Origin of the sequence: Clostridium kluyveri (genome assembly GCF_001902295.1) — a bacterium.
GTDB lineage: Bacteria > Bacillota > Clostridia > Clostridiales > Clostridiaceae > Clostridium_B > Clostridium_B kluyveri_B.
On record NZ_CP018335.1, the window covers coordinates 576,715 to 634,385 of the forward strand.

The 57,671-nt window shown below is 29.2% G+C and carries 57 protein-coding genes, 1 pseudogene and 1 other annotated feature (2 of these 59 only partly in view); of the genes and pseudogenes, 51 read left to right on the forward strand and 7 right to left on the reverse strand.

Annotation, left to right across the window (positions count from 1 at the left end):
• The 20 genes and pseudogenes from BS101_RS03110 to BS101_RS03215 all read left to right on the forward strand — a co-directional run.
• Positions 1-62 carry the end of a hypothetical protein gene (locus BS101_RS03110; RefSeq protein ID WP_073537486.1) on the forward strand. Its footprint begins 505 nt before the window's first position, so only the last 62 of its 567 coding nucleotides appear in the window; the start codon falls outside the window, past its left edge; the stop codon is at positions 60-62.
• 22 nt (positions 63-84) lie between these two features.
• A complete protein-coding gene (locus BS101_RS03115) occupies positions 85-657 on the forward strand; it encodes a hypothetical protein (protein WP_073537487.1) in 573 nt (190 codons plus the stop codon).
• 69 nt (positions 658-726) lie between these two features.
• On the forward strand, positions 727-1,557 hold the full coding sequence (locus tag BS101_RS03120; RefSeq protein WP_073537488.1) for a hypothetical protein: 831 nt from the start codon (positions 727-729) through the stop codon (positions 1,555-1,557).
• 61 nt (positions 1,558-1,618) lie between these two features.
• On the forward strand, positions 1,619-1,750 hold the full coding sequence (locus BS101_RS24175; protein ID WP_278335275.1) for a hypothetical protein: 132 nt from the start codon (positions 1,619-1,621) through the stop codon (positions 1,748-1,750).
• A gap of 7 nt (positions 1,751-1,757) precedes the next feature.
• A complete protein-coding gene (locus tag BS101_RS03125; RefSeq protein ID WP_073537490.1) occupies positions 1,758-2,000 on the forward strand; it encodes a helix-turn-helix domain-containing protein in 243 nt (80 codons plus the stop codon).
• 208 nt (positions 2,001-2,208) lie between these two features.
• Positions 2,209-3,009, forward strand: a complete 801-nt coding sequence (locus BS101_RS03130; protein WP_073537491.1) for a hypothetical protein — start codon at positions 2,209-2,211, stop codon at positions 3,007-3,009.
• Positions 3,010-3,040: 31 nt separating this feature from the next.
• Positions 3,041-3,544, forward strand: coding sequence for a hypothetical protein (locus BS101_RS03135; RefSeq protein ID WP_073537492.1), 504 nt, complete (start codon positions 3,041-3,043; stop codon positions 3,542-3,544).
• Positions 3,545-3,624: 80 nt separating this feature from the next.
• Positions 3,625-3,804, forward strand: a complete 180-nt coding sequence (locus BS101_RS03140; protein ID WP_073537494.1) for a hypothetical protein — start codon at positions 3,625-3,627, stop codon at positions 3,802-3,804.
• Between the two features lie 15 nt (positions 3,805-3,819).
• On the forward strand, positions 3,820-10,908 hold the full coding sequence (locus tag BS101_RS22245; protein ID WP_083585636.1) for a phage tail tape measure protein: 7,089 nt from the start codon (positions 3,820-3,822) through the stop codon (positions 10,906-10,908).
• A 40-nt stretch (positions 10,909-10,948) separates the two neighbouring features.
• On the forward strand, positions 10,949-11,701 hold the full coding sequence (locus tag BS101_RS03165; RefSeq protein WP_242951383.1) for a hypothetical protein: 753 nt from the start codon (positions 10,949-10,951) through the stop codon (positions 11,699-11,701).
• Positions 11,702-11,914: 213 nt separating this feature from the next.
• Positions 11,915-13,306: a hypothetical protein gene (locus BS101_RS03170; protein WP_073537495.1), complete on the forward strand. Its 1,392-nt coding sequence runs from the start codon at positions 11,915-11,917 to the stop codon at positions 13,304-13,306.
• A 32-nt stretch (positions 13,307-13,338) separates the two neighbouring features.
• A complete protein-coding gene (locus BS101_RS03175) occupies positions 13,339-13,776 on the forward strand; it encodes a hypothetical protein (RefSeq protein ID WP_242951384.1) in 438 nt (145 codons plus the stop codon).
• Positions 13,776-15,338, forward strand: a complete 1,563-nt coding sequence (locus tag BS101_RS03180) for a terminase large subunit domain-containing protein (protein WP_073537496.1) — start codon at positions 13,776-13,778, stop codon at positions 15,336-15,338. The genes BS101_RS03175 and BS101_RS03180 overlap by 1 nt, the downstream gene beginning before the upstream one ends.
• Before the next feature lie 15 nt (positions 15,339-15,353).
• Positions 15,354-16,700, forward strand: coding sequence for a phage portal protein (locus tag BS101_RS03185; RefSeq protein ID WP_073537497.1), 1,347 nt, complete (start codon positions 15,354-15,356; stop codon positions 16,698-16,700).
• A 729-nt stretch (positions 16,701-17,429) separates the two neighbouring features.
• Positions 17,430-18,215, forward strand: coding sequence for an FxLYD domain-containing protein (locus BS101_RS03190; RefSeq protein ID WP_073537498.1), 786 nt, complete (start codon positions 17,430-17,432; stop codon positions 18,213-18,215).
• Between the two features lie 69 nt (positions 18,216-18,284).
• Positions 18,285-18,587: a hypothetical protein gene (locus tag BS101_RS03195; RefSeq protein WP_073537499.1), complete on the forward strand. Its 303-nt coding sequence runs from the start codon at positions 18,285-18,287 to the stop codon at positions 18,585-18,587.
• Between the two features lie 33 nt (positions 18,588-18,620).
• On the forward strand, positions 18,621-18,974 hold the full coding sequence (locus tag BS101_RS03200) for a hypothetical protein (RefSeq protein ID WP_073537500.1): 354 nt from the start codon (positions 18,621-18,623) through the stop codon (positions 18,972-18,974).
• A gap of 4 nt (positions 18,975-18,978) precedes the next feature.
• Entirely contained in the window at positions 18,979-20,121 is a 1,143-nt protein-coding gene (locus BS101_RS03205; protein ID WP_073541076.1) for an Ig-like domain-containing protein, read from the forward strand.
• 249 nt (positions 20,122-20,370) lie between these two features.
• Positions 20,371-20,520 (forward strand): annotated as a pseudogene (locus BS101_RS03210) (hypothetical protein); the annotation flags it as partial.
• Between the two features lie 262 nt (positions 20,521-20,782).
• A complete protein-coding gene (locus BS101_RS03215; RefSeq protein ID WP_073537501.1) occupies positions 20,783-21,151 on the forward strand; it encodes a DUF6483 family protein in 369 nt (122 codons plus the stop codon).
• A 182-nt stretch (positions 21,152-21,333) separates the two neighbouring features.
• Here BS101_RS03215 and BS101_RS03220 read toward each other — a convergent pair whose 3' ends face one another.
• Positions 21,334-21,774, reverse strand: a complete 441-nt coding sequence (locus BS101_RS03220) for a PilZ domain-containing protein (RefSeq protein WP_073537502.1) — start codon at positions 21,772-21,774, stop codon at positions 21,334-21,336.
• Between the two features lie 342 nt (positions 21,775-22,116).
• Between BS101_RS03220 and BS101_RS03225 the strand changes: the two genes are divergently transcribed.
• Positions 22,117-22,581 carry a pyridoxamine 5'-phosphate oxidase family protein gene (locus tag BS101_RS03225; RefSeq protein WP_073537503.1) on the forward strand — a complete coding sequence of 155 codons (465 nt, stop codon included), beginning with the start codon at positions 22,117-22,119 and terminating at the stop codon, positions 22,579-22,581.
• 330 nt (positions 22,582-22,911) lie between these two features.
• Here BS101_RS03225 and BS101_RS03230 read toward each other — a convergent pair whose 3' ends face one another.
• Positions 22,912-23,181: a hypothetical protein gene (locus tag BS101_RS03230; protein ID WP_073537504.1), complete on the reverse strand. Its 270-nt coding sequence runs from the start codon at positions 23,179-23,181 to the stop codon at positions 22,912-22,914.
• A gap of 334 nt (positions 23,182-23,515) precedes the next feature.
• On the opposite strand from BS101_RS03230, the gene BS101_RS03235 reads away from it, so the two are divergent.
• On the forward strand, positions 23,516-24,205 hold the full coding sequence (locus BS101_RS03235) for an MBL fold metallo-hydrolase (protein ID WP_073537505.1): 690 nt from the start codon (positions 23,516-23,518) through the stop codon (positions 24,203-24,205).
• A gap of 231 nt (positions 24,206-24,436) precedes the next feature.
• Here the strand turns inward: BS101_RS03235 and BS101_RS03240 are convergent, their stop codons facing one another.
• Both BS101_RS03240 and BS101_RS03245 read right to left on the reverse strand, forming a co-directional pair.
• Complete coding sequence (locus BS101_RS03240; RefSeq protein ID WP_073537506.1) at positions 24,437-24,910, reverse strand: DUF3189 family protein; 474 nt, start codon at positions 24,908-24,910, stop codon at positions 24,437-24,439.
• Between the two features lie 257 nt (positions 24,911-25,167).
• Entirely contained in the window at positions 25,168-25,329 is a 162-nt protein-coding gene (locus BS101_RS03245; RefSeq protein ID WP_242951385.1) for a DUF3892 domain-containing protein, read from the reverse strand.
• 255 nt (positions 25,330-25,584) lie between these two features.
• Between BS101_RS03245 and rsgA the strand changes: the two genes are divergently transcribed.
• Together rsgA and BS101_RS03255 are read left to right on the forward strand one after the other, a co-directional pair.
• Positions 25,585-26,355, forward strand: a complete 771-nt coding sequence (gene rsgA / locus BS101_RS03250) for a ribosome small subunit-dependent GTPase A (RefSeq protein WP_322977318.1) — start codon at positions 25,585-25,587, stop codon at positions 26,353-26,355.
• A gap of 80 nt (positions 26,356-26,435) precedes the next feature.
• On the forward strand, positions 26,436-26,753 hold the full coding sequence (locus BS101_RS03255) for a hypothetical protein (RefSeq protein WP_073537509.1): 318 nt from the start codon (positions 26,436-26,438) through the stop codon (positions 26,751-26,753).
• A 95-nt stretch (positions 26,754-26,848) separates the two neighbouring features.
• On the opposite strand, the gene BS101_RS03260 is transcribed toward BS101_RS03255, so the two are convergent.
• The 3 genes from BS101_RS03260 to BS101_RS03270 form a co-directional block, all read right to left on the reverse strand.
• The gene (locus tag BS101_RS03260; RefSeq protein WP_073537510.1) at positions 26,849-27,262 is read right to left on the reverse strand and encodes an acyl-CoA thioesterase; all 414 of its coding nucleotides are present in this window, start codon (positions 27,260-27,262) and stop codon (positions 26,849-26,851) included.
• Between the two features lie 122 nt (positions 27,263-27,384).
• A complete protein-coding gene (locus tag BS101_RS03265; RefSeq protein ID WP_073537511.1) occupies positions 27,385-28,248 on the reverse strand; it encodes an EamA family transporter in 864 nt (287 codons plus the stop codon).
• Between the two features lie 150 nt (positions 28,249-28,398).
• The gene (locus tag BS101_RS03270; RefSeq protein WP_073537512.1) at positions 28,399-28,839 is read right to left on the reverse strand and encodes a helix-turn-helix domain-containing protein; all 441 of its coding nucleotides are present in this window, start codon (positions 28,837-28,839) and stop codon (positions 28,399-28,401) included.
• Between the two features lie 433 nt (positions 28,840-29,272).
• Between BS101_RS03270 and BS101_RS03275 the strand changes: the two genes are divergently transcribed.
• The 27 genes from BS101_RS03275 to BS101_RS03405 form a co-directional block, all read left to right on the forward strand.
• Positions 29,273-29,806: a phosphatase PAP2 family protein gene (locus BS101_RS03275; RefSeq protein WP_242951386.1), complete on the forward strand. Its 534-nt coding sequence runs from the start codon at positions 29,273-29,275 to the stop codon at positions 29,804-29,806.
• A gap of 65 nt (positions 29,807-29,871) precedes the next feature.
• Positions 29,872-30,663 (forward strand): undecaprenyl-diphosphatase UppP, encoded by a 792-nt coding sequence (gene uppP, locus BS101_RS03280; RefSeq protein ID WP_073537514.1) that lies wholly within the window; start codon positions 29,872-29,874, stop codon positions 30,661-30,663.
• 70 nt (positions 30,664-30,733) lie between these two features.
• Positions 30,734-31,297: an RNA polymerase sigma factor gene (locus BS101_RS03285; protein ID WP_073537515.1), complete on the forward strand. Its 564-nt coding sequence runs from the start codon at positions 30,734-30,736 to the stop codon at positions 31,295-31,297.
• Complete coding sequence (locus BS101_RS03290) at positions 31,281-31,562, forward strand: hypothetical protein (protein ID WP_073537516.1); 282 nt, start codon at positions 31,281-31,283, stop codon at positions 31,560-31,562. The genes BS101_RS03285 and BS101_RS03290 overlap by 17 nt, the downstream gene beginning before the upstream one ends.
• Positions 31,559-32,479: a zinc ribbon domain-containing protein gene (locus BS101_RS03295; RefSeq protein ID WP_073537517.1), complete on the forward strand. Its 921-nt coding sequence runs from the start codon at positions 31,559-31,561 to the stop codon at positions 32,477-32,479. Before BS101_RS03290 ends, BS101_RS03295 begins: the two co-directional genes overlap by 4 nt.
• 222 nt (positions 32,480-32,701) lie before the next feature.
• Positions 32,702-33,358, forward strand: a complete 657-nt coding sequence (locus tag BS101_RS03300) for a hypothetical protein (protein ID WP_207649441.1) — start codon at positions 32,702-32,704, stop codon at positions 33,356-33,358.
• 51 nt (positions 33,359-33,409) lie between these two features.
• Positions 33,410-34,066: a TetR/AcrR family transcriptional regulator gene (locus BS101_RS03305; protein WP_242951387.1), complete on the forward strand. Its 657-nt coding sequence runs from the start codon at positions 33,410-33,412 to the stop codon at positions 34,064-34,066.
• Between the two features lie 319 nt (positions 34,067-34,385).
• Entirely contained in the window at positions 34,386-35,750 is a 1,365-nt protein-coding gene (locus BS101_RS03310; RefSeq protein ID WP_073537519.1) for an alanine/glycine:cation symporter family protein, read from the forward strand.
• Positions 35,751-35,935: 185 nt separating this feature from the next.
• Positions 35,936-35,992 (forward strand) — a sequence feature (sodium ion sensor (DUF1646 type); this cis-regulatory element may regulate processes involved in with the transportation of sodium ions).
• A gap of 44 nt (positions 35,993-36,036) precedes the next feature.
• A complete protein-coding gene (locus BS101_RS03315) occupies positions 36,037-37,218 on the forward strand; it encodes a cation:proton antiporter (protein ID WP_073537520.1) in 1,182 nt (393 codons plus the stop codon).
• 234 nt (positions 37,219-37,452) lie between these two features.
• The gene (locus tag BS101_RS03320) at positions 37,453-38,442 is read left to right on the forward strand and encodes a D-cysteine desulfhydrase family protein (protein ID WP_073537522.1); all 990 of its coding nucleotides are present in this window, start codon (positions 37,453-37,455) and stop codon (positions 38,440-38,442) included.
• A 130-nt stretch (positions 38,443-38,572) separates the two neighbouring features.
• A complete protein-coding gene (locus BS101_RS03325) occupies positions 38,573-39,805 on the forward strand; it encodes a DUF445 domain-containing protein (RefSeq protein ID WP_083585637.1) in 1,233 nt (410 codons plus the stop codon).
• A 52-nt stretch (positions 39,806-39,857) separates the two neighbouring features.
• Positions 39,858-41,192 (forward strand): DUF445 domain-containing protein, encoded by a 1,335-nt coding sequence (locus tag BS101_RS03330; protein ID WP_073537524.1) that lies wholly within the window; start codon positions 39,858-39,860, stop codon positions 41,190-41,192.
• Positions 41,193-41,300: 108 nt separating this feature from the next.
• Positions 41,301-42,866, forward strand: a complete 1,566-nt coding sequence (locus BS101_RS03335) for an Hsp70 family protein (protein WP_073537525.1) — start codon at positions 41,301-41,303, stop codon at positions 42,864-42,866.
• A 21-nt stretch (positions 42,867-42,887) separates the two neighbouring features.
• Positions 42,888-44,456 carry an Hsp70 family protein gene (locus BS101_RS03340; RefSeq protein WP_073537526.1) on the forward strand — a complete coding sequence of 523 codons (1,569 nt, stop codon included), beginning with the start codon at positions 42,888-42,890 and terminating at the stop codon, positions 44,454-44,456.
• 90 nt (positions 44,457-44,546) lie between these two features.
• Positions 44,547-46,037, forward strand: coding sequence for an Hsp70 family protein (locus BS101_RS03345; protein WP_073537527.1), 1,491 nt, complete (start codon positions 44,547-44,549; stop codon positions 46,035-46,037).
• 34 nt (positions 46,038-46,071) lie between these two features.
• Positions 46,072-47,886, forward strand: coding sequence for an Hsp70 family protein (locus tag BS101_RS03350; RefSeq protein ID WP_073537528.1), 1,815 nt, complete (start codon positions 46,072-46,074; stop codon positions 47,884-47,886).
• Positions 47,887-47,909: 23 nt separating this feature from the next.
• The gene (locus BS101_RS03355; protein WP_073537529.1) at positions 47,910-49,178 is read left to right on the forward strand and encodes a MotA/TolQ/ExbB proton channel family protein; all 1,269 of its coding nucleotides are present in this window, start codon (positions 47,910-47,912) and stop codon (positions 49,176-49,178) included.
• A gap of 55 nt (positions 49,179-49,233) precedes the next feature.
• On the forward strand, positions 49,234-49,953 hold the full coding sequence (locus tag BS101_RS03360; protein WP_073537530.1) for an OmpA family protein: 720 nt from the start codon (positions 49,234-49,236) through the stop codon (positions 49,951-49,953).
• 36 nt (positions 49,954-49,989) lie between these two features.
• Positions 49,990-51,231, forward strand: a complete 1,242-nt coding sequence (locus BS101_RS03365) for a DUF6273 domain-containing protein (RefSeq protein ID WP_073537531.1) — start codon at positions 49,990-49,992, stop codon at positions 51,229-51,231.
• 504 nt (positions 51,232-51,735) lie between these two features.
• A complete protein-coding gene (locus BS101_RS03370) occupies positions 51,736-52,704 on the forward strand; it encodes a hypothetical protein (protein ID WP_073537532.1) in 969 nt (322 codons plus the stop codon).
• 64 nt (positions 52,705-52,768) lie between these two features.
• Positions 52,769-53,413 (forward strand): hypothetical protein, encoded by a 645-nt coding sequence (locus BS101_RS03375; protein ID WP_073537533.1) that lies wholly within the window; start codon positions 52,769-52,771, stop codon positions 53,411-53,413.
• 24 nt (positions 53,414-53,437) lie between these two features.
• On the forward strand, positions 53,438-53,956 hold the full coding sequence (locus tag BS101_RS03380; RefSeq protein ID WP_073537534.1) for an SMI1/KNR4 family protein: 519 nt from the start codon (positions 53,438-53,440) through the stop codon (positions 53,954-53,956).
• A 635-nt stretch (positions 53,957-54,591) separates the two neighbouring features.
• Entirely contained in the window at positions 54,592-55,107 is a 516-nt protein-coding gene (locus BS101_RS23200; RefSeq protein ID WP_083585638.1) for an AHH domain-containing protein, read from the forward strand.
• A gap of 101 nt (positions 55,108-55,208) precedes the next feature.
• Positions 55,209-55,664, forward strand: a complete 456-nt coding sequence (locus tag BS101_RS03390) for a DUF4274 domain-containing protein (protein ID WP_073537535.1) — start codon at positions 55,209-55,211, stop codon at positions 55,662-55,664.
• A gap of 647 nt (positions 55,665-56,311) precedes the next feature.
• Entirely contained in the window at positions 56,312-56,866 is a 555-nt protein-coding gene (locus BS101_RS03395) for a tyrosine-type recombinase/integrase (RefSeq protein ID WP_083585639.1), read from the forward strand.
• A 184-nt stretch (positions 56,867-57,050) separates the two neighbouring features.
• On the forward strand, positions 57,051-57,494 hold the full coding sequence (locus BS101_RS03400) for a transposase family protein (protein WP_073537536.1): 444 nt from the start codon (positions 57,051-57,053) through the stop codon (positions 57,492-57,494).
• A gap of 7 nt (positions 57,495-57,501) precedes the next feature.
• Positions 57,502-57,671 carry the start of an ISL3 family transposase gene (locus BS101_RS03405; protein ID WP_083585641.1) on the forward strand. 1,171 nt of this gene lie beyond the right edge of the window, so 170 of the gene's 1,341 nt are visible here — the first part of the coding sequence; it begins with the start codon at positions 57,502-57,504; its stop codon lies off the right edge, out of view.

Consider the following 57,671-nt stretch of genomic DNA (forward strand, 5'->3'; position numbering starts at 1 on the left):
GTGATTTATTAAAGCAAATGGCAAAACTACAGTTATTAATAGAAAATAAAAATAATAATTAAGGATTGAAAGGGGTACATATTAATGGATTTAACAAGTTTGAATTTAACAACAGAGCAAATGACGGAGTTGAAAGGACATATTACAGAAGAGGTTAATAAGGGAAAAGAAGGATTTAAGGATTATATTAGCAAAGAGAATTTAGCTAAAATAACTAAAACTGAAACAGATAAAGTACATACTGAATATGGTAAAAAGTTGAAAGCTTTAGAGGATGAATTAGTAAAGTACAAGCCAAAGAATAAAAGTGAAGCTGAACTTGAACTTGAGAAGAGGTTAAAACTCCTTGAAGATAAAGAGAAAGAGATCTCAAAAAAAGAAAAGGTGATGAATATTGTAAACCAGCTTAAAGAACAAGGTTTACCTAAAGAGTTTGGAAAATATTTATATGATGTTGAAGATGAAAAGTTAGGTGATGAAATTAGTAATCTGCAAAAGATTTTAACTGAAAATAAAATTGCTGGAAGCTTTAAACCAGATGGGCATAAAAGTACAGATATATCTATAACAAAAGAACAATTTAATAATATGGGTTATATGGAAAGGTTAAATTTGTTTAATAGTAATAAAGATTTGTATGAAAAATTAAGTCAATAAGAGAGTATTAGATTGAAGCTAATGCTCTTTTTTATATAAAAAATTAATTAAGGAAGGAAAGATATTTATATGGCATTAATAATACCAGAAATATACAGTAAAATAACAAGAGAGAAGTTTGAGGGAAATATAAAAGTGGCTAGGTTGGCTACAGCTCTAGGCGATTTAAAAAACACTACAGTTGGAGAAACTATTCATTTTCCAAAATTCAAGATGATGGGAGAGGCCAATGAAGTAGTTAAGGGCGTAGAGAGTCCCATCTACTCTTTAGATCAAAGTGACAGCACTGCTACTATAAAAATGATAGATCACATAGCAAAAATTTACGACATAGAGAACATTACAGTTATTGGAAATCAGATTGAGGAGGCATCTTCTCAACAGGCGTTAATATTTGCTAGGAAATTGGATAAGGATTTGATAGAAGAAGCATCAAATACCTCTTTAAAATATGCAACTGCCGATGGTAAAGCAATCACAGCCAATGAATTAAACGAAGCGTTGGCTTTATTTGGGGACGAAAATGACGTGGAAGAATTTGGGGGCATCGTTATAAACTCCATACTAGACAGTTCCTTTTACTCCATGGAAGAATTTGTGGATGTCAATAAAACTTATAATACTAATGGTAATGGAATTGTTAGAAATGGTATGATTGGCTATTTTAGAGGAATACCAGTATTTCATGCCAATAATGGGAATTATGATTCTGCAACAAATGAATGTAAAACATTTATTATTAAGAAAAATTCTTTAGCTTATATGGAGAAGAAATCTATTGACATAAAAGAGCAAAGGGAAGAAAAATTACATTGTAGCTTTGTTGTCGGAACATATATTTACGCAGTTAAGCAAATTAAAGATGATGGCATAATAATGTTAAAGAAGACAATTGTCTAATACATATATATTTAAAATAGGGGGACTTAGTGTCCCTATTTTAATGTAAAGGGGTTTTCTATTGGATAAACAAACATATACAAAAAAAGAAGTTGAACAATTGCTAAATGAATTAGAAATAAAATTAAGGATAAAAGAAGATATAATTAAAGCTTTACTGATCCAAATAAAGGATTTAAGTAGTAGGAGGTGATATTAAATTGTTAAGTGCCGAAAAAATGAAGTTGGTAAGATTGTTAAATAATGTTACACAAAAAGAAATTGGAGACATAATGGGTGTAAGTAAAAATTACATAAGTATGGTTGAAAATGGTAAACATTATTACTCCAGTGAGCAATGTACTAAATATTTGAATGCTATATATAAAATAGCCCAAGAGAAGAAAAGACCAAAGGAGAATATAGAAGAAACAGAAGATATAATTGATCCATTGGGGAATTAGGAGGAATTAGAGATGAGAGAAATGGAAAAGAAATTTAGTAAATTTTTAGGAAGGTGTGAAATTTTGAAGATTGATAGTGCTTAATTCTACTCTTCTTTTTGGGAGTAGATAAGAGTGAATAAATAATTGATGATTACAAAAAAGTATAAAAATTAAATAACACATATGAAGAAGAGTTAGAGATTAGACCTATTAATTTCTAACAATTATGAATGATAAAGTAAAAAAGCAATATCCATCATGGGTAAGTGATGGAGTTAAATATGATAGTTGCCTTACAGATGACCTTGACAGTTTCTTTAGTTGTTTATTACTAGAAAAGATATTAGGTTATAAGATAACACACTTCTATAATTTTGGAGCATTATACAGAGACATTACATATGTTAAAGAAGATAGGCAACTTGTGGGTATAGATATGGACATGGTGAAATATAATTGCTGGGGAAATCATGTCGTCAAAAGTTATAATCCAAACTCTGCAAACATTAATAATATTAAACGAATTGGTAGTGATACATATTTTTACAAATATTGTGGAAGTGTGCTACTCCAAATTATAAGTTATTACAACATAGATATAAGCTATCTAAGTGAAAGAGCGAAAATGGTATTATTGGCTGTGGACACTACATTTAAAATGTATGGGTTTAATAAAGCTAATTGTAAAAGGTACCTAGTGGATATACTAGAATTAAATGAACTATATGAATTATGTGAGAAGCATAAACAAAGCGAATTTTCAGATATAACAAAAGAACTAAAACTGTATGAACATATAAAAGTAAATAAGGATGGCATATTAGAAACTCTTTTACCTTTAGGTGAGTTAGAACAATTATTTAATATGTCTTTTGTTTTGCCCAAAAATCGATTCAAATTAATAAAAAATTATAAAAATATTGGTTTAACTGAATATCAATATGATTTAAAAAAAGATGAGTTAAAAGGTAGGATTCTAACAAAAGCATGGACAGGTAAGTATTACATAAAATTATCTTATTTTTAGATTAAATTAAATATGGAAAAGGAGAAATTGAATGGGAATAGATAAAATGTTAAAAGAAATTAGGGGAGCTATGAATATCGCACAACAAATAGTGTTGTCTGGCGAAACTATGGAATTTATGGATGTTACATTTGATGGGCAATATATTATTTTAATAATACAAGATGGAAAAGAATTTTTTAATTATAAATATAAAGTAGATGATAAAAATTTAATTTCAAATCTTCTTATAGAAGGACTTATTAATGAAATATACCAAAAAGACTTATTGCCCCGAAAGTATCAGATAAAGAAAATAAAGAAACATTTAGATAGGCAGTTAGAGAGAATTTTTAATTGGAAAAGTAAAATTGCCATGATGAAAAAACAGAAAATTTATGATTTTGAATTAGAACGCAAAGTTGCACGAAAATTAAATGAAATAAATGAAGAAATATATATTAATTGGAAAGCAATGGATGATATTAAGGTGGATCTATATGAGTATGAAATTTTTAAGGATATACTATTTGAATCTTTAAAAGAATTACCTTAATATACCAATACATATATCAATAGAGTGTCCTCTTTGTAAGGGGGATGCTCTTATTTTTGTAAAGGAGAGTTTTAAAAAAAGTGGTTACTTTTAATATTAATAAAAAGTATATGGCTATGGCTCTATCTTATTTAGGGTATAGCTTTTATAAATATAATACAAAAAATGGAGTTGTTTATTCCTTTGAAAGAACACCCGAATTTATGGAATGTTTTTATAAACTAATAGAGTTAAAAGAAAATTATGGAAATGATTATTAAGAAAGGTGGAACGCAATGGCTAATGGAATTCGTATAAATTTAGATACTGCAAGTAAACAGCAGTTGATATCTGAAGTTGAACGTCTAAAAAATCAACTGGAGAGTAAAAATATTTCTTTAAAGATAAATGATAATAATATAAAAAACCAAATAGAATCCATGAGGGTAATATTAGATTCTTTATCCAATAATACTAAACCTGTAGATATAAAATTTGACTCAGTTAAAGCTAAAGAAGAATTATCTAAAATTCAAGGCAGTTTTGAGAATATAATATCTGAGTATAATAAATTAGGCAATATAAAAGTTACTCAAAATTTTGATGACCAAGGACAATTAGAATCATTTGTTGTTAAATTAGAACAGGTAAATGGTTTAGTTCGACAACTTAAATATGGTAATTCTGGTGAAGGAATATTTACTTTTTTAAGTGGTACAGAAAAGAATAATATTAATGAAGTTGTAAATTCATTAGAAAATTTTAAAAGTAAATATCAAAGTGTATTAGATACGATTAAAGATACAAAGTTGATTGATTCTAATAAAATAGAAAATATGCAATCAGAATTGAATTCTTTAAATCTGGATAATTTTGAAGATTCAAGTTCCATTATTAAAGGTAATATAGATAAATTATCTACGGAAACAACTAACTTGATTAAAGACCAGCAAAAGTTAACTGAATTAATGTCCAAAGCCAGAGATAAATCTGATTTAAATAATTTAAAAAGACAGCAACAAGAACAGGAAAATTTAAACAAAACTTTAGAACAAGAATATAAGGATAGGCAAAAAATTCAGGAAGCTATTGCTAAAACAGTAGCTAAAAGGGAACAGGAGAATAAGATTCTTGAACAAAATCAAGCAAAAGCAATTAACAAAAATCTGGAAAAAGAATATAAAGAGCAACAACAGAATCTTAAAAAGGTAGAAAATATTGTTAATAGATATGAGAAGTCCCTAAATTCTTTGAAATCTAAATTCGGCAGTATAATACCAGATAGTAAAATTAATAGCTTAAAAACAAAGTTGCAAGGATTGTATAATTCCACTAATCTAAAAACAGATAAAAATTCTATAGATGATGAAATAGAAAAATTAAAAAAACTATCAGATGAAATAAAAAGAGTTAAAGGGTTAGGAAGAAATTTAGGTGATTTCGATAATATTGGAATAAACATGGGTTCGAGTTTTACAGATATAGAAAAATTTATAAACTCTATGTCGGGTGCAAAAGCTTCAATATCTTCCATAAATAATGCCACAGATAGATTTGGAAATAATTTAAAAACAGTCAATTATATTGTAGATGAAGGGTCAGGAGTTGCTTATAAATATAGAGTTGTTATAGACGAAAATACAAAAAGTTTATATAAAATGAGTACTGGACTTAAAACTCTAAACTCCAACAATAAAACCTTTGCTTCAAATATGTTAGAATCTGTAAAAAGCTTAGCTAAGTTTAGTGCTGCAAGTGTTGGTGTATATGAAGGTATAAATTTAATAAAGAGTGCGATTCAGAATGTTAATGATGTAAATAAAAGTCAAACAAATCTTAGGATGGTAACTGGGATGGACGCAGAAGAAGTTAAACAGGTTACTAAGGAATACACAAATTTGGCTGAGGAGTTGCATGTAAAACAAAGTGAAGTTTTAAATAGTGCTGAAGAATTTTTACGTGCAGGATCTACAATAGAAGAATCCAAAAATTTGGTAAAAGCAGCAACAATGGGCAGTGTTCTATCTGGACAGGACAGTAAAACAGTAACAGATCAATTAATAGCAATTAGTAATGGATTTAAAATGAATACCAAGGATGCTAAAGAATTAATGAGTGTTATTGATAAATTGACATTAACTGACAATGAGTCGGCTAGTTCTTTTTCTGAAATCGCAACAGCCATGCAAGGTTCAAGTAACATGGCTCAAAGTGTAAAAGTAGATTTTGATCATCTGTTATCATACATTTCCACAGTAAGTGAAGTCACAAGGGAAAATGCTTCTTCTATAGGACAAAGTTTTGCTGCACAGTTTGCTAGATTTCAAAACGTAAAGGGTGGCGAGGATTTTGATGCCTACTCAGGCGAGGATATAAGCAACGTTAACCGCGACTTAAAAACATATGCGGGTATAGATATAAGATCTGATATGAAAACATTTAAATCTTATGAAACAGTTATAGATGAATTATCTAAAAAATGGAGAGATTTAGATGAGGTTGGTAGGGCAGCAATAGCAAAGGCAATGGCAGGAACTGAACACGCAGAAGAGTTTCAAGTTCTTATGAATAATATGGACAAGGTTAATGAAAAATATGATAAGTTGGGAACTCAAGCCCAGGGATACGCTGAGAAACAGTATAAGATATATGACGAGAGTACGCTAGCAAAAATTCAAGATTTTACAAATAGTTTATCATCTTTATATCAGGCCAGCATATCTAGTGATACCATTAACTCTGCATTAAAGGGAATGACTGCATTTATAAATTATTTGGATAATATAGCTACATCAAGTAAAACCACCAAACTTGCATTAGCAGGATTAGTTACTACTATAGTATTATTAGTTAAAAATTTCAAAGCATTGTCTGCATCTAATTTTATAACATATTTCAGATTATTACCTCAAGCAATATTGGAAACAAAAGGTGCTACTACTTTATTATCAATGGCTTTCAAAGATTTAAAACTAGCTATGGTAACATTGATTACTAATCCTGTAACATTATTTATAGCAGCATTAGGAATTGCAACATATGCAATAGGCAAACATATACAAAAACAATCTGAATTAAAAGCAAAAACTGAGGAATTAAAAACTTCATATGAAAGTTTAACTCAAGCAATAAAAGATAATAGTGCTGAAGAGTTAAAAAGCAGTTTAGAACCTTTTAATAAACAACAAAATGAACTTAAAACTTTACAAAAACAAAAACAAGAATTAGAAAAAAAAATAAATAATGAACCAACTACAGGAGATCCACGTATTGATTCTGCTATAAAAAATGCAGATATTAATAAGTTAAAAGATGTTAATTCACAAATTTCCGATTTAAATAAAGAATTAAAAGATGCAGGAGTATCAACGGACAAGGTGTCAGAAGCACAAAGCAAATTAAAAAATATAGAAATGTTACAAAAATATGAAGACGAAGCTTCTGCACAAAAAAAGAAAAATGATGCAATAATAGATGAAATAAATGAATATCAGGAATTAAATGGTAAAGAAGAAAAGAATGCAACAACTAAAGAAAGAATGAGTCAATTATCGGAAAGCTTATCTAAATCTATAAAAGGATTAGTTATAACTAGAGATAGTGAAGGTGATACCATAATAACTAATACAGGATTATTAGATTCCAATATAAAAATGCTCAAAGAAGAAAATAAGACAGTAGAGACAAGTGCAAAAGTTAAGATGGAAAAAGCTAAAGAAAGCATGGTTTGGCAAGAGAATGAAACTACAGTTGCATATTCAGAAATAAGAAAAAGAATGCAAATGTATCAAATTGAAGCTGAAAAATTGCAAAATATTGCAAAACAAGGTGGAAATGAAGAATTGTCAGGTATAGAAGCTGCAAGGGCAGGAGCAGCAGCTTCTAGAGAAGCTAAAACAGAACAAAATAAATTAAAAGAATTAGATGATGTATTTAATTCCGTAATAAAAACTACAGATTCAGAAAGTGATTTGTCTGATGAATTAGAAAAAAATAAACAAAAAACTGAAGAAAATACTGAAGCACAAGAAAAACAAGAAAGAACAATAAATGCAGTTAAAGAAGCATTGGAGCAATATGAGTATCAATTAAAGGTAATTGACAATCTTTTACAAAAACAAGAAAATTACACAGATTCTTTAGCTAAAGGTAGTCAAAAACGTAGAGATGCTATGTTAGAAGAGATATCTTTATTAAAAGAACAAATTAATATATATGGTGAAGCAAGAGATACTGCTGATAAATATTCAAATAGTTTATCTACTATATCAGGGATAAGTGGATCTGGATTAGCAAAACAGGTTGTTGTTGAAGCAGAGAAATATTTAGGGACACCTTATGTATGGGGTGGGGAATCTCCTCAAAGTGGATTTGATTGTAGTGGTCTTGTACAATATGTATACAGTCGTGTAGGAGTTGAATTAAATAGAACATCACAGGAACAATTCAAACAAGGAACTCCTGTACAGAAAAGTCAATTACAACAAGGAGATTTAGTATTTTTTAAAAGTAGTGGAACATCTTCAGCACCAGGGCATGTTGGAATATATGCAGGGGAAGGTAAATATATACAGGCACCTAAAACTGGTGATGTAATAAAAGTTTCAGATTTAAGTGCAAGAAGTGATTATGTAGGTGCAAGAAGAGTTTTATCAAATACCAGTAGTTCTACAGTAGATTCATTAATTGCTCAAAATGTTACATATGCAGATATAATAAAGAAAGCAAGTGAAACATTTGGAGTTGCAGAGAATTTAATAGCAGCAGTAATAAAAACAGAAAGTGGATGGGATTCAAACGCTATTAGTTCTGCTGGAGCAAAAGGTTTAATGCAATTGATGGATGCTACAGCTAGTGAATTAGGAGTAACAGATTCTTTTAATCCATATCAAAATATTATGGGTGGTACTAAATATTTAGCAGAGTTAATAAATAAATATGGTAAAGAAAGAGGAATCGCATTATATAATACTGGAGAATATGGTGGTGGAAGTACCTCATATGCTAATAAAGTATTAGGATATGAAAGTCAATATAGTAATGGTAAATTAGAAGTTCCTGATACAGAAGTTCTTGATGCTCTTTCGGCTAGTCAAGAATTCCAAAATAATGTATTAGATTATGAAAATAGTATAGAATCTAAAGAACAAAAGATAAAAGAAATATATAAAAATATATATGAAGATAATATAACTCAATTTGATAATGAGACAAAACAGTATGATGATAAAATTCAACAATTAGAAGTTCAAAATAAAATAGAAAAAGAAAATAATGCGGATTCTATTGAGAATTTAAAACAAATTAGAAATTATAATTATGATAAACTAAAAGTATTACAACAAGAAAAAGTATATATTGATGAACAAATAAAAAATTCAAATCAATTATATGATGAAGCTACAATTCAAGAAATGCAGGAGAAAAGTGTTGAATTAACAACTTCTATATTAGAATCTAATGAAGCAATAAAAGAATCTATAAATAATTGGATAGATGGGGTTATTAATAATATAGAAGCAAAATTTAAAGATACTTTTGATATGATTGATAATGAATTGAGTAGATTAGAAAATCAATCAACAGTTGATTTGAGTATTAAATTATCGTTAGAAAATCAGAAAGTTGAAGAAACTAAACAAAAAATAAATGAGATTACAGAAGCGATAAAGGAATTAAATAATTATCAATATACTTCTGGTGATATTACATCTAGTGAAAAAATTAAAGAATTAAATAGTAATTTAGATGAATTAAAAACAACTTTAAGTGAATTAGAAAAAAATGTAGTTGATACTAAAAATTCAATTTCTGAATTGGCAAATACAATAACAGATAAAATAAAACAGGTTATTCAAAAGAATAATGAGATATATAAGGAAGAATTAGAAAAGAATAAGAAATTATTTACTGATGCTATAGATGATGAAATTGAAAAATTAGATGAGGCACAAAAGAAGTTACAGAATAATGAAACTAATCAGGAAAATATTTCAAATGTTATTGAATTACAGAAACAGTTAAACGCCCTAGATTTAAGGAATGACGAAGAAGCAAAAGCAAAAAAGTCAGAAATACAAAAAGAATTAGATGAAGCAAATAAAAAATTAAGGGAAGATACCCAAAATCAAAATATAGAAGCTAGAAAAGATGCATTAAATAAAGCTAAATCTGATTATGAAGAGTTAATTGAATCGTATAACGAATCTATAGATGCATCTAATACAGATGAAGTAATAAATAAACAAGCTTCACAAGCATTAATAAATGGTTATTTAGTTGATTCTGAAGGGAATAAAATAGATTTAGAGACAGCATTAATTAATTTTGAAGATAGATTTGGTGACGGTTTAACAGCTATAGGAAATAAAATAAAGACGGAATTAATAGATCAATTAAAAGAAGTTAAAAATTTATTAAATGAATTTGGAACTTTAGATGCAACTAAGATAACTACATCTAATGATGTGAAAACTGTATATGGTACTGGAGTAGATTTAGAAAATGCAAAAGCTATATTAGGGACAGATGGATATAAGTATGTAGATACTGATTTAGTATCTACTACAGATTTGGCACCTAAAAAGGGTGATATTTCATTAGGTGGAGTTATTCCTTCTAATTTATTAAATGGAGCAACTAATTTAACTGGTGCTGATAGATATAAAACGGAACAGATGATTCAAATGTATGCTGATTCTACTAATGGTAAGTATTCTACAGTATCAGAATATAATGAAAATACATTAAACGAATATATAAAACAAAAATCTAATGATAAAGGAACAGTTTATGCTAGTGGAACGGATTTAGAAAATGCAAAGAAATATTTATCTAATTTTGGATATAGTTTTATAGACACAACAGATGTAAGCAAAATGAATTTAACATCTAATGATGTAGTTGTAGGTGGGGTAGGAGTAATGAATGGAATATCGGAAGCTTTAGAAGCTAACGCCACATGGTTATGGGGCATGAATAGAACAGAAACGGAGCAAGATATTATAAATTATGCTAAGAAGTTAACAAAGTACCCTATAAATACAACAGGATTTGCAGATGGTGGAACAGTTGATTTTACAGGTTTTGCAATGGTACATGGTGGCAATGGTAAACCGGAAACTATGTTAAATTATGATCAAGGAGAGAATCTACACAGTTTCTTAACAGACATTCCTGCTTTAAGTAAAAATGTAATGGATCAAGTATATAATAGGTTTGCTGGTATAGGTAATTTTAATCCATTGAAATTACAGATGGATACAGGAGGAAGTACTGTAAATAATAATAGTATTCAATTTAATGTTGATAAGATGCAAGGCACTACAGAAGAAGCAAGAAGTTTTGCAAATAAGGCAATGAATTTTATAAGGAAGCAAGGATAATCTCTTTGTTTCCTTTATTTATTTAAAGGAGGGTTTTATTATGAATTATACATTTGAACCAAAAGCAAAATACCATCCCGATGAAGAATACAAAGCCATAATCCAAAAAAGTATTGGAGAAGAAATTTTAAAGTGGGATGAAGTATACCCTAAAGATTGGGGATTGAATTATGATTATTATAGACATTACTCTAAATATGGTACTGGATGGAATAAAGCCAGTAATTTGTTTCACCTAGAATTTAAAACACATGCGTGGTTAAGGTTCCAAGTTTTAGAGAATTTATATATTGGAAACGCTATGTGCTATGGAGAATACATTAATATCAATAAGACATTTAATGCTGGAGATATAGTAACAATTAATATGGCTAGTAGTGTAGAGTTTGGGAAAAAGGGACAAGTAAGTTCTAACAGTGCAAATATAACAGCATACTATATATTGCCATTTACATGGCATAATTTTATAAAGGAAGAAAGTTACAAATACATAAGAAAATATTATAAAACTGAAACTCAATACAATTATCTAAGGGATCATTACTATAAAAGCAAAGTGCAAGAAGTAGATAATAATAGAAGATACTTTAGGAATGGATTTGATAAATTTGTAGAAGATGACACATTGAGTAGTTTATTGGATTTGGATACAGAAATAAAAAACATGAAAATGATCAATGAAAGCACACCATTTGGGGATACAGATCAATTATATTATATTTATAATTATCCATATGGATGTAGATATTTTAACGAGATGATACAAAAAGATGGTAGATTATTTTATGAATAGGTAAGGAATCCTAGTAGAAAAACGATATATAAAACCAGTATTAGATATATTTAGTTAGAGTAGTATATTCTTATTAAATTTATAGGAAGTTTCTTTGATTTATGCATAGAATGATACAATTAATCATATAAATGTATGGTGGAAACATATAAACTATATACTATATATTGTGGTATAATTATCCTATCATAAATTTATAGGAGATGATTACAATTGTCTACTAGTGAAAAAAATAAAGTGCTTATGACCAAGGAGGAAAGAAATTTAATAATAAAAAGCAATATTTGTGATGAAAATGAAAATCTAAAAAAAATTTTAAGATTATTTAAAGGAAGTATAAAAGTAAAGGATTTATGGAAAATAAAAAATATAGATGTGGAAGTATATAATCTTATTAAAACTAGAGATGCGGTAGAAGAAATGAAAAATAGTTCTTCTAAAGAATGGGCTCCAAAACAATATATGGGTAAAATTAAAAAGCCATGTGAATTATGTGGTAATACAAAATCTGAATATAAAACTACTATATTAAATAGAATTAATAATAATGTTCTATTAGTTGGTACAAGGTGTATACACAAATTTTCTGAAATAAATAAAGATTTGTACGGTATGACAATATATGAATTAGAAAGAATAGTTAAAAAAAATCCCGCAAAATTAGATAGGATTGTATATTTTAATAAAATATGCCCTTATGGTAAAAATATTTTTTCTATGTGGCAAAATAAATATAATGAATTTGAAATATCATTTCCGAATGAATATGATGATGAGTTTAGTAATATATTAAAGAAAGGGAAACGTATTTATAGTTTATATATTAATGGCAAGATTGATCAAAATGAATTAAAAAACTTTAATAGTTATATGAAAGAATTTGAGTACTTATATAATAAATGTAAAAAATTTCATGATGATAATAAAAATAATAAATATATTTGCACCAAGAAAATAGAAAAGTTTTTATTGGATAGGGGGTTAAAAATAACTATTGAACATATAAAAAGGAATGGAAAAATAACACAAGATATAGCTAAGTATATATATCATATAGATTTTATTAAGAGGTTTAAAGACAATATAAGAAAAATGTTTTTAAAGTATAGAATACAATTAAAAGAAATTAATAATATGTATATAAAATGTTCGTATGAATATGAAGGATTTGATCCTATTTTGTTAGATATATCACTACAAAATTTCAGTAATAATTTTTCAAATATTTTTTATAATCTAAATATCAATAATCTTACTAAAACAGAACTTTTTAATTTATTAATGATAGATGATAATTATAATAATGTGTATGATTTTCTAGGAATATTAAATTATATATTAAGAGGAACGTCATATAATTTTTATATCAATGAAAGATTTTATGAAAAGCAACAGATTGAATTACATAAAAATAACACTAAGCAATATGTTATAGTTAAATTAAATGACATTTTAAAAAAATATATGTATGTATTTTATTTAAGTCCATCAAAAATTAAATTAAATCTTTTAGATGATATTGAATTAATAAAAAATTGGACTAACGAAGAAGAAAAAGAAAAATATAAAATTGGAGATATTTCTAAGGAATGGGCGACTGATTAAAAGAACTTATAGCAAATATAGGTTCTTTTTTAATGCAAAAAATTAATAAAGAAAGGATTGATAAAATGAAAAAAAGTGTACCTGCTGAAATAAAAAAGATGCTAAATAGTAATAGCCAAAAATTATCGTATTTTGTTAAGTGGTATGTAGATTCAGATAGGAGTGAAGAAAGTTATAATAAAGAGATTAAACATAACTGTGGGGTAGAATATGAAACTGTTATGTCTGATTGGCTGCTTAAAAGTGATGTTCAAGAAGCAATAAAGGCATATCTAAAGAGTTCTAAAACATTAAAGATGTTAGATATTTACAACAGTATGTATAAAAAAGCTGTTAATAAAGGCGATGTAAGTAGTGCCAAGTGGTGTGAGGAGTTTTTTAAATCTGATTTTTTTGGGGGAAGTGAGGATGAAATTAATAATTATTTAAGTGGAATCCATATTCCAGGTCTAGGAAAGGGTGGCAAGTAGTGGGGATAAATAAAGAGAATGCTCTCAAACTTCAGTATTTATGGCAGGATGGACATGAGGCTGAATGGATAGAATCATTTATAAAAATTGCAGATAAAGATAGTAATATAGTCCCATTTATACTTACACAGCAACAGAGAGAGTTTGTAGAAAATATGTCAAAATATAATATAATTTTAAAATCAAGACAATTGGGCTTTTCTCTTGTTATTTGTGCTTTGAGTATAAGAAAGTGTATAATCAAACCTTACAGTAATTGTTTGCTTATGTCGGCAGAACAAAAATCAGCTACAGAAATTTTTGACAAGTTAAAAATAATGTACGATAATTTACCTGACTGGTTAAGACCTGAAAATAAAGCATATAACCGTCAACAAATAAAAATGGATAACGGGAGTAAGATTACTTGTTGTTGTGAAGGACGAAAAGAAATCGTTGGTGCAACAAATATAATTGTTCATTTATCAGAGTTTTCAAGATGGTCAAATCCTCAAAAACAATTAAGTTCTATACAAAAAACAGTTGTAGCTGATGGATTTATCATTATTGAGAGTACAGCAAACGGTTTCAATTTTTTTAGTGATTTGTGGTTTAAGTCAAAAAACTTTGAAAGTGATTTTAAACCATTCTTTTTTAATTGGATAAATGGAAGGGAATTGTTTGAAAAGGATTATAAGAATTCTGTAGAAAGGTTTAAAGCTAGAAATAATGGCAAGTCATTAACTGAGAATGAATTAGATGCAGAAGAGCAGAATTTACTTAAAATGGGAGCAGAATTGGATCAGTTGATGTGGAGAAGATTAGAAATAATGCAATGTGGTGTAGATTTATTTCACCAAGATAGACCAGCGAATGATACGGAGGCATTTCTTTTAACAGGTAGTAATCTTTTTGATACTAAAAGAGTAACTGAAGTTGCAATTGCTATTCCTAAAAATAATTATATACCAAAAGATAATATAACGGATTTACCAGTGTTGTTGAAACAATATTACGGTAAATCTTTTTTTATTTATAAGATTAAAAAATCAACAGACAAAATATACATAGGAATAGATATGTCCGAAGGTGTTGGCAGGGATTATTGTGCCTGTGAAATATTTAATCAGGATGGCGAACAGATTGCAGAATTTTATAATAATAAATTAAAACCCTATAAGATGGCAGAAATTATAAATACGTTAGGACTTTATTATAATAAAGCTTTATTGAATATAGAAACAGCAAGTGGAGGGTTATCGGTTATAGAAAATCTAAGAAATTATTATAGATATATGAATATGTATAAGCAAAAAATGTTTAACGAATATAAAAAAGTTGTATATAAATTAGGATTTGATACCAATGGAAAAACAAAAGGCCAAATTATAAATAATTTTATTGAAATGTTTGACACTGGACAAGTACAGATTAATTCAAGAAGGTTGTTGGAAGAAATGCAATTTTTTGAGATTAAAGAAAATGGAAGCATGGGAGCAGTACAAGGTCATCACGATGATTGTTTGATGGCTGCCTCATTAAGTTTACATAGTTTAAAACATGGTTTTATGTACAAGTGGTAGGAAAGGATTGATTAAGTGGACATAGAAGAATATATAAATCGTAATTATAATGGTAGTAAGACATGGTTTTGCGAGGAAGTAAAGCAAAGCTATAATTTAAGCAGAATAAGCAAAGTAGTGAGTAATAAAAGCTATTTGGCGGGAGAGCATAAAATACTGAAAAAACCTGACATACAATTTAAAGGAGAGGAATATAAAACTAAAAAACTTATCATACAGGAAGCAAAGACAATTTTAAATTTCCATGGTACATATTTGTTAGGTAAACCATTATCTTTGACAGGTAGTGAAAATAAAGTTAAAGAATACCAGAATATATATAGAAGTGCAGATTACAATGAGATTGATTTTGATATAATTGACAGCATAGGTAAATATGGAGATGCTTATGAATATGTATATTTAGATAAAGGTAAGAATATATGTAGTAAATTAATTGATAACGCAGATGCTTATCCAGTGTACAGTAATAACAATGAATATATAGCACTTATAGAGCATTGGACAAGTACATATAAGAATATTGATAGCAACATAGAGTATTTTACTATATATTACACAGACAGAGTAGAACAGTGGAATAATGAAAATGGTAATTTAATTATGGTTAGTAGCAGTAATAATTTAAGTGGATTACCAATTCATTACCATAACAAGAATGATATTGATCCTAATTTTGGAGTATCTTTGTTAGAAGATATAAAACCCATTTTAGATGAGGTAGAGGATTTATTGTCTAAGTTAGGAGATTCAATATACACTTTGTCTTTATCTCCATTGCCTGTAGTCACAGGACAACAAATAGAAGGTGAGATAGACAAGGATGTTGTTGGATTTGGTTTAAGTTTAGAGTTTGGATCAGATATGAAATATATAAATGCATTAATGGATTATAATACTATAAAAATGTATTTAGATAAAATAGAACAAAAATTGAACATGGTAGCACATATGCCAAGTATTGTTGGTGGGAATAGTAATGTAGCAAATGTGTCAGAAGTATCTCTGAAATTACTTTATCAATTAGCAGACGTATATTCTATGATACAAGAGAAATATGTTAGGAAGGGGTTAAGAAAGAGGTTCAATATATTTGATAAATTGTTAGAATTGAAGGGCATAATGTTTAATAATGATGATTATGTAAGTGTACAATTCAACTATAGTAGACCAGTAAACAACGAGGATCTTTTACAGCAGTTAAAGATACAGTATGATATGGGTGCTATTAGTAGAATGAGTATTATAGAGCGTTCTCCAGTAATTGTAGATACTACACAAGAGTTGAACAGGTTGAAAGAGGAAGACGTTAATGATGGTGATAGTAGGGATGATAATTTGGATGGAAAGATTGTTAACTGATATTTGAGAATTAGTTAACATAATATAGAGTTGTACTGAGTAGTCAGTTTCTTTTTTATAACACACAAAATTTTTAAAAAAAATTAAATCTCCAAACTTAAGGATGTCATTATAATTATTAAAAAATAAAAACATACTTGAAAATTTTACCTAATGATATAATATACATAATATGCAATATTAATGAAACTTTATACAATTACAATAAATGTATATCATAGTATAATTAATGCAATATATAGTAATAAAAGGTAAAATAATTACCAATTTTTCATATTCTCAATAGTAATTTATAGATAATTAAAATACGAAGTTGTATAAATGTAGGTATACCAATGGGTTAGAGAATTTTATATGATATTTACAAGATCGCTAAATTATCTTATTTAGCGAAGTTGTGATATCAATTGAGTTTAACTATCATTTAGAGATTTTATTGCAAATGTATAAAGTTACAAGGGCATTAAAAGAAGCAATTACCCCTTTTTAGTTAATTTTGTTGTAGTTAGTACAATTTTTACCCACAGCAAAAATTGAGTTTTTCACACTAAAATACCTCTAAACGTACCCCGTTAACCCGTTTGAGGGCATTTTGTTGTCTTAATATTATCCTATTATGGTTATTTAGAGAAAAAAATTAATATTTTAGAAGGATTTTATAATATTTTGTAGAATATTAGATTTGTGTTAATAAAGTGTGAACATAAAGAAAATATAAGGGGATATAGCATGAAGAAAAAGAGTAATATAATTATAGGATTAATTATAGGTATGTGTGTATTATTTGTTGGAGGATATTATGGGGTTGAATTTGTAATGGAGAAAAATGTTTTTAATAAAAAGATAGTTAATGATAAATTAAAAAAACAGCAACAAGAAGAAGAAGCCATTAAAAATGGAGTAGAAGATGTAAAAAAAATTATTACTTCAGAATCAGATTTTAGTTATGATGATTTTTTAAAAGTAGATATTTTTATAAATAAATATAAAGATGATAAACTTGTTAAAAATGATTTAAGTAATTTTATAATGGGAAAAGTTGAAGAATATTTAAATGGAAATGCAGATAATAAAGAAACATCTGATAAAATGCAACATTCTATTGATAGATTATATTCAGAATATCCTGATAATAAAGCTGTGGTTGATTTAAGATTGAGATTATATGAAAAAATTTTTCCAAAATCAGAAGAAGAAAAAAATGAAGATACTTCAACACAAGTAACCAAAAACACTTCTACAAAATTAACATCTTATGATGGTATGTTAGAATTAGAAAATAATTATCCTGAAAATGATTATGTTTGTGGAACTATTAAAAATTTATCAAATAGACCATATAGCTATGTTCAGGTTAATGTTAATTTATATGATGAAAATGGTAATCAAATAGATAGTACATTTGCTAATGTGGCTAATTTAGAGGAATATGGTACTTGGCATTTTGAAGCAATTGTTATTAATTCAAAAAGAGTTTCTAAATATAGGATTATAAGCATAGAAGGAATGAGATAACTAATAAAGGCATTCATAATTTAAATGAATGTCTTTTTTATATCTAAAAATAAGAAAGGAAGTAATACAATGGGAAGTGTAAAATATAGCAAAATAAAAACAAGCAATGGCATGATCAATTTTAACATCAATGATGACACTAAAATTCATGAATTCGACTGTGATAATTATGAATATTTAAAAGTTTATAGTGCTTCTGGTAGATTAAAATTATATATAAATTATTCTAATGACTATATATCGATAGGTGCGGGTAACGGACTTATAGAATTTGAACTAAAAGATTTTCAGATAAATCATGTTAAATTTGAATTGGATGATGTACCAAATTTTGTAGGGGAAGGTTACTTGCAGTATTATTTATGCAAATAAGGTGTCCAAAATTTAAGAAAGGAAGAGATATAAATGACAGTGTTAGAAAGGTTAAAAGTTGAATTAAATCACAAAGATTACTTTAAAGATGAAGAATATTCTATGTATTTAGAAGAAAATAATTTAGATCCTATGGATACATATATTAAAAAAGAAATGCAAAGGAATTTATTGTTTGCCATTATAGATATATTAGAAGCAGTAGGCAACGATATTGACTTAATGCGAAAGATAGAAAATCCAACAACTCAATTAAGTGTAGCAGAATGTTACAAACTGTTAGAAAGTAGAATTCAAAAAATTAAAGATAGAATTGCGACATTGCCCGATCCAGATGATGAAGATGGTAACTCCAATGTTTTTATGCTATTTAAATCAAGTAGGTGATAGAATGAATACATTATTAAATTTTTACAATGTTGCAATAAAAAGAATGGGAAAGACCTGTGTAGTAAATGGTATTAATATTGTAGGTATTTTTAAGGAAATAGAAGACAAAAATTCAGTAGATACAAAATGTTTTATAACTGCTACAAATATAAAACAAGGTGATATAATAGAGTATAACAATATGAAGTATCTAATTATCAATAAGAATGAAAATATTAACGATGTTTATAATGTATATGTTATAAGGAAATGCCCATACAATATTAATTTTAATATAGGTGGCTCTATAAATGTTGTTACAGGATATATAGAAACAAAAATGTTTGATGTCAACTATTCTAAAACAATAATATTACCAGGAGGAACTATTATTGTAACAGTTCCATTAAACGGAATAACAAGTAGAATTAAAATCAACCATACATTTATAAAGATGGGGGCAGTATGGAGAATTGTTGGATGCGATCTTAGCGTAGAAGGATTAATAAAATTTACTGCTGAACAAGATCAAATATCTCCCTCTGACGATATGGAAAATGAAATAACAGGAGGAGGTAAGTTTTATAATTATGTTATGGTCTCTATTCCTAAAAACATCAATATTAATGTAGCAATCACTCAGCAAATAACAACGACGATAACAAGGGATGGCAATATTTTAAGTAATCCTATAATTACATATTCTAGTGATAATACATCTGTAGCCATTGTAAATTCCAATGGAATTGTAAGTGGTATTTCTCAAGGTATTTGTAATATAAAAGTAACATTTGAAGGAGATTCACAGATATGTACAAAAGTAATACCAGTAACAATCAATGCTGTAGTAGCAAAAACAGTTAAATCCTCAACAGATTATGATGATATTGGAGAAGTTACAAAACAAATAAAATTATTACAAGGCGATACTACAAATATTTCTGTATATGCTTATGAAAATAATTTAAAACAATCAGATACATTTACATTTAGTTTTTCAGGTTGTGATTCTACTTATTATATTAATAATATTATAGATGGGAATAATTTTAGTATTAAGAATGTTAAAGGTAGTGGGAATCAATATTTGACAGTTACAGCTATTTCAGATGTTGATAGTAGTATTGTAGGTAATATTCAAATTAGATTAGCTGGTGAATGGTAATACTATTTTATTTAATTAAGTGTAATAAAATATAGTTTCAGTAAAAGTAAATTTTTTTACTGGAATTTAGGTGCTAAATCTCTGGAATTTCCGTAAAAATGTTGACTAGATAAAGAGTTAAATTTATAATAAATTTAGAAAAACGTCATAAATGCTTTTTATGATGTATCGAAGGGATTTGAAAAGTGGTTTTGAAGGTATGCCACAAAACATATCGAAAGATAAAAACATTGCAGGTATTGAAAATACTCCACAGATGCAATGACTTGTGACTGGGCTAGGGTACCTTATGAGGTTTTAGACAAAGTTTCAAGAAGAATAGTTAACGAAGTTAAAGGAGTTAATAGGATTGTTTACGATGTAACTTCAAAACCTCCTTCAACTATAGAGTGGGAATAGACTTGAGACTAGATATATCAATGGTTTAACCAAATAGGAATAAAAATATATATAAAAAAGTGTTTATGATATTTCTTAAATTAATGGAATATTTTAAGCACTTTTTTCACGTTTTTTAATGAAAATAAGGGTGTAATGAATAATTCTAATATTATTTCAACATGTGATTTACTATAAGTCAACAATATATAGTCACATAATGTTATAATTTACTTATAAGCTAACGTATAAAAGTAAATTTAAAGGGTGGCGTAATTTATAAATGTATGAGGAAGATTATATAAAAAGATTGATAACGTCAATTGGGCAAATGTTAGTTGCTATTTCGGCTGGAAGAGATGCTGTAAAAAGTAATATAAAATTAGATAATAATAATGTAACTATTTCAGAAGATGGGTTATTAGAAATTATGATTAGAAAAGATATGCATGAAGGAAAACTTAATGAAGCTGAGAATAGAATAATTGAAGAAGTAAAATCTCATAAGTCAAAACGATGTTATGAGATAGCATTATTCTTCTATAATGAGATCAATGAATGGGATGAAAATAAACTTATTAAGTGTAATTTCTCAAAACAAAGGATAATAGAAGGATTAAAATTCGTAGAGAAAACATATAAACAAAATTAATTTGCCTGTAGATATTTAGGACAAAAAATTTAAAATCTTATTAATCATTGTAAAATGACAATAATTTAAGATATGCTATAATATTCTATTGATATTTAATACTTCTTAACGTACATTCACATCATTTCTAATTAATTTTATAAATATATTTAGTTTATAAAAGCTTACTGATTACCATTACGCTATGTGTCTGCATATCGGCATTTATTTCTTGTACATGTGCTATACTCAACATTTTTCGGATTCTTTTTCAGTGCAATTGATAGCCTATTTAATATTCTTATATACTTAGTTTCTATTTGATCATCAAGTATAAAATGTACTCCATACTTATATAGGTCATCTTTGATTTTTTTATTCCTTATAATATTACCAATGAAATAAATAGATTCTTTAAATATTGTTGTATTAAATCTAAAGAGTATTTCTTTTCCCATAGGGAAATCAAGAGGTGAGGTGAAAGATAAACCACCAGCACCTATATTTGAAACACAAACATTAGTTATGCCAGATTTAATCTTTTTACTGTTAATTTCTACGATAGTCATTTCGGTACATAGTGGTGTGTCTAAATCTATACGGAAATACCTTCTTCTATCATTTTTAACTGAAAATTTGTCCATTACGATTAACCCCTTTATTAATAGTGATTACTTTAATTTTTGATAAATAGTGAACTACTACCACTATAAGAAGTGGATGATAGCTTCTGGTCAATATATGTAGATGAAACAAAAATCTGTAGTTTTTGAGAGTTGTAAATGTAGAAAATAATAGTATACTTATAGTATTATAGTTTGTTATATAAATGATACTATTAGAATGCTAAAGAACTGTTAAGAAGGTGTAAAGTTAATGAATGATTTTTTTAAAATTTCTTTGAGGTTGTACTTACCTAGTGCCTTAGCTGTATTTGATGAATGGTATTCTAAGATGAATTTTAAAAACGATATGGAGTGATTATTATGTTTAGGGAAATGCGAAGAAAAGACAGAGAACTCAAAAATGATGAAGTTATTGAAATTTTAAAAAATAACAGTTATGGTATTCTATCAACTGTAAGCCAAAATAGCTATCCTTATGGTGTGCCAGTAAGTTATGTTTTTTTAAATAATTCAATATATTTTCATTGTGCCGTTAAGGGACATAAATTAGATAATATATTAAATAACAGTAAAGTATCTTTTTGTGTAGTTGGGCAAACTTGTATTCTACCTGATAAATTTAGTACAAAATATGAAAGTGTAGTTGTATTTGGAAGGGCAGTTGAAGCTTTTGATGGTGAAAAAAATAGAGCTCTTTTAGAAATATTGAATAAATATTCGCCAGATTATATTGAAAAAGGAAAAGAATATATTAAAAACTCAAGTAAAGCAACTAAAGTAATAAAAATTAGTGTTGAACATATTTCTGGGAAAGCAAGGAAATAGTTAATTTAGCGTTCAATTATAACATTTTTGTTGTAATAAAGTAATCCCATAATTGGTAAATTTAAAATTAGATAAATTAGTTATACTTTATAGTATAAACCACAAACTTATTTTATATTATTGTAATACACCCAAAAACCAATTATTTGTAGTTTATTAGGTAATAACTTATCCCTAAATATATAAATTACAAACACACAGCGAATCCTTAAAAGCTCTTAAATATGTAGCGAGGCCATTTGAAGGAGTTTTTTCAGCCATTTGTTAGTTGAATTTATATTTTATGCCATATATGATAATTAATAAAAAAGGGATATAGAGGGTTCTAGTCTATATTTCTATATTTTTCGTTTCACCTTTTAAGCAATTTCCAGCATATGTCCAACCTTCTTCAGTTTGCATGAATGTTGGATATACACATTCTCTTTTTCCGTCAATATATACTTTAATAGGTTGCATTACCTGGATTATATCATTTTCACATACTACAGGTAATGAACGAAGGAAGTAAGCAATCATTTGAAAATCAACTAAATCTCCAACTTCTAGATAGTCGTTTATATCTCCTTCCCATGCTTGATATGTTTTAACTTTCTTCATTTTTATCAGCCCCTATTATATTAATTTTTTAATATCTACGTTATATAAAGATATTTTTACTTCTTTATTCTCATAGCTATTGTATCAAATAATTTCCCATCCTGTATATGCTTTTTTAGAATATTTATAATATCCTTTTAATGAATAAATGTTTATTCTTATGAAAGTTGCAATTGAGGCAAATGTGAAGTTAATAATATATCTTTTGAGCTTAATATTATCGATGTGTCAAAGAGATTAAAGTGCACTTAGTGTGGGCAGACTAAGTTTAATATTTAAAACATTACATACATTTGATTTGAGATGTTAAAAGTATTATGGAGGAGTAGAGATTATGACATTGAATTTTTTGGGAAGAGGTTCGGCATTTAATATAAAAGAAGGAAATAATTCGGCTTATATAAAAGAAAATAATAAATTAATACTACTGGATTGTGGGGAAAGTGTTTTTGAAAAAATAGTTAGTGAAAACTTGTTAGAAGATATTAGAGATGTTCATGTGTTAATTACTCACCTTGATTCAGACCATGTAGGTAGTTTAAGTAGTTTAATTTATTATACCAGATATATGAAGCAAATAGTGAGCAATGTTTATTTTCCTAATAATGATTTATATAATTTATTGAAAATACAAGGACATATGGAAGGACAAGATTATAAATTCAATTATATAGATGTTGATACAAATACTTTTAGTGAATTTGGTGATATTAGGCCAATAAAAGTAGAACATATAGAAACGTTAAATTGTTTTGGTTATTTATTGTATGTAAAAGGTAAATTGATTTGGTATAGTGGTGATTGTAAAAATGTTTCGAATATTATTAATGAATATGAAATTGATGAATTTTACCAAGATACCTGTTTGGCTGATTATGAAGGGAACATTCATACATCATTAAGGATATTGTGTGAAAGTATTCCAAAACATAAAAGGAGCAAAATATATTGTATGCATATTGATTGTGAGGAGCTAATTAAAAAAGCAAAACATGAAGGGTTTAACATTGTTGAAATAAGTTAAATTGCAATTAGGGTGTCTATTTTTATTTAAATTTATTTACATATATTGCAAAATAATATATTATATATTTATAAGATTAATCTCCTTAATTGATTATTTTTTACAAACCAATATAATTCAATAAAAGCCCTGGCAATTCCAGAGCTTTTATTAATTAAGGTAAAACATAATGAGTAAGTAAGATATTAAAGTATTATTATGAGTATTAACACATTAATTATTATACCCAATTTACCATATTTTATATTTATTTTCTAAATTGTCTTTTACATCCTTAACCAAATTAACTATATTCATGTAAGCCTGCTGGGTTCCTTTGGTCACAATAGGTCTACCAAAGTTTACCCAATGCAATTTTCTTGAAGTATATCCACCTATATTCATAAGGAAATTAACGGTTGGCTTAGTATCTACAATAAGAAGTTCATTATTGCTCCCGTGTAAAATAGAGTACATATCTTCAATGGCACGTACAACTAAATTTGGATTATACTTTCTGGCTAAAGTGTAGACTTTTGCATTAAACTCATCTTCTCCAATATACATCAACCTTCCAATTTGATCTTTTTCAATTTTATCAAAAGTTGGCAAACTAAGTAATTCCTTTTTATTTGGAATTCTATCCACTGGTAATTTGTTAATATGTATATTAGCTGCTACTGATGTAGAGTGAGCTCCTCCTACATCATGGTATATAACTATCATATTATTACACCTACTTTTACAACGGATTTTATAAATATATAGTGTGCTTACAGTAAATACCTTTATTGTGAATTAAGTATAAATAGTTTTTGTCTCCGAAATACTTTTTTAATTTTATATTCTTCTCCTTTGAATAAACAGTTTATTACCTAAATTAAAGACAAATTATTTCAATTACTTGTGAAAAGCGGTTAAAATTTTGGTAAATCCTTTAAATTTTTAACATCCATAATATCAGGATCTGCTACTAAATATTCTCATCCATCTATACCTTTAACTACACCAACTCCCTCAATTATATGCTCTCTTGCCATCATTATGGCATGATTTAATGGAAGTACTTCACCATTTTCAAGCAAGACGTCCGTGATTTTTCCGTCATGATTTTTCTTTATCTTAATAATTTTTGAATTTTTCATTATGCAGTCCTCCTCTTATAATATGGTTATACTCATTCAGATATATTTTAATAAAAAACTCAATTATTTATGCAGAATTTTTATTAACTAATAGAAATTTTTTTCATAAAAGAACATATTTACTTGATGTGAAAACCTGGTGATGTAAATGGAGACAGTATATTTAACTTTTAGTGAATTGACATATCAACTCAGCAATTATATGATAGTGTTAAGCATATGGGTTAAAGTAATATGTTCATCAATTAAAATTATATCTGGGCTAAAAATCTGAAAAGAAAGGTATCAGGAGCAAAGACTGAAGAGAAGATAGTTGCTGCCAATATTGATATAGTTTTTATTTGTATGTCTCTAAATAAGGATTTCAATGTCAGTAGATTAGAACGATATATTTCAATTGCTTGGGATAGTATGGCAACACCGGTAGTAGTATTAACAAAATCAGATTTATGCAATGATGTTGAGAGTAAGATTTTAGAAGTTGAATCTATTGCCATTGGTATAGACATACTAGTTACAAGTGGTGTATTAGAAGGTGGATATTTAGCTGTAAAAAAATACATTACAAATGGTAAAACTATAGCTTTTATTGGTTCATCAGGCGTTGGTAAGTCTACTCTTATTAATAAGCTTATAGGTAATAAGTTCTTAAAAACAAATGATATAAGAAATGATGATAAAGGCAGGCACACTACTACTCACAGGGAATTGATTTTAGTTCCTGATGCTGGAGTTGTAATAGATACCCCTGGAATGAGAGAATTAGGTATAATAAGTGCAGATTTAGATAAATCTTTTAGTGATATAGAAGAAATAGCTAAAAGGTGCAAGTTTTCAGATTGTCAACATGAAAGTGAACCTAAATGTGCTGTTAAAGAGGCTATAGAAGAAGGTCATCTTGATATAGCGCGTTTGGAAAACTATAAAAAACTTCAAAGAGAGTTACGGTACAGTGAACTTAATTCAAAAGAACTGGAAAGAGAAAAGATAAACAAAACAAAATGTTTGGCAGCGTGGGAGCTATGAAAGAAGCCCGAAAATTTATTAAAGGTAATAATAGAAAACGATGTAAATGAGAAGTAATATAGGAAAGGAGTGTAAGAATTATGGAGATAAAAGGGCCTAACGGATTTCAAAAATCACTAGAAGATATGGCAAAAGAAATTGAAGAGTTAGAAAATAAATTAGATGTATCATTTGATAAGTTGTTTAATGAAAGTTTTATGCAGCAGTATACATCTTATAAAACTTGGGATGAGTTATTAAATAAGAGTGACTTTGGAGTAAAAAATACTGAGGACTTCAAAAAGATTCCAAATAAAAAATTAAACAGATATATTAGGAAAGTAACCTCTTTTAAAAATTGGGAAGATATGCTTAATAAAGCTACTGAAATTTATATGTATAAACAAATAGGAATTTAATTTGTTATTTATATAGAAATATAGTTAACGTGAGTTTAATAAAAAGTCTTAATAATTTTAATGATTATGGGCTTTAAGTATAATTTAAACTCACGTTATAGTAATGACTGTAATTTTTCAAATAACTCGGTATGCTTTTTCTTTAGATTAATTATTTTAAAATTATTATCAACAAAAGTGTGCAGTGTGCTTCCTTTTGCAATTTCTTTTTGTTCATTTTCTCTAATAACTGAATAGCTAAATTTTGCTTTAACGGGTGTTAATTCTTTAATCCAGGTCTTTATTATTAGTTCATCTTCATATTTTGCGCCCTGTATGTATCTGCAATTGCTTTCAATTAAAGGAAACATTATGCCGTTTTGTTCTATTTTTGAATAACTTATACCAATATTTTTTATAAATTGTGTTCTAGCCTCTTCAAAGTATATATAATAATTAGAATGATGCACTATACCCATTTTGTCAGTTTCTACATATCTAACAATCACTTTTGTCTCACTTATATACAAGATTCACATGTCCTTTCTGTGGTAGAATTATTATATAATATTATAACATTTATTATTATTGAAATGAAAAGAATCTGGTAAGTTTATATGATTTATTGTCACATTCCAATGAGTTTTTAAAATTATTTTATTAAAAGTAATAAAGTACCGATGACAATTATGATCAATCCACAAAATGACTTTTTTGTGAGCTTTTCTTTTAAAATAAAATATGAAAATACAATTGAAATAACAATACTTAATTTATCTATAGGTACAACTACACTTGCAAAACCTTTTTGTAGAGCCCTGTAATAACAAAGCCATGAAGCTCCTGTTGTAATTCCTGAAAAGCAAATAAATAGGAAGCTTCTTTTATCAATGTTTTTAATTTCATTTTGTTTTTTCGACACAAAAACTACTATCCACGCCATAATTAATACAATAATGGTTCTAATTGCAGTTCCTAAATTCGATTCGATTCCGATAATTCCTATTTTTCCAAGAATTGAAGTCAAGCTTGCAAATATTGCTGACAACACAGCATAAAATAACCATCTTCTATCTATGATTTCTTCGTTTTCCATTTTATTTTTAGCTATCATCATGTATGTGCCTACTCCTATAGCACACATACCAATGAATTTTATCCAAGTAATCTTTTCATCTAATAAAATAAAAGCCAAAATCATAGTCAATACTGTACTTGATTTATCAATTGGTGTTACTTTATTTACATTTCCAAGCTGAAGAGCTTTAAAATAACAAAGCCAGGAAGCTCCTGTTGCCAATCCTGACAATATCAAAAAAAGCAAGCTTTGTCCACTTATTTGATAAATCATATTTTGGGAACCAACAATAAGAACCATGAGCCATGAAAAAATCAATATAACAATAGTCCTGATTGCAGTTGCCAGATTGGAATCTGTTTTTTTTATTCCGATCTTAGCTAAAATAGCTGTAATCCCAGCAAAAAATGCTGAACCAAATGCAAATAATATCCACATTAAAATTTCCTTCTCCCTCATATTCAGCTTTATATCCTAATAAAGGTTACTAAGTAATGAAATTTTTATTACTATGCATAGAAAATCGTGTACAGTTTTCCTATTAAAGTGCATAAATTTTCATTTTTTAATTTTTGATATATATTATTTCTAAGTGGATTCAAACTTAGAATTTTGTCGCAAATACCAGAATACTTTAAACTCCAGTTTTTCAACTTCTCTCTGCTGTTTATAACTGATACGTAGTGTGGCATTATCAGGAATTTCTATATCTTTGTCCAGTTCTTTCAGAATTGATTTTATATTGCAGCTGTGCTCTTTCAATGTTTTTAGAGTTTCATCAATTTTGTCAAACAGAGCAGTAGGCTCACCTGGAATATCCTCTGAAATCATGTATCGTTCACTTTGATTTATGTAATCAATAGAATCTCCAGACGCAATCCAGTTTATCAGTGCCTGTCTGTTAAATCGCCATTCACGCCCGATTTTTCTTGCAGGAACATGTTCTTCACGCAATAATTTGATTAAAGTTTTTTCGCTGACTCCTAAAAAGTCAATAGCCTGTTCAAGGGTTAATATATCGTTCTCCAAAATGTGACACCTCTCCTTTATTACATTTTAATAACATTGTATTATTGTTTAATAACTGTGTCAATATAAACTGAATTTAATATAAATATAACTGAATTTAAGTGACATATAATATTAAAATAATTGATAGTTTTTGTATTGAAGCTTTGCTAAGGTTCCTTTTTTATATTTAAAATATAGATTTAAATATAACCCCATATGGAGTAATCTTTTTTGATCAGTTGATTATTACATATTCAAAAAAAATATAAATTGAGTAAATAAGGAGTTAGGTTTGCAACTTAACTTATTATTTATCGTGTAATTAATAGAAGTGAAAATTAAAATACCAATGTAGATTACATTAAAACTTAATAAGTTTTTTAGCATTTAATTCTATTTATTATTTTTTATATTGCCGCAGTAGTTGTTACATTTATTAAAGAAAAAAGAAATGGAGGCAACAACAAAGATGATGTCCTTAATACAAAAACTTGATAATTATATCTTATATGCTATTAAGAAGTATGTACAAAATAAATATTTAGACATATTAATGACCATAATAACAGCCATGGGGAACTTAGGGCTTATTTGGATTATCATCGCTGTTGCTTTATTATTAGACAAACCATATAGGTTAATTGGATATATAGTAATATTCACATTGGTTGTAAGTACAATTGTTGGAGAAGGAATAATCAAACACATAGTAAGACGAGTTAGACCTTGTAATCAGCAAGATAATGTTAGTCTTTTAATTAGAAAGCCAATATCTTATTCTTTTCCCTCAGGACATACTGTATCTTCTTTTGCTGCTGCAGAAGTGTTGTCCATGTATTTTACTCAATATAAATTGACATTTATAGCAATAGCATTTTTGATAGCTTTATCAAGATTATATTTGTATGTGCATTACCCAAGTGACATTATAGCAGGTATCATAGTTGGAATATTATGTTCAAGGTTAATATTTATAGTTTTATAATATAAACTGTCAAAATTAATCTATAAGTGTGTTATGAACATGAATTGAATTTAGGAGGAATCAAAATGTCAATAGTACAAGCAATTATTTACGGTGTTATTCAGGGAATAGGGGAATTTTTACCTATATCTAGTTCGGCTCATTTAATAGCTATTCCGCAAGTATTTGGATGGGAAGATCCCGGCCTTGCATTTGATGTGGCACTACATCTTGGAACCCTTGTTGCGGTAATCGCGTTTTTTTGGAGGGATTGGGTTAATTTAATTTATTCCGGTATTACAAATCCAAAGTCTAAAGATGGTAAATTATTTTGGCTTATAGTAATTGCTGCCATACCTGGAGCTATAATAGGAAAACTATTTGAAAAACAAGCTGAAACTGCCTTTAGAAATCTTGGCCTTATAGGTACTATGCTTATTATAATGGGTATAATATTATACATTGCGAATAGAAAATATAATAGTAAGGTAAAGGTTGAAGATATAGACTTTAAAAGAAGTTTTTTTATAGGCTTATCGCAAGCTTTAGCTATTATACCTGGAGTATCTCGCTCAGGAATCACTATGACAACTGGATTGTTTTCTGGTCTTTCAAGGGAAGATGCAGCTAGATTTTCATTTCTTCTTTCTACACCAATTGTCTTAGGAGCTGGATTACTTAAACTAAAAGATTTAGTACATACTCCAATTAGCAATATGCCATCATTTTCTATAGCCATTTTAACATCTGCTGTGATTGGATTCTTAAGTATCAAATTTTTATTAGATTATCTAAAAAATAAGGGGTTTGGTATATTTATAATTTATAGAATTATAGCAGGATGGACTTTTATAATTATTTACTTTTTAAGAAAATAAAAAAATAAATGTAGAAACTGCTAAATTTTAGATTCATGGTAATCTTTGTTTTTTCAAAAGGCGGTGACATATGGATGATAACAAATTAATTAAAAAGTGCCAGGTAGGGGATAAGGAAGCTTTTCAGGAGCTTATAAGTAAATATCATCCTTTTGTATATAAATTTCTTATTAGAATTGCAGAAAATGAAGAGGTGGCTGAAGATATAACCCAAGAGGCCTTTTTAAAGATTATAAAAAATATCGAAAAATTTAATGTTTATGGGAAAGCAAAATTTTCAACGTATATAATTACTATATCTAAAAATTGTTATATTGATTATTTAAGAAAGGAAAAAAAATTTTTACAGGACGTAGGGATAGATGAAAATATAAATATAGAAGATATTAATGTAAACATAGAGAACTTAGTAATAGACAAAATATATAGTGAAGCAATTATAAAGGAACTAAAAAGTTTATCAGAAGGGCAAAAACTAGCAATAAAAATGAAATATATTGAGGGATTAACACTTAAAGAAATTGGAAATAAATTAGAAATTGAAACTAAAACTGTAAAGAGTAGAATTCATAATGGTATAGTAAAACTTAGAAAAATATTTGAAGTAGGTGATAAGTATGAAGGAGATAAATAAGAGAGATACATCAATACTTCTAGCAACATTAGATAGAGATATCGATATGAAATGTATGGAATTAAAAGAAAAACAAAGACAAATAAGGCTAAAAAATATATTTTTTTTAAGCTGTATATTTATATTACTATCATTTTTAATGCAGATATTTTTTAAATTATTTAATGTGAACTTTATAGCTGTAATTATAGTTTATCAGACATTAGCTTCAATCCTTTTTATACCGTTTATACCTAATTTGAGTAAGGGGGTAGTATTAAAATGAAAAAACTAGAGGAATTTATAAATCGTTTAAATTTCAAAATTGCAGCTAGGATTTATTTGATTGTTTCGGCCGTACTTTTAACCTTATGCATTGCTGCAATGGCCTATTTAACAAGAGACAAGATTTGTGTAGCAATTGATTATGAAAAGCTTTCTAATACTTTTGAAAAACAAGGATTAAATAGTAATGTGAATTCTCAGCTAAAGAAATTAAATTCTGACTCCAAGGACATAGTAAATATATTTATTCTGGACAAAAATAATAATATTGTTTTTAAAGTTAATAATAATCTTATAGGCAATAATACTAAAGTATTATTAACATCATATGAATCAAATAGGAAATATATTCAAGATAATATAAACAAAAATGTACTTTATAGAATAGTTAGAGAAGAAAATATTCTTTTAAACAAGGATTATATTCAAAATGATGAAAAATTCAAAAATGATATTGATGAAGAATTTTATTACGAAGGAGATCTAGGTTCTAAAGATATTTACTTGATCAATTATATAGCTAATAGAAGTAATAAAAACAAAATATTTATAATCAGAACAGCGGCCCCAATACCTTATGCAGAGAGAACATTAGAGATTACGGGAGCTTTAGTTAGTCTTATATTTATCATCTATTGGATTGGTCTGGCGCTATGGGTGTATAAAGATGCTAATGCTAAAAGAAATAATCCTGCTTTGTGGGGAGGACTAGTGTTATTGACAAATCTAGTTGGGTTAATTATTTACTTTATGTATAAACAGAATAATATAATATGTTATAAGTGTGGAGTTATACAAAATAGGGAAAATATATTTTGTAGTTATTGTGGCACAAAAATAAATGAACAGTGTAACCATTGTGGCAATATTTTAAATAAAGGTGAAAATTACTGCAGCAAATGCGGCGAAAAATTGTAATAAATGCTGGAAAACATAAAAAAAGAATTAGGCTTTGCAATCTGATTCTTTTTTACGTGTAATATATGAAAGTAATAAAAACGGAGTGAACAAATGACAATAAAACACTGTTATTTGACAACAGGGGATAATTTTTCATTATTAGTATAGTGTTAGCTTTCTAAGGGGGAGATTGCTATAACTCAGTGGATATTTTATGGTGCTGGAATTATGTTTTTAAGTATGTTCTTAATATCTGTTTTGGCTAAGCCAATAGTTTTTAGACGAAAACCACCGGCTGGTATTGTATATGGTTTAGCTGCTGCTATATGTTTTCTTTTATTTTTTATATTTCAATATGTGGATTACAGCTCACAACAGGCATATTTTAAAGATCAGATTGAAAGACTTACTACTTCAAATTGGCAGCCACCCCGAGTAAGTGGCAATGTAACGGCTGTAAATTCTACTACTGCTAATTCAACTGGTACTCATTATATCAATATACCTATGCCTCAGAATCAAAATTTAAAAGATGCTCTTACAGCTTTACAGAATGACCTTAATACTTTGCAAAATGGTATTAACTCGGGAAAGACAACTGCAAAACAACTGGTTAATAATCAAATAACTGCTTTTTTAGATAATTATGGTCCTATCCAAAATTCTACAATAAATTTAACTGTTATGGGTTTACCGGGGACAAGTGTTACACCGGGAACAAATGTCACAGTTGTATGTCATTATGATAAAACAGATAGTACATACACAGGTACAATTGCAAGTAATGGGAGAGCAGTTATTCCAATTAAGATAGGAAAAGCTACACCTGGATATCAAGTAAATGTAGATGTAACCGCAGGAAATGCTAATACACGAACTTCATTTAGAGTACAATAAAGATATAGATAATATAAACATATATGTATGTAAGGAGGAAATAGCACGGGATTGAAAGGTATTACTATTGAAAAACATGACAAGATAGCTTATTCTATAGTTGGAAAGGAAGAAATAGATATGGCTAAAAACACAAAAGGGGAACAATCTAAGAATAAGTTAATTAAATGTGCCGCAAAGTTATTTCTACAGAATGGATATAATGCCACTGGAATTAATGATATTTTAACACGTACAGGACTGCCAAAAGGATCTTTTTATTTTCATTTTTCAAGTAAAAAGGACCTGGCAATTAGTGTTTCAACTTATTTTGAAAAAAACATAGAAAAATGGATATCAAAAGCTGCTGAAGGGAAAGTATGGGAAGATTTTGTAACAGATTTATTAGAACAAATGATTGAAGCAGCAAAGAATAATAAACATTTTGGATGTCCTTTTGCTGTATTAGGATTGGAGGCTGCTTTTTCTCAACCCGATATGGCAGAATATTATTTTAAATCTATGAAGAAAATGATAGATATATTCACCAGGGTTTTTGAATTTTCTGGAATCTCTTCTGATAGGGCATGTATTATTGCAAATCGTGCCTTTGCTATGTATGAAGGATATCTAGTATATTACAGAATAAGTAAAGACATAAACATATTAAAAATTATGCAGAATGATCTTATAGCACTCTATAAAGATTATAAACAGGCGGAAGCATGATGGGCAAAAATGGTAAATAGCCATAAGGTATTTTAAATACCTTATGGCTATAATTTATTTAACATTGATAGTGTGGAGAGTTTTCAACATAATAATACATTATTTAAAATAGTGAAATTAGATATTTAGGATATTAAAGAATGTCATAATTGTGAGAAAATAAAAGCATTTTCAAGAAATATTAAATAATTGTGAACAGTGGCGCTTGTGTATTATTGATAAATATGAGTTTATTTGATACAATGTTAACAATATGATTAATTTTTATAATTAATTTTTATACTTTTAGCAATATTATTATGAGAGGAGTGTTGTTTTAATGGAAGGATTTGTTAATGCTTTGAACAGTATAGACAGCCTTTTATGGGGTGTGCCCATGATTGTCGTACTTTTTGGGACACATATTTTCTTTACTTTCAGAACTGGATTTATCCAAAAAAAAGTATTTACAGGAATTAAATTATCTGTTACTAAAGATCCTGATGGTGAAGGAGATGTATCTCAATTTGGTGCCCTTAGTACTGCTTTAGCAGCCACTATAGGTACAGGTAACATAATTGGTGTTGCAACAGCAGTAACTTTAGGGGGGCCTGGTGCTGTGCTTTGGATGTGGTTTACAGGTGTGTTTGGTATAGCTACGAAATACGCCGAATCTCTTATATCTGTAAAATATAGAGTGAAAACTGAAGATGGAACTATGCTTGGGGGAGCTATGTATGCCCTTGAAAAAGGACTTAAAATGAAATGGCTCGGGGTAATTTTTTGTATATTTACTGCTTTAGCTGCTTTTGGAATAGGGTGTTCTACTCAGACAAATGCAGTTGCATCAACTTTACATAATAGCTTTGGAATTCCTACATGGATTTCAGGAATTGTAATTGCTATTTTTGTAGGTGCTGTTGTTATTGGGGGGGTACAATCTATTACTAAAGTATGTGAAAAGTTAGTACCCTTTATGGCTATATTTTATGTACTAGGATGTTTAATTATTTTAGTAATGAATGCAGACGTTTTAGGACAAACAGTTGTTACTATAGTTAAAGCAGCGTTTTCTCCACAGGCTGCAGGAGGTGGGTTTATAGGATCTACTGTTGCCATTGCCTGCCGTTATGGTGCTGCAAGAGGTTTATTTTCCAATGAGTCAGGTATGGGTTCTGCTCCTATTGTAGCAGCTGCTGCTAAAACTAAAAATCCTGTGAGACAGGCCCTTGTGTCTATGACAGGTACTTTTTGGGATACAGTAGTAATATGCTTAATGACAGGACTTGTAATTGTAAGCAGCGTAATTAAGAATCCTGCTATTGATACAAAGACTTCTTCCCTACTTACAAGTGCTGCTTGGGATCAAATTCCTGTAATAGGCCCGATTATAATAGCCATCGCATTAGCTATATTTGCACTTTCTACAGTACTAGGATGGTCTTATTACGGAGAGAGAGCTGCTGAATATTTATTTGGTAAGAAGGTTATTAAACCTTACAGAGTCGCATGGGTAATAGTAGCCTTAATAGGTACACTTGTAAGTCTTGATCTTGTATGGACAATTGCAGATATATTGAATGCATTGATGGTAATTCCAAATGTAATAGCAATGTTTTTTCTCAGTGGAGTTATTGCAGCTGAAACCAAGAAGTATGTTAACAATCTTGATTTGCCTTCAGAAGATAAGGAAAAGGTATCTTAATTTAAATGTTATTTAGGGAAACCAATATTTTTATAGAAATTTAGAATAAATTGTAATATGATATTGGATTGTATTGCAGATATTGATTAAGATTATTATATATTTGCGGAAAATTTTTGAATATGTTATTGTTATTATTGTAGGCATAACATATGTGCATAATAGAATACTGACTATATAATTTCGGTTGAACAAATTTTAATTTGATTTCAAGATAAATATGACTTTTAGGGTGGAAAGTCCTTTATAGGACTTTCCATTATTTTTTTAAATTTAGGAGGTAGCTATGGAAAAAGCATTGTTAAATATTGTATTGATACTTGTATTTACAAAAATAGGAGGAATAATAAGCAGAAGGATGAAAATGCCGGAAGTGTTGGGGGCATTAATTGCAGGTGTGATACTTGGACCGGTTGTATTAAATATTGTACAGTATGATGATAATATAAAATTGCTTTCAAACCTTGGAGTAATTTTACTTATGTTTCTTGCGGGACTGGAGACTAATGTAGAAGAATTTAAACAAGCTGGATTGTCATCATTTATAATTGCAGTGGGGGGGATAATACTTCCTCTTGTTTTGGGGACTTTAGGGGCGTATATGTTTTTCAGTGATTTTTGGGAGAATATATTTGTAGGAGTTATATTGACTGCCACTAGCGTGAGTATTACAGCAGAAACTCTTAAAGAACTTGGAAAACTAAATACAAGAGCAGGCATAAATATTCTTGGAGCAGCAGTAATAGATGATATTCTTGGGCTTATACTTATATCTATAGTCCTTGCAGTAGCGCAAACCTCCGGTTCAAATACTGAGGTTTCAAGTACATTGTCAATTGTATATGTATTTGTAAAAGTAATCTTATTTTGTGTAGCTTCTATAATTGCAGTGGCATATATGCCAAAGTATATGAATAAATTCAAGAATTATATAAAACCGGGAAGAGAATTTCTTACATTTTCTATAGCATTTGCCGTACTTATAGCATATATTGCTGAAATTTTAGGTATAGCAGCTATTACAGGAGCATATATAGCTGGACTCATACTTTCATCATTTGTTCATAGAGAATATTTAGAGAGAAATGTAAAAGCAATCTCATCAGGTTTTTTATCTCTTATATTTTTTGCAAGTGTTGGAATTGAAGCAAATTTGCAAGGACTAACTTTAGAGGTAGTTCTTATTACTCTAGTTATGTTTGTCATAGCAGTTATTGGCAAGGTAATAGGATGTGGTGCTGCTGCAAGACTTATGAAGATGAGTAGAAGTGAATCCCGGCAGATTGGAGCTGGTATGATCTCAAGAGGGGAAGTAGCAATTATTACTGCAAATATAGGCCTTCAAAAGGGGATAATTTCAGAGGAAATATTTCTTCCAACTTTAATTGTTGTGATATTGACTACGATTATAACACCTATTCTACTCAAATTATCTTTTTCTCATAAAAGAATGGCTAAATTGAATTGAAGCGTTACATATGAACGGCTGCTGTGTGCAAAGTATGGAATTATTGATTGTGGATAACTATTTGGGCAGTGATATCATCACTTCTTGAATAGTTATTTTATATATAAATGTTATAAGAAATAATTGGATTAATTTTTGTGAAAACTATTAGATATTGATTTAATGTTATATTGTATTGATTTATTTGTTATAATTACAATGTAGGAAAGATTTTTTAAAGGTGGAGATAATTAAATGATTAAAATTCCAGAAAAAATAAATATGGCCAATTTGCCAACTAAAATAGAGAAGATGGAAAAATTATCGAAGAAACTCGGTGGACCAGATATATACATAAAACGGGACGACCAGACAGGAACAGAGATTTCTGGGAATAAAATAAGAAAGTTAGAATTTTCTGCAGCAGAAGCTTTGAATAAAGGATGTGATACATTAATTACTTGTGGTGGAATTCAGTCAAATCATTGTAGAGCCACTGCAGCAGTGGCTGTAAAACTCGGTTTTAAGTGTTGTCTGCTCCTAAATGGTAGTAATGATGCAGAAGTCGATGGAAATCTTTTATTGGATAAGCTTTTAGGAGCTGAAATTTATTTTGTTTCTCAAAAAGAATATGAAAATAGAAGAATGGAAGTTATGAAAGAAATTAAAACCAATATGGAAAATAAGGGGCTGAAGCCTTATATTATTCCAGAGGGTGCATCAAATGGAATAGGAGGTTTTGGTTATTATAAAGCTATAGAGGAAATAATGCTCCAGGAAAGAGAAATGGAAGTACATTTTGATGGAATCGTTATTGCTGCAGGTTCTGGAGGAACCTATTCAGGACTGTTATTAGGCAGCAGAATATTAAATTATGATGCTAAAATTTATGGAGTTAACGTATGCCAGAATGAGAAATATTTTAAGGATAGGATTTATGAAATATTACATGATAGTATGAAATATATTGATGTGAACCTTAATTTTTCAAAGGATGAAATAAATATCATAGATGGATATGTAGGTAGAGGATATGCCTTGAGCCGTGAAGAGGAACTGGAATTTATTAAGGAACTTGCAAAGTTAGAAGGGATAATATTGGATCCTGTATATACAGGTAAAGCAATGTATGGATTGGTCCAGGAAATTAAAAAAAGGAAATTCAGTGAATATAAAAATTTATTATTTATCCATACTGGAGGAATATTTGGAATATTTCCTCAAAGATCTCAGTTTAGAGTTTAATTTGTGAGCCATATTTGAATAAATAGAAAGGCAACTTTTGACAAATTGGCAGGGACATAGGATAATAGTAAATATGCCATATAATTCTGGAAATCATATATTAAAAGATATCGGATAAAACTATAAAGCTATGAAAGTGGGTTATTGTAAGATGAATCGCTATAAGGCAACAATAATATTGATTATAGTTACCATTGGATATTTAATAACTTGTCCTTTTTATAAGACTTTTTGGGGCGGATTAATAAGCAGTGCATTTTGTGCTTCCATGATTGGAGGCTTCGCTGACTGGTATGGTATTATTGCATTATTTAAAAAACCTCTTGGAATTCCTTTTAAAACAGAGATAATACCTAGAAATAGAGAAAAAATACTCGATGGATTGGTTAATATGGTTACGGAAGAATTATTGTCTAGGGAATATTTAAAAAATTTTTTATTGGAATATGATACTTCTAAACCTATTTTGAAATTTTTATTTGAAGATAATGGGGATAAGGATATCAAAAAGATAGTTGGATTAATAGTAGAAGAAAGTTTAACTGGGGGTAATAGAGGTATAAATTCCAATTCACTTATAAATAGATTGATGGAGTTTAATTTATGGAAAGCCATAATTTCTTCTTTGCAGATTTCTCTTACAAAAGGCGGTGGAGATAAAGTTATTAATTTTATAATTGAGGAAATACAAACAATTATAAAGACGGAAAAGGCTAGTAAGATACTTGAGGAACTTGTTAGTAAAACAAAGGTGTCTTATGAAAGAGGTGCTAGAAGAAGGGCAATAGTGAATACAGTGGTATTAGACTTTATACTTAATTTATCTCCAGATAAAATTGCTGTAATAATTCAAAAAGATCTGGTTCAATATTTAAATAATATTAAGAATTTGGATAATGAGGAAAGAATTAAATTTAAGAAATGGATTGTTATTAAACTAAATAATATAGTTTCAGATGAGGATATGGAAGAAAAATTTAAAGCTTGGAAAATAAACGGATTTAAAGATATTGGTATTGACCATTATACAGGAGAACAATTCAAAGAAAATAAAATAATAAAAAGTTTTACGGGTGAAATAGAAAATGAAATTTACAGTTTTATTTGTAAATTTAGAGATAATATAGATATGCAGAAAAAAGTAGATGTTTATTTAAAAACATTGCTAAATAAATTTATTGATAATTTTCATAATAGCATAGGTGAGGTTATAAAGGAAAATTTAAATAAATATTCAAATGATATGCTCATAGAATTAATTGAATCAAAAGCAGGCAATGATCTGCAGCTGATTAGAATCAATGGTTCTGTAGTGGGTGGCCTGGTAGGGGTTCTGTTTTTTCTTTTAAATAATATATTTTAAGTATTTAATTGTTTTGTGTTGATTTTTACATATCTTAAATAGGAGAAATAAGATGAGAAACAAGAAAATAGCAGATGTGCTTTTAATAATTTTATCTATTGCTTTTTGTATAAGTGTTTTTTTAAAAATACATTTTCATAATAATTTTTATGTGAGAATGATAGGCTTTGTTATAGAAGCGGCTTTAGTAGGAGGCATTGCCGATTGGTTTGCTGTAACTGCACTGTTTAAAAAGCCTTTGGGATTTTCATGGCATACTGCCGTAATACCTAGAAATAGGGTTAAAGTGGTGGAGCAAATAGTTAATGTAGTAGAAAATGAACTTTTAAGCAAAAAAATATTAAAAGAAAAAATAGATGAATTAAATATAATTGATAGTATAATTGAATTTATTGAGAATAGTGCTAAAAATAAGACAGTTTTTTATAGACAATCAAAAGATTTTGTTGAAGATATTATGGGGCGTATTGATTCAAGTAATGTGACCTCATTTATTGAAGAAAATTTTAGACATAAATTGAAAGAATGTAATCTATGTTTGTGCCTCAGCAGTGTGCTTAAGTTTGCTGTAGAAGATAAACATTGCAAAATAATATTTAAATCTATAGTGGAAGAAGTAATTATAAAAATAGATGAGGAAAAAGTAAATAAAGAAATTAGTAAAATTATAGATAAACTTGTGGAAGATAATGTAAACAAAGTAAAAGGATTTAAAAAAGTTCTCATGGAATTTGCTCTAGGGTTAGGTAAGGGAACTAATACTATAAATGTAGGTGATATTGCTTCTTCAATTCAGGAACAGATAATAGAAATGCTTTATGGATTAAAAGATGAAGAGGAATTAGTTCATATTGAATTCTTAAATAAAATTCAAATCTTAATAGGAAAACTTAAAGATGATGAAGAATTAATAAATAGTATTGAAAAGTGGAAGCAAAAAACTATAGCAAAAATTGAGGTACAGGATGAATTGCAAAGAATGGTAACAGGTATTTCTTATATTTTTAAAAATGAATCTGATGAAAAAATTCAATCTGATATGGATAATTTGATGCCTTTAATTAAATGGGCAAAAAATGAACTTCATAATTATTGGAATCACCTTAAAAGTGACAATAAATTTAAAAGTACAGTGAATGATTACATAAAAGAATTAATTTATGATATGGTTAAATCAAGTTATGGTGTTATTGGTACTGTTATAAAAAAAGTGTTAAATAACATGACAGATGAATCATTAAATAATTTTATCCAGTTGAAAGCTGGCAATGAATTAAATTGGATACGCATTAATGGAAGTATAATTGGAGCAATTTTTGGTTTTATTGTTTTTCTTTTTATAAATCAGGTGTATTTACCTTTAATTACAAAAATATTTCATTTGTAATATTTTTAATAAAAGTATACAGTAAGTATAAACATGACAATATAGTCCTTAACAGTTTGTTATTGATAATATTGTCATTATTTTTCTAATAGAAAGGAGACATTGAATATGTCAGCAGTTGTAGGTATTGATCTAGGTACTACTAATTCAGTTATTTCTTGTGTAAAAAGAGGAAAGGTAGAAACTATACTTTTAGATGGGAAAAATACCTTTCCTTCCGTAGTATCAATTAGTAATGGGAAAATTATTACAGGATATCCAGCTAAGGCCAAGCTTATAATGGATCCTTCAAATACCGTAGGTTCAACAAAAAGGGATATGGGAAAGGACATTACGTATATTATAGGGAAGCAAAAAATGACTCCACAGGATATAGCCTGTGAGATATTAAAGGCCATAAAGGAAAAAGCAGAATTTACACTGGGAGAAGAAATCACCCAGGCAGTAATAACTACACCGGCATATTTTACATCGGAACAGAGAAAGGCAACAAAAAATGCAGCCAGGAAAGCTGGATTTAATGTACTTAGGTTAATGGCGGAACCATCTGCTGCTGCAGTAAGTTATGGTATAAATCAAAATAAGGATCAAATTATAATGGTATATGATTTAGGGGGAGGAACCTTTGATGTTTCAATAATGAAGATAAGGGGAAATAAATTTGAAGCTATTGCCATTGACGGAGATTCGAGGCTTGGGGGAGATGATTTTGATGAAAAAATATGCAGTGTTTTATATAAGAGAATAAAGGAAGATACTAAAATTGATATTGAAGCTGGAAAAGAAAGGGAGCATATGGCTGCAAGACAGAAAATCAAAGAGGCTGCTGAAAATGCTAAAATCGAGCTGTCTTCAAAGGAGAATACCTCAGTTATCATCCCTAATATTTTAAGAGATTATCATCTGGATTTTGAATTAACAAGGGATGAATATTATGATTTAATAAAACCTCTCATTGATAAAACCATAGAAAAGGTGAAAAGTGTATTAAAAGATGCCAATATGACTCCAGAAGATATTGACAGATTGATTTTAGTGGGGGGAGCTACCAAGACTCCAATAATTAGAGAGATTTTAAAAAAGGAAGTAAGAGATCCATTTACCGCACCCAATGTAGATGAAGTAGTATCCAATGGAGCTGCCATATTAGCTTTAAGCCTTTCAAATTCTATAGCCAGTGAAGAAAGCAGTACTATTACAGATATATTCAAAGAAGAGTTTGTGCTGGATGAAAAAGTTAATTTTAGTTATGGAGTAGCTCTTTTAAATAGCCAGAACGTACTGGAATTTTGTCCGGTTGTTCATAAAAATACGTTATTGCCCTGCCAGGCAGGCTTGATTGCCTATACTGTGGATGAATATCAAAAAGTTGTTACATTTAGAGTTTTTAGGGGAGAGCATAAAGAACTGGAAAAAGATGAAGAGATAGGACAATTAAAAATTTCTATTACTAAGCCTGAAAAAGAAGAAGTAGCAGTAGGGGCCATTTTTGAGATGGATGATGATAATATAATCCATTTTACAGGAGTAGAATTGATGGAAAACAGTTATACAATGCCTATTATACGCAGTGCTTATGAAAATGATGGACAACTAGATTTAAATTTAGTTGAAGAATTAATTAGAAGTGAAAAAATTAAGTCTAAAAAAATTGATATAAAGGCCAAATCATAATTTTTGGGGAGGGGAATGAAGATGGCAGGACTAGAAATAAAGTATAGTAAATACAAATTAGGTATAGATTTAGGTACTTCAACTTCAGTAGTTTCAGTGTATGAAAATGGCAAAACCAGGGTGCTTAAAATAAATGGGAAAGAGTGCATGCCCTCTGTGGTATCATTTATTGATAAGAATACAAAACTTATAGGAGAAGAGGCCAAGGGCAGAGCTATGCTTGATCCTTCAAATACTGTAAGTTCTATTAAAAGACATATGGGAGAAGAGGGATATAAGCTGTCTATTTTTGAAGAAGACTATAATCCAGAGCAAATAGCTTCAGAAATTCTTTCAAAACTTGTAGATGCAGCTTATGAGCAGAAGGATTTTGAACCGGAAGGAAGTTTATATGATGTGGTAATATGTGTGCCAGCCAATTTTACAGATAATGCAAAAGTAGCCACTAAGAAGGCAGCGGAAATGGCAGGCTTAAATGTGTTGGCTCTTTTGGAAGAACCTGTAGCTGCAGCTATTATGTATGGATTTGACTCAAATAAGGATCAAAATGTTCTAGTATATGATTTAGGAGGAGGAACTTTTGATGTCTGTGTATTGAAAATACAGACCAAGAAAAATAATGCAGATAGAGATAAGTATGAGATTTTATCTAAAGAAGGCATATCAAAGCTTGGAGGAGATGATTTTGACAGAAGTATTATGGAAATTATAAATGAGGATTTCAAATTGAAAAATAAAGGCATCGATTTATTGGATATGGAAAAGGATCAGGGGATCAGCAAGAAAAAAATGAAGGCCGCAGGGCAAAAATTAAAAGAAATTGCGGAAAATGTAAAAATTGAATTGAGTTTTAAAAATAGTGCCAGTGTACTTTTCCCTAATATAATACAGACAGGAGAAGGGGAACTTTTGCATTTGGATATGGAAATCACCAGAGATACTTTTGAACAAGCTATTTCTCATCTGGTTGATAAAACCTATAAAATTGTAAAATTAGCACTTGACAATGCGAAACTTTCTATGGAAGATATTGATAAAGTAATCTTGGTGGGGGGATCCTCTTTAGTACCCTTAGTTAAAAATAGAATTAAAGAAGTTTTTAAAGTGGATCCCTATAGTGATTTTAACCCCATTACCATAGTAGCAGAAGGAGCGGCAATATTTGCAGCTTCTATGGGAACCTCTGGCGAGGGAGATGTTTTTAATATTGTAACTCATAATCTAGGTATTATGACAGAGGGTATGGAGTTTTCGAATATAATAGAAAAGGGTACAGAAATTCCTAAAAAAGCTTCTGTAGTCAGGGAAAAACAATATAAGACCCAAAAAGATGAACAGACAGAAGTTATTATATATGTATATCAATCCTCAGAGGATATAGCTTTTGTAAATGAAAAAGATGATGAAGGCAGGGAAAAGGCTGTATTTATAGGAGAGTTCAAGCTAAGTAATATTCCTCCTGCGCCAAAGGGAGAACAGAAAATAACTGTTAAATTTGAAGTGAATGAAGAAAATATTATAAAAGTAACTGCCACTGCTTTAGGTACGGATTCCAAAGAAGAAATAACTTTAAATGTAGTTAAGGAATAGAAATGTCTTAGGGCAGTTAATTATATTAATTTTAATGATTTTTGTAAAAATTTTAATATATACTTTATATTCAGGAGGGAGAGTAATAACATGCCTTATGACAGCCAAAATAGACCGGTAATTGGAATTGACCTTGGAACAACTTTCAGTTCTATTTCATTTTGGACAGGGCAGGGGGTTCAGACATATTCTCCAAGAGGAAATAATGTTTTTCAATCAGTAGTCTATTTTGATGAAAGAAGCAAGGAATTCATCTATGATACGGTGGCCTTTAACAGCGGAATTTTTGAACCTTCAAATGTTTGTATTGGTGTAAAAAGATTAATGGATAATAAAGATATAAAGATAAAATTTGGGGATAGACAATTTTCACCTATAGATATTTCTGCCATGATACTGAAATATATGTATAAAAGTGTACAGGATATGTTTCCGGAAGGAGTGTATAATGCCTCTGGAGTTGTAGTTACTGTGCCTTATTATTTTAAAGCCAATCAATTGGAAAATACTTCACAGGCGGCTAAAAAAGCAGGATTGAATCTTGTAGGTATAATTCAGGAACCCATAGCTGCTGCCCTGGCATATGGATGTATTCACAGTAGTGATAATATCAAAAGAGAAGAAACAATACTTGTTTTTGATTTAGGGGGAGGAACTTTTGATCTGACGATTTTCAGGGTAAAAGAAGACAGTGAAAATTTGATTTTTGAAGTACTTGGAATCGGAGGAGATGACAGGCTGGGAGGTATGGATTTTGATAGGGCTCTTTTAAAACATATTATACAAGCTGAAGGAATTGATTTTCAATCAGAATCCAATGAAAGATTGAGAAAAAGGGGGAAACAGGCACTTATGGCGGAAGCTATAAAAGCCAAGGAAACATTGAGCTTTACAGATAATGCCTATATGGCAGTACTCAATGTTATACCCGGAGTAAATGTGGATAGAAATTTTACAAGAGATGAATTTCAAGAGATTATGGAGGGCTATTACGAAAGAATAAGGAATATAGTTAAAAGTACGCTAAATAGAGCTAATGTAACGCCAGAGGATATCAATAAGGTTATTAAAGTTGGCGGCTCCAGTAAAATTCCCATGTTTGACAGCTTGCTAAATGATATAGTTGGAAAAGGCAAGATTTATTCAGATATTGATCCAAGTCTATGTGTTTCTCAAGGGGCAGCCATATATGCAGCATACCTTACTGGCAATTTAAATACCAGAAAGAAAATAACCATCATTCCTGTAACTGCCCATGCCCTGGGGGTTGAAGATGCTAAAGGTAAATTTGTAGTGCTCATTCATGAAAATAGAAAAACGCCTGCCAGAAAAACTCTTACTTTTTATACAGATCAGGACAATTGTACAGATGTAGATGTACAGGTTTATCAGGGAAATCATAGGATTGCAAAAGAAAATGCCCATATAGGTACAGTACATGTCTCAGGTCTTATTCCAGCACCTAAGCGTACTCTTGAGATAAATATAACCTTTGAAGTGAAGGAAAATCAAATTGTTATTGTAACTGTGGAGCAAAAGGAAAGTAAAATAAAAAAAACCGAGGTGTTGAAATTGTATTAAAATTGTAGAATCATCAATGAAGGGAGTGTAAGCTTTGTATTATGATTGTCACCATAATCCAGTTATAGGTATCGATTTTGGAACCGCATACAGTTCTGTATCAAAATGGGATGGAAAAAAAGCAGGGATATATGGAAAAATGGGGGAATATACAATACCCTCTGTAGTTTATTTTAAGCAGGGGAAATTTGATGTGGGCAATGGGGCCCTGGCAAAAGGAGTATTTTATCCTGAAAATTATATTTCAGGCGTTAAAGGAATCATAGCCTGTGGACAGGAAACTGTACTTTTAGATAATAAGGAATTTACATTAAAAGATATATGTTCTGCTATTTTTAAATATATTTATAATAATATCAAAACTACTGTACCAGAAGATAAGTTTAAATGTGGGGGAGCAGTTATTGCATTACCCTGCTATTTTCAAGATCAGCAGTGTAATATCATAAAAGAAGGGGCAAAATTGGCAGGCATTGAACTTGTTGGGACAATCCAGGAGCCTGTAGCAGCAGCTCTGGCTTATGGAATGCATTTATCTGTAAATGAAAAAAGGGAAGAAAATGTACTTGTGTTTGATTTTGGGGGAGGAAGTCTTGATATAACGGTTCTTAAGGTTTTAGAGAAAAAAGATGAAATCCAGTTCAATATATTGGCTTCAGAAGGAAATGAAAGTCTAGGGGGACTGGATTTTAATGAGGAACTTTATGATTATATACTAAAAAAAGAAAACCTTGATTTTAGTGATTACGACTATAAAATCACTAATTTATGTAGAAAAAATTTAATGGAACAGATAGTTAAGGCAAAAGAAATACTTTCCTATGATAGTGAAATAGCATATATAAAGCTTTATAATGTACCTCCGGGAAAATTTTTAGACACAACCCTCACATTAGAAGAACTAAATAAATGTATTAAACACCATATGATATCCATAAAAAATATGATTGAACATGTCATTGCTTTATCAGGAATTTCTATAAAGGATATTTATAAAATAATTAAGGCAGGGGGTTCCAGTAAAATTAAAGCAGTAGACAGTATTATAAAAGATGTCTTAGGAGAAAAAGAAACCTATGAACATATGGATTATAAGGAGGTTGTATCAAATGGGGCAGCTATTTATGCTGCTTATAAAACAAAGAGATTGTCAATAAACAAACAAATTTCCATTTTTACGCGCTATATGGAAAAATCTCTTTATTTTATATGGATGATTGACTGTTCAGGATCTATGAATATTGATAATAGGCTGGACTACGTAAAAGAGGGGATGAAGCGTGTAATATCAGAAATAGAAGGAAAATGCAGATTGGATAATATCACTTTGAATTTTGGTGTTATAAAATTTTCTGATACTGCTGTATGGAATGTAGAAATAGGAGAAAAAATAAATGACAGTATTTATGAGGATATGAATCCAGGGGGAATAACTTCTCTTGGCAGTGCAATTGACATGGTTTCCAGTGAGTTAAATAAGATTAAAATGGATTATAGAACTTTAACGCCAGTAATATTTCTAATAACTGATGGAATGCCCACAGACGACTATGAGGGAGCAGTAGAAAGGTTACTGGTTAACTCCGTGGGAAAGAATTCTTATAAGGATGTTATTGCATTAGGCAGGGATGTTTGTGAAGAGTATATGTGTAAATTTGTTGATGACATATCGAGAAAACCTAAAATAGTATTACAAAAAGAACATATAATTGAGAGCATATGTTCTCAGACTGTAAGCGGCGTAGAATATGTAAAGGATAAGTTCATGGAAAAATATAGTCAGTGTATAGAATCTCCAGGTAGGAAAATAAAGGGAGGACTTTTACTTAAAACATCTGAAAATAAATAATAAACTTCAAGGGAGGAAGTTTAATGATAGGTTTGGCCAATTTTATAAAGGGAATATTCAGCAGTGATGTTAGTACTGCAATTTTTTTCATAGAAGTTATAATGTTTTCAGTTGATATATTTCTCTATAGAATAGTTTATGGAGGACTAAAAAATATAGATGAAGGCATCTCCAAAAAATCTTTTTTTGGTATAGAAGATATGGTAGAGGGATATAAAGATATGGTAAGTAGATCAGATTATATAAACACCAGATCCTATATAGAAGCTTACTTTTCAAATTATAAATACTTATCACATAACAGGCTATTCAATAAATTAGATATTCCTGTAATAAATATTATAAGTGTAATTCATATGACCATATCTGTTTTTATTCTTATGGGAGTTCTGGGGACATTTACAGGTCTTACCATATCTTTAAATTCTCTTAGAACGGGGGAATTTACTGTAGACAATATAAGTCCTATATTGTCAGGGATGGGAGTAGCCTTTTATGCCAGTATAGTGGGTATTGCATTTTCATTAATACTTACATTTATCACAAGAGTGTTTGACGCTGAACAACTACTTATGAATATTATGGTCAAGCTTCAGAATTATATGGATAACAATCTGCGTAAAAATAATTTTCGTGAGTTCTTTGAAAAAACAGAAGCAGCTATTGAAAAGTTATCTGCTTCAAATGATAAAACTATAAATGAATTTGGAAAAACCTCAGTAGAGATTATGAATAAGTCTTTAGACACCATGGAAAAAGTTTATGAATTTGTAAAGAAGTTTTCTGATTTTCCAAAGGAATTTGAAAAATCTATGGAATACATGACAAATTTTAATAAAAAATTAAAGGAATCTGTAGAAGGGTTTGATTTGATCTTTAAAGGCTTTAGTAAACTTACAAGCACCCTCAATAAAAGTATGGATAGTTTGGATAAAAAATTTGATATTTTAGATGATTGTGTCAGGGATATTAATAAAGGTCAAAAAAAGGTGGAAAAAAGTTATGTGGATATATACGAAAAATTAGATAAACTAACCTATGATTTTTATGCTTCTCTTGATAATTTGGAGAGTCACCAAAAAAAATCTTTAGAAGAAATGAAGGATTTTTATGAGGATATAAAAGTGAAATATTATGAATTTAAAACCTATATGGCTGCCTATAATGAACAAAAAAGTGAAATATTTGCCCAGATATATAAAGATATGAAGGAGTATCAGAGCAATTATGATACTATTTTAAATAACATAGCTGACAAGATGGAATATTTTAGTGAAGGGTATAAAAAGTAACACAGCATTTTGAGCGAAGTAATATAAAGCGTGCTATGTGGGAGGAGCGGATGAAATGTTTGGCAGGTATAGTAGAATAATAAGAACATCAAAGGATGACGGGAATATATGGCGTATATTTACTGATCTCTTAAGTACCATATTGTTATTTATATTATTATTTTTTATCTATACTAATGCTGTAAAGCATGCGGAATTGGATTTGCAGCAGAAACAATTAAAAAATCTCAGGCTGCAGGTGGAAAAAGTAATAGGAGTAAGGCAAAGTATCATTGAGGATATAAGAAAATCTTTTCAAAATGCCGGGTTGGATATTAATATAGATAAGAATACAGGGGATATTGTGTTTAGCAGTGATGTACTTTTTGAATTCAATAAGGCTGATATAAGACCGGAATTTAAATCTAATCTGGACAAATTTATACCTCAATATGTTAATGTGCTTACTTCCCCTAAGTATATAAGTTCAGTTTCAGAAATAGTTATTGAAGGACATACCGATAATATAGGAGACTATAATTACAATATGGACCTATCACAGAAAAGGGCAAACAGCATAGTAAACTATATATTAAATAATAACTTTAAAAATTTAGACAGCTACAGTAAAGAGAGCCTAAAAAATATTATTACTGCAAATGGAAGATCCAAAAGTCAGCTTATTAAAAATTCTGATGGAAGTGTGAATCAGGAAAAGTCAAGAAGAGTAATATTCAAATTTAGATTAAAAGATGAAGAGTCCATTAAACAAATAGATAGTATTCTTTCAAAATAATTTTTAGCTGTTTCACAGGTAAGAGGGGAACATTAAATGAAAAAAGATGTGGAAATAGTATTGAAAAACTTAATTGAAGAGTATGGCATGGAGCTTTGCAGTAACAAAATAAAGTTGATGGGGCTTTTAATGGATCTGTGCAGCCAGTATGAGAGAGAAGTTAGAATTTTAATTAAGGTTTTAGATGCAAATATTATATGTGAAATTTTAAAGGGCACTAAAAAAGAAATAAATGAATATGAGTATAACCAATTAGTGAATAACTTAGGGTTGACAAGAGAAGATGCTCTATGGGCTTTAGAGACCTGGTTTAAATCCATAAATTTTAAATACCCAAATATTGAAAAAGATAATGGTGTATTGGAATTGAAAAAAAATAAGAAGATTAAATCAGGAACAACTACAAGAATAAGGTATGTTCTTATCTGTTTTATTATTGGAATAATTGTTTTATATGCGGGAATTTTTTTTATCCCCAATCAGGCTAAAAATGGGCGTTTATCAATAAGTATAGGAGATTATATTGAATTTGGAAAATATAATGGCAGTCCTATATTATGGAGGGTAATAAATAAAGATGTAAATGGATATATGCTTTTTTCAGAAAAAATAATCTGTTTTAAAGCTTTTGATGCTAGTGGAGATAAAACAGATGGCAGAGGAGATGAGGATAGGATAGGTTTTGGAAGTAACTATTGGGAGAAATCTAATTTAAGGCAGTGGCTTAATTCTTATGATAGAGAAGTGAACTACAGCAGCCAATTACCAGCTAAGGATTATGTATCCTGTAATTCTTATGATAAACAACCAGGATTTTTGTATAATTTTACATATAAAGAGAAAAATAGTATAGAAGAAGTAACCCATAAGTGTATACTGGCTGGTATAGATAAGAATATAATGGATGGAGGCACAGAATTGTATGAATATGATACAGAAATTGCAGATTGTATAGCAAATTATGATTCCAGCTATTATAAAAATGTTGCAGATAAAGTTTTTTTACTTTCAACAAAGGAAGTGAAAAATTTTGTTTATGATAGAACATGGGAGTATAAAAAAAGCTCCCTAGAAGATAACAGTATTTCCTGGTACTGGTTACGCACTCCTTCTGCAGATTATTCTGATATTATACGGGCAGTAGGAGAAGGTGGTATATATGGTGATAATGCAAATGATGGTACAGGTGGGGTGGCACCTGCTCTATATTTAAAAAGTGAAGTAACTCCAATTAATGGTGAGGGAACTGAAGATAGCCCCTATAGGGTTATGAAGTAATCTCTAAATACTATAAATGAGCGAATTTAATTCAATAAATTTCCAGTGAGTAAAAAAGAAAAACATTTAGGGGATTCAAAATAAATAACAAGTCAAAATTCAATATAGGATAAAATATCCCTAAAATATCGATGGAATAAAGGGTTTAACTTTTTGTACTCTTTTCAGATTATATCCCAATTCATTTATCTTGTATAAAAAGAAAACTTTTCTAAAAATTCTTTCCAGGTTTCTTCATTAAAGTTTATTTCTATTACAGATTTCCTCCTATTTATTTTATATCTGTAATATTAGCAAAATGAACTTTTTAAATGTAGGCGTTAATCCTTTTGCGGTTACAAATATTTTACAGCATCAAGGAAGAATAAAACAATATTGACACGCATGTACAAAAATATTAAAATAAAGGAAGTATATAAATATTAATGTAAAAATTAGATATATATGGTCAATTACATTAATATAAAAATGCAATAAAGCAAATTAGTACATGGGAGAAAATAAATGGATTTTAAATTGGATATTGGTGAATTAACTAATACAATAAATGAATATGAAAACATTATAAAGACATTAGAAGAACAAAAAGGTAATATAAATAAAGCTATCGCAGAGCTTACTGAAGCTGGATGGTCAGGTGAAGCAAAAGATAAATTTATGGAAAAGCATATTAAAAATCAGGAGTTTTATACAAATTTAATAGAAGATATAAAGTACGTGAAAAATGCTTTAGAAAATGAGGAAAAGCCAAGAGCAATTAGATTAAAAAAGCAAAGTGAGGATTTTGTAAACTGCATAAAAGGAAGTGGGGGTGGAGCAGCCCTTACAAATGATGATACAGGAATTATTTTACTCCAATATGGAGGACAATTTCAAATAAATAACAATGTTAGTGAATGTATAGATAATTATAAAAAGATGAATTCTAAATTTGAAGAAATATTAAATTTAGCGAATGGTTTAAGTTTTACATCATTCCCCATTGCAGATGATGTTTTGAATTTACAGAATTCACTTAAAAATCAAACAACAAGTTTGACAGAATTTAATGACTCATTTAATGAATATTGTAATGGTGTAAGAGATATGGAAGAAAATATATGTTCCGTATTTTCAAAAATATCAGGAATAACTGTAGGAATATCTGAATTCAGGGGTATTTCTGCTATTTCAGAAAATGGACAAGTAGATAAGAATAAAGTAATACAATTAATGCTAAAAAATCCAAATGACTTGACTAATGGAGAAAAAGAGCTATTATCATATGTAGAAAAAGTATTAAGTAAAGATGAATATGCTGAATTAAAAGGACAAGCGATAAAGGAAGCTAATGGTCAAGAGATAGCTGATAATTTAAAATTAAAGTTTGGTGACACAAATATATATGGACCACTTTTAGAGCTAGCAGATAATGATGGTTTTCTTAAGTCTATAAAGAAGTCTGGAGAAGACTTTATAATAGGGAGCAGGTAATTCACTTGATAAAAATATTTTTTGGGGGACTGTATTTACTGTTGGTGGAATAAATCAAAGCAGTATGGCTAAATCAATACCATATAAAATAGGTGAGTTAGCTGGTGATATAGGGTCATTTGCATTTGGAGCTGCAGAGGCTGGAACTGGAGCTGGAGGAGAGCTTTTAGGGTTTACGGCAGACGGTACAGTAGTACTCGCTCCTGCTGGTGTTGCTTTAAACGCTGCAAGTTTAGGTCTTGTGACCCATGGGGGTGCTGCTACAATTAAATCAGCACATAATTTTGGTGAAGACTTGTTCTCATTGATTAAAGGTGAAGGGAATAAGGGTTCGGGTAATCCTATTACAAATAGTAAAGGGATAACATACCCAGAAGTAACTGATTTGAAGACAGGCGAACCAATGGAGTTTCCAGATGGAGACCTTACAAGAGCACCTAAGAATGAAAGGGTAGATTGGTATAAAAATCAGAGTGAAGCTAATTTGTATAGGGAGAATGATACTGATATACTATGTAAAAAAGATTTTATTGATGAGTGGTATAATCGTGGATATAGTGACCCACCACTTAACTGGAAGGAATACGATATTCACCATATAACTCCTAGGGAATTTGGAGGCGATGCTTCTTTTGAAAATTTAACGCCTGTAGAAAGAGGAGTACATCAAAGCCAAGTGACCCCATGGTGGAATGCTTATAATAAGTAAACTTTGAAAGGTGGAACATTACAGATGAAACAAATTAAACTATTAAAAGAAAGAACGTCTACTAGAAACACATTGAGTTATACTGATATCTTTGGACAAACTATCGAAGTTGGATTTTCATGGAACAACCCAGCTTCAGAAGAAGAAATCCATGAGTTTGAGTCGTTAAATAACATTAAGTTACCAAAAAACTACAAAGAATTTTTAAAGGTTTCAAATGGGGCTGTAATATATGAAGATATAGAATATGGAGGAAGTGGTTACAAGATATTAGGGCTTGACGAAATTTTAAAATCAACTAAAGATAAAAAAGAATGGGGATATGATTTAAAAGATTTTTATATAGTCTTTGCAGAAGTTATGGGAAATTCAGACTTTCTATTATTTGATTTGAAAAAAAGTGAGGATAAAGGTAAGGATTATATAATAGATGGAGACACTGGTTATTCAGTTGATGAATGGGAATATATAAAAGGCAACTTTTCCCATTTTATTAATAGATTAATTACAACAAACGGTTCAGTGTATTGGAGATGGTATTAAATATAGATACATTGTTAGTCATATGTGGCATGAATATTGGCTACATAAATCCAAATGAACTGACTACAAAAGCAGTTTAATTTGTGAACTTTGGTAAGGTCTATTAAAATTAATTAAGATAGCTTGTAATATGAATAAAAATTAGCTGCATAATAATGATAATGCAGTTAGAAGTAAAAAAGATAAAATCAAATAGGTAAAGTAATAAAGGCTAACGCTGAAAAAAGGCGTTAGCCTTTTTCTCATGTCCAAAAAAGGAAGGGGTAAAGAAACATGAAAAATGTATTAGTACAGAATTTTAAAATACACTTAGATGAGGATGGAAAAAGCACTAAAACAATAGAAAGCTATGTAGGAGTACTACTGCTTTTGTAGTATTTCTTGAAAGCAAAGGAGTAGACTTCAATGGGGTGTGGATAATAGCTACACAAAAGATGTTGTAGTAGACATTTGGATAGAATTTTTGGAACAAATGGAATGGATAATGATGAAACTTATAAAAAATCACTAGCGAAAAATGCACTGAAAGTACAATAAATTTAATTGGGATAACTCGTGGTGGAAAAGCTCTATCAAAGGGTAAGATTCCAATTCATGAAAAATTATCCATAGGTGAAGATTTAAAAATTCCAGATATGAAGACAATAGGAAATATAAAAACACCGGGAAATAAAGCTGAAAATATGACACAATACATAAGGTCAGTATTATATGGACAACATCAATTTGCATTACCAAATGGAATGGGAACAATAAATGCTTCAGAAGATTTATTTAAGTTTTCTAAAATTGAAGATAATGTGTCTAATGAGGCTAAAAAAATAATTGAGGGGGCGGCTGAAGCTAGGCTTATACCTGGACAAGAAGGAATAGTCACTGGAGGCAATTCCACTAAATTAGGTAAAAATATGTTGGAATCAATGGGATTAAAACGTTCATCCAAATGGAGTGGTTATCAAGCACAGCATGTTATACCAGCAGAAATGGGAGACAATGCTGTAATTCAAAAGATTGGTATGAATCTTGATGATGCTTCAAATGGTATTTTCCTTAGAACCCCAGATGAAAGTATAAGTACTATGTCAAGACATCAAGGATATCATTCTGTTTATAATGAAATGGTAGAAAGACAATTAAGTAAACTAAAGTAGTAGAAAAACTATAAATTTCGTGTGTATTCTTTGTGATGAATATTGCATACACACGATGTTTGAAATAATATTATTTTCATAAAAGGTAGGTGAATGGTACAATGGATAATACTAAGTATAAGTGGTTGCAAGATATTTTATACGAAGAAAACCCAGATATAATTGAAAGCCAGATTGAACGAATAGATAATTCTATTTCTCTTCATATTTTTGCAGGTAATTATAATTGGAATAATGGTTTTAAGATTCCTAATAATATTATTAATAACGAATATTGTGATTTAGGAACAGCGTTAATGTTATTTTATAGTGCTGATGGCTATCGAATGTTGGAAGATGAACAGGGATTTGCATCATCTAATTTGGATAAATGGAAAGAATTTTTAACTACCCTATATAATAGGATAATTAATAAACAGTTTAAGCAACAAAACATAGCTTTTACCCCACCATTGACAAAAATACAAATATTTAAACTTAAAAAGAAAAGCGCAGATATTTCAAGTATATTTTTAGAAAACCTAGCGGGTAATGAGGTTGAAATACCTAAATTATAAAACATTTTCTAACTACAAAAAAGTATTATAACTAACTACAAAAAAATGAATAACAGTATTTTTTACATTAAAGCTATACAAATAAGTTATTCTTAGAAATTTTAAAATTAATATTTCACTGCATAATAATAATTCTGTAGTAAGTTTGAAGTTTGCCACATGAAAAACACGGCCTAAAAACAACAAATAGCCATCAAAAGGAAGTTTAATTGCCTGCTCCTAAAACATAGTACAAATTGTAAAAACTCCTTTTGGTGACAGAAACAAGCAACTAGCAAAGCTTCAATGGATGCTGTAATGGTATCTGTTGGAGCTTTCTTTTTCATTTGTAAGTTCGGGCACATAGGGCGTGAGTTGGGCACAACTTGGGCGTAGGAAATCTAGTGAAATCAATAAGTTGAGCGTAAGGACATATATTTCACTAAAAACAGCCATAGGAAAAAATAAACATAATAAAAATAAAGTTGTCCTAAACTACGCCCTTGCACCCAAAGCTAGCAATACCAATACTTTTCAATGTCCTAAATACGCACTAACTACATCCTAGATACACCCTAAAGATATAAAAATATAGACTAACATTGGATAATGATTTCCTTTGTTAGTTTTTTTCATATTCAAAAATAATAATGGAAGGAAGTATTTCAATGAAAATATTAGTAGAAGAATTTCAAATTAATCTAATGGAAGATGGTAAAAATGATAATACAGTACAAAGCTATGTTGGAGACATAACAGCATTCCTCAAATACCTTGCAAAAATGGGAGTAGAATTTGACGGAGTCCTAAAAAGGTTCTACATCACCAGCTATAAAAACTATCTGATTGATAACAGCTATGAGCCTGCCACCATCAATAAAAAAGTTAATAGTATTGGAGCTTTCAATAATTTCCTAATAGGAAAAGGCTACATGGCAGATAATGTGGTTGACCTAAAGAAAGACAAAATAAAAATAGCTTTTGGCTCAGGAGAACAAGTAGAGGTATATTCAGATAGCCAGCTTGAAAGGATTCAGTTCTACATTCAAAACCAGAAGAAAGTAAGCCTAAGAGATAAGATGATAATTCAGCTTCTGATGTTCACAGGGGTAAGGGTAAGCGAGCTTTGCGATATCAAGCTAAAGAACATAGATTTTCTGCTAAGTCAGATAAAAATAGTTGGTAAAGGGGGGAAGGTGAGAGAAGTACCAGCTAAAGTTTGAAGTGATGAACACTATTCAAGAATACATTTCCGAAAGGAGCAATAACCCATACAAGGCTTCTGAATATCTAATACTAGGACAATGTTAATGCTACAATAAAAATGGTTCTTTCCAAGGTTAGTTGAAAATATATCTGTTTTGAGGTATAATTGCATAATTAATTATGCAAGAAAGAGGAGCCTCTATGGATGAATTTATAAAACTTTTAGATAAAGATTTGAAATACCTAAATCACAAAATAGTAGATGATATGATATACATTTACGTTGTATCTACAAGAAATGAGGTTACTTGTCCATTTTGTGGACATAAGTCATTGAAAACTCATAGTACCTATGAAAGAAGTTTTCAAGATTTTCCTATGCAGGGAAAGAAGGTTCAAATAATTATTAAAAACAGAAAGATGTTTTGTAATAATCCTGAGTGTGACCATACAACCTTTGCTGAAAGATTTGATTGGCTTGGTAATAAATCCAAAAAAACCAAGCGTCTTGAGGATGAGATAATGCATATGTCGCTTAATTGCAGCTCAACTGCTGCTGCAAACTTTTTAAGTAAAAATACGGTTACTGTTGGGAAAAGTACCATCTGTAATCTCTTAAAAAAAAGAAAAACTGATAATAAATAAAAATGAAGTGACTGCTGTATGTATAGATGATTTTGCATTAAAAAGGAGAGAAAAGTATGGAACAGTAATGATCGATATTAATACACATACAATTGTTGATATGATTGAATCCAGAGAACAGACTAAGGTTGTTGAATGGTTGAAATTATATCCAAATATTAAAATAGTCAGCAGGGA

Excerpts from the sequence above, each read along its gene's own strand:
- BS101_RS03115 (WP_073537487.1), top strand. The coding sequence starts at position 85 with ATGGATTTAACAAGTTTGAATTTAACAACAGAGCAAATGACGGAGTTG.
- BS101_RS03120 (WP_073537488.1), top strand. The coding sequence starts at position 727 with ATGGCATTAATAATACCAGAAATATACAGTAAAATAACAAGAGAGAAG.
- BS101_RS03130 (WP_073537491.1), top strand. The coding sequence starts at position 2,209 with ATGAATGATAAAGTAAAAAAGCAATATCCATCATGGGTAAGTGATGGA.
- BS101_RS03135 (WP_073537492.1), top strand. The coding sequence starts at position 3,041 with ATGGGAATAGATAAAATGTTAAAAGAAATTAGGGGAGCTATGAATATC.
- BS101_RS22245 (WP_083585636.1), top strand. The coding sequence starts at position 3,820 with ATGGCTAATGGAATTCGTATAAATTTAGATACTGCAAGTAAACAGCAG.
- BS101_RS03165 (WP_242951383.1), top strand. The coding sequence starts at position 10,949 with ATGAATTATACATTTGAACCAAAAGCAAAATACCATCCCGATGAAGAA.
- BS101_RS03175 (WP_242951384.1), top strand. The coding sequence starts at position 13,339 with ATGCAAAAAATTAATAAAGAAAGGATTGATAAAATGAAAAAAAGTGTA.
- BS101_RS03190 (WP_073537498.1), top strand. The coding sequence starts at position 17,430 with ATGAAGAAAAAGAGTAATATAATTATAGGATTAATTATAGGTATGTGT.
- BS101_RS03195 (WP_073537499.1), top strand. The coding sequence starts at position 18,285 with ATGGGAAGTGTAAAATATAGCAAAATAAAAACAAGCAATGGCATGATC.
- BS101_RS03200 (WP_073537500.1), top strand. The coding sequence starts at position 18,621 with ATGACAGTGTTAGAAAGGTTAAAAGTTGAATTAAATCACAAAGATTAC.
- BS101_RS03205 (WP_073541076.1), top strand. The coding sequence starts at position 18,979 with ATGAATACATTATTAAATTTTTACAATGTTGCAATAAAAAGAATGGGA.
- BS101_RS03215 (WP_073537501.1), top strand. The coding sequence starts at position 20,783 with ATGTATGAGGAAGATTATATAAAAAGATTGATAACGTCAATTGGGCAA.
- BS101_RS03220 (WP_073537502.1), bottom strand. The coding sequence starts at position 21,774 with ATGGACAAATTTTCAGTTAAAAATGATAGAAGAAGGTATTTCCGTATA.
- BS101_RS03225 (WP_073537503.1), top strand. The coding sequence starts at position 22,117 with ATGTTTAGGGAAATGCGAAGAAAAGACAGAGAACTCAAAAATGATGAA.
- BS101_RS03230 (WP_073537504.1), bottom strand. The coding sequence starts at position 23,181 with ATGAAGAAAGTTAAAACATATCAAGCATGGGAAGGAGATATAAACGAC.
- BS101_RS03235 (WP_073537505.1), top strand. The coding sequence starts at position 23,516 with ATGACATTGAATTTTTTGGGAAGAGGTTCGGCATTTAATATAAAAGAA.
- BS101_RS03240 (WP_073537506.1), bottom strand. The coding sequence starts at position 24,910 with ATGATAGTTATATACCATGATGTAGGAGGAGCTCACTCTACATCAGTA.
- BS101_RS03245 (WP_242951385.1), bottom strand. The coding sequence starts at position 25,329 with ATGAAAAATTCAAAAATTATTAAGATAAAGAAAAATCATGACGGAAAA.
- BS101_RS03255 (WP_073537509.1), top strand. The coding sequence starts at position 26,436 with ATGGAGATAAAAGGGCCTAACGGATTTCAAAAATCACTAGAAGATATG.
- BS101_RS03265 (WP_073537511.1), bottom strand. The coding sequence starts at position 28,248 with ATGTGGATATTATTTGCATTTGGTTCAGCATTTTTTGCTGGGATTACA.
- BS101_RS03275 (WP_242951386.1), top strand. The coding sequence starts at position 29,273 with ATGGAGGCAACAACAAAGATGATGTCCTTAATACAAAAACTTGATAAT.
- uppP (WP_073537514.1), top strand. The coding sequence starts at position 29,872 with ATGTCAATAGTACAAGCAATTATTTACGGTGTTATTCAGGGAATAGGG.
- BS101_RS03285 (WP_073537515.1), top strand. The coding sequence starts at position 30,734 with ATGGATGATAACAAATTAATTAAAAAGTGCCAGGTAGGGGATAAGGAA.
- BS101_RS03290 (WP_073537516.1), top strand. The coding sequence starts at position 31,281 with ATGAAGGAGATAAATAAGAGAGATACATCAATACTTCTAGCAACATTA.
- BS101_RS03295 (WP_073537517.1), top strand. The coding sequence starts at position 31,559 with ATGAAAAAACTAGAGGAATTTATAAATCGTTTAAATTTCAAAATTGCA.
- BS101_RS03300 (WP_207649441.1), top strand. The coding sequence starts at position 32,702 with ATGTTCTTAATATCTGTTTTGGCTAAGCCAATAGTTTTTAGACGAAAA.
- BS101_RS03310 (WP_073537519.1), top strand. The coding sequence starts at position 34,386 with ATGGAAGGATTTGTTAATGCTTTGAACAGTATAGACAGCCTTTTATGG.
- BS101_RS03315 (WP_073537520.1), top strand. The coding sequence starts at position 36,037 with ATGGAAAAAGCATTGTTAAATATTGTATTGATACTTGTATTTACAAAA.
- BS101_RS03320 (WP_073537522.1), top strand. The coding sequence starts at position 37,453 with ATGATTAAAATTCCAGAAAAAATAAATATGGCCAATTTGCCAACTAAA.
- BS101_RS03325 (WP_083585637.1), top strand. The coding sequence starts at position 38,573 with ATGAAAGTGGGTTATTGTAAGATGAATCGCTATAAGGCAACAATAATA.
- BS101_RS03330 (WP_073537524.1), top strand. The coding sequence starts at position 39,858 with ATGAGAAACAAGAAAATAGCAGATGTGCTTTTAATAATTTTATCTATT.
- BS101_RS03335 (WP_073537525.1), top strand. The coding sequence starts at position 41,301 with ATGTCAGCAGTTGTAGGTATTGATCTAGGTACTACTAATTCAGTTATT.
- BS101_RS03340 (WP_073537526.1), top strand. The coding sequence starts at position 42,888 with ATGGCAGGACTAGAAATAAAGTATAGTAAATACAAATTAGGTATAGAT.
- BS101_RS03345 (WP_073537527.1), top strand. The coding sequence starts at position 44,547 with ATGCCTTATGACAGCCAAAATAGACCGGTAATTGGAATTGACCTTGGA.
- BS101_RS03355 (WP_073537529.1), top strand. The coding sequence starts at position 47,910 with ATGATAGGTTTGGCCAATTTTATAAAGGGAATATTCAGCAGTGATGTT.
- BS101_RS03360 (WP_073537530.1), top strand. The coding sequence starts at position 49,234 with ATGTTTGGCAGGTATAGTAGAATAATAAGAACATCAAAGGATGACGGG.
- BS101_RS03365 (WP_073537531.1), top strand. The coding sequence starts at position 49,990 with ATGAAAAAAGATGTGGAAATAGTATTGAAAAACTTAATTGAAGAGTAT.
- BS101_RS03370 (WP_073537532.1), top strand. The coding sequence starts at position 51,736 with ATGGATTTTAAATTGGATATTGGTGAATTAACTAATACAATAAATGAA.
- BS101_RS03375 (WP_073537533.1), top strand. The coding sequence starts at position 52,769 with ATGGCTAAATCAATACCATATAAAATAGGTGAGTTAGCTGGTGATATA.
- BS101_RS03380 (WP_073537534.1), top strand. The coding sequence starts at position 53,438 with ATGAAACAAATTAAACTATTAAAAGAAAGAACGTCTACTAGAAACACA.
- BS101_RS23200 (WP_083585638.1), top strand. The coding sequence starts at position 54,592 with ATGAAGACAATAGGAAATATAAAAACACCGGGAAATAAAGCTGAAAAT.
- BS101_RS03390 (WP_073537535.1), top strand. The coding sequence starts at position 55,209 with ATGGATAATACTAAGTATAAGTGGTTGCAAGATATTTTATACGAAGAA.
- BS101_RS03395 (WP_083585639.1), top strand. The coding sequence starts at position 56,312 with ATGAAAATATTAGTAGAAGAATTTCAAATTAATCTAATGGAAGATGGT.
- BS101_RS03400 (WP_073537536.1), top strand. The coding sequence starts at position 57,051 with ATGGATGAATTTATAAAACTTTTAGATAAAGATTTGAAATACCTAAAT.